Below are 57,671 nucleotides of genomic sequence, written 5' to 3' on the forward strand. Positions count from 1 at the left end.
GGTAATGCGAAAAATTATATGGCTGCACATATTTGCGGTAAGTATTATTCTTCAAGCAATCTACCTACAAGTAATGAATTATTCAATGATATAAGAGAACTTATTAAAGTCTATGATCAATTAAAGATTGCAATAGGATTGCGAAATCTAGATGAGTTTATGGACTATCTTTTAACCATTGATGAAGTTGAAGATACACAATTCCAAACAGATGTTCAATTAACTAATGCAGCAAATACACCGAAGCGGCCGCAAGTAATTCCACCACAATTAAATAATAAGGAAAGAAAAGGATGGAAGAGAAATCCTGCTATTGCAAAAGAAGCCCTTCAACAAACAGCATATTCTTGTGAAGTAAATAATGACCATAAAACTTTTATTTCAAATGTTTCAGGAGAGAATTTCGTAGAAGCACATCATCTTATTCCTATGAATAGTCAAGGAAGCTTTAAATGGAGTTTGGACGTCCCAGGTAATATCGTATCAATTTGTCCTAATTGTCATAGACAAGTTCATCATGCAAAGAAGGCTGAAAAAGACCTTGTTCTTGAGAAGTTATATAACTCAAAAAAAGCAAGCTTAAATGAATTTGGCATAGACATTACATTAGAAGACCTAAAAAAAATATATTCTTAGAATTAGAATATGGAGAGGGTGCTTATGATTACAAGTGAGAGAAGAAAGAATTGGTTAATAGAAATAAAAGCTGCGTTGGTTGAATTAGGAGGACAGGGGACGTTAAAAGATATATATAATAGAATCGAGGAAAGAAGTAACTTAGATCTAACTATTTTTACAGATTGGAAATCACAAATTAGAAATACTATGTATCGTCATTCGAGTGATTGTGAAATATTTAAAGGTAAAATTGGTGACGAAACTGATATTTTTTACTCTATAGAAGGAAAAGGAAATGGTTTTTGGGGTATTAGAGATTTCACTCCTTTTGGAACTAACGTGGAACTAACTGAAGACGATATGGGATTTGTTGAAGGGAAAAAAATGCTTAGGCAGCATATTTTAAGAGAACGCGATCCAAAAGTTATTAAGCTAGCTAAAGAAAAGTTTAAGTTTGAGAATGATGGACGATTATTTTGTGAGGTTTGCGGATTTGACTTTTATCAAAAATATGGTGATTTAGGGGAAGACTATATTGAAGGGCACCATATAAATCCTTTATCAATGACAGATGATGAACAAGAGACAAAGATTCAGGATATAGCTATGGTTTGTTCAAATTGTCATCGAATGCTGCACAGAAGAAGACCGTGGTTAACAAAAGAAAAACTTCAACTATTGTTGAGTAAATGAAGAACGGGTAATTAAATTCTTTTACTACATAACTATTAAAGATTAATTTTAGCTTGCTGGAGTTGCAAAAACTTAAAAAGAAATAGAAAAATAAAAAGCATTGGCTATTCACCAATGCAATAATTTATCTTAATATTTTTCTTTTCTCTTCTAATTTTCCTTTTAATAGGTTTATGGGTGAAAATTGGTTGTGTTGATTTTTCAAAGCAGTATTGGAAAGATGGGTATAACGTAAAACCATTCTTAAATCTTTATGCCCCAAAATCATCTGTAGATGCCTTATATCCCCTCCAGCTTCGAGAAATATAGTAGCACCTGTATGTCTAAATAGATGAGGATGAACACGTTTATTAATAGCAGCTTGTTTTGCAAATTCTTTTAACCTTTTTCTAAAATGATTTGCATCTAAACGTGCACCGTAATTTGCTAGAAAAACGTGTTCGTTATTGAACTCCTCAGTTTCTTTAATTAAATCTCTTAATAAATCTAGGGTGTTTTTTTGAACAGGAATTATCCTTGTTCGACGACTTTTAGAAGTTTCTGATCGAATGGTTATAATTTCTGACTGGAAGTCAATATCATTACGTGTAAGTGAAAGTGCTTCGTTAATCCTTAGAAAAGCATCAGTTAATAAATTCATTAACACATAATCTCTAAAGTCACTGTAGCGGCGTTGATTTGGTACATTTAACAACCTTTTTAGTTCATCAATTGTTAAGATATTTACCGCTTCATCATTTTCTACAACTTTTTTTATTAAAACCATAGGGTCTGTCTGAATAAATTTCTCGTTTAATAAGAAGCTAAACATAGTTCTTAATGTTTTTAGCCGGGTGTTCACTGTTATAGGAGACAGGCCTAAAGTTTTCTCAGAATCGTTTTTAAATTTATGGCCTTCAAAACGAACTTTCTCATTCAACATATAATTGATGTATTGACGTAGTATTTCTACTGTTACGTTGTCTATGCTACTTTCAATACCTCTTGCTTCTAAAAACTCCAAAAAGAAATTGAAATTAACTTTATAACTTTCTAAAGTTCGTAAGGTACGCCCCTCCGCAGTTTTTGCTTCATAAAACTTCATAAATAAACTGCTTAACGATTGTACATTTTGAACAGCAGTGCGTACATTTTTTACACGTTTTCCTACTCTTTGAGACATAAAAAATCCCCTTTCAAATTGTTTAACTGAAAAGGGACCGTCTTAAAACTTTATAACTATCCGCTACCATGTTTAAAACAGCACCGGTAGACTGCAATAAGTCCACGGTAAGTCCACGGATAGTCACCGTAAATAAAAAACGCCAGAAGCAGCATAATAACTGCATTCTAGCGTCGATATGATTCCTACTGGGCTCGAACCAGCGACCTCTACCCTGTCAAGGTAGCGCTCTCCCAGCTGAGCTAAGGAATCTCAATTTCCAGGACAAATATAATTATATCCTGTCCAAAGAAAAAGTCAATAGTTATTCGGAAAGAATAATAATGCCTTATTTCAGGCGCAGCCGCCTATTGGCCAACGCCTCTGAAACCGGCATCTCTTGCTTCTTGTTCAGTGCAAAACCATTCTTCCGGATTGGTTTGTTCGTAGGAGGAATCGCTTGGCAGGTGGTAGATTTTGTTGCCGCTTCGGTTGATATTGCCTTTGATGTCGCAATCACCGTTGGCTGGAGTTTGATTGGAAGGACTCGCATTACCGGCAGGCTGTTGGCCATAAGCTTCGGAGTCGAATCCCCGGTCAGTGGAATAGTTTTCATATTGCCAAATACCCGTTCCGCTTTCTTCGGCAATTTGTTCCGCCTTTTCAAAATCATCGAGGTAGCGCGTGTTTGGAGGGAAGACATAAGCGACTCGGGCCAGGCCAGCCTCCAACAACTGCTCCTGCACACTTTCGCCATCCACGTAAATGTAGGCAAGTAAGCGGTCGTAATCGTCAAAACGGTCGCCAACATCGAATTCGATCGATACATCGCCCGATTCAATCAACCGTTTGTTCTCTTCCGTAGCTTCTTTGCCAAGAGGCTGTTCACCAAGGCGCGGATGATTGGTTTCTGGCGTATCCATCAATAGATAGCGCACGGTCACTTCTTTGCCTTCGTACATGATTTTGATGGTATCGCCGTCGATGACCTGTGTCACTTCCACATCAATTTGATCGGTTGTACCGGCTGTGTCAGTCGATTCCAACATCCCGCAGCCTGATAGAAAGAACAAGGCCAGCAGTAATATAAATTTAAGTCTCATAAGTTCCCCTTTCATTTCTTCATCATTATATGAACAAATGGTCTGCCTGGCAATCAGGTAACAGTTTGCGGTCTTTTTCAGTGAGGACATTCTTCAAAATCTGCATAATAAAACGCCTTTTCAATCGACAATTGAACAAGGCGTTTTTATGTACTACAGCGGCAGAAGTTGTCTTTAGGCTTCAGCAATTAAAGTGCCGTCTCCTTAATAGATGACGCTTCATCATAATATAAAAAGGATTCTTCAGTGATGCTTTCCAGCTTTTCTTTATTGACACCAACTTCTAATTCTCCTGTGAAGATAGGCTCCCACCAATTTGTCTGTTCATTCATTTTACTTCCTCCTCAAAAGTGTAATGGTATTGTTTGACTATTCTATACCCCTAAAGGTTACACTAATAAACAAACAATGAAAAAAAGCCGAAAGGCCCTCAAAGGAGAGATTCTTTATGATTTCAATAGGCATCATTGGAGCAGGAATTGTTGGAGAACGTATTATTAAACAGATTCAGCAAGAAAGCCAAGTGGAAATAAAGACCGTCTACGATCAACAGACAGAACGCCTCACAGAAATTAGCGAAGCTTACGGAATTCCGATGGCGAAATCAGTGGAAGAAGTACTGCATTCGGATATTAACTGGGTCTACATAGCAACACCACCTGCTTTTCATGCGGAAATTGCTGAACTGGCGGCCAGTGCGGGCATCAATATCTTATGTGAAAAACCTTTGGCACATAATGTGGAAGACGGCGAATCGATGGCAGCATCCGTGCAGGATAACCGCGTACAAACTGCTATGCATTTTCCGTTAATGTATAAACCGGCAGTCCGGGAAATGGCCCAGCGCATTAAGAGTGGCCATATCGGGAAAGTGGTCCGCATCGAACTGCAAACCTTTTTCCCGGATTGGCCAAGACTTTGGCAGCAGAATCCGTGGATCGGCTCAAGAAGCCAAGGAGGCTTTATTCGAGAAGTCTTTCCTCATTACTTCCAATTGATGAACCGGCTTTTTGGTGAGTTGGTATTCACTTCCCATCACACCAGCTATCCTGAAGACGCCGAGAAATGCGAAACTGGACTAATCGCTCATGGACTTACTGACAAACACATTCCTTTCTTGGTGACTGGAATTAGCGGCATTGGCCAAAAGGAATTATTGCAGTTCAAGGTTTATGGTGAGCAAGGAGTTCTAACTTTAGAAAATTGGTCAGATCTTTATGAGTCGGTAAAAGGCGAAGATCGCAAGTTGATCAATGATTTTGAAGATGTACCATCACTTTTCGAAGAAATGAACAATAGCTCGACGCTTTTGGTCAATTTTGAAGAGGGCTTGGTTATTCAACGCTACATCGATCATTTGTTAACTGAATAAGTGTTCATTTTTTGAATCTGACACCTTAATTGATATAATGAAGAAACTTGGAGGAGGTTGGAAAATGAATTTTACGGCAACGGATGTAGAGCATATGATTGAAGAACAACGTTCTTATTTTTATACAGGCGATACTAAATCAACGAAATTTCGGGTCGAGCAATTGCACCGGTTAAAAAGCGTGATTCAATCCTATAAAACAGAAGTGATTGATGCATTAAAGAAAGATTTAGGGAAAAGTGAATTTGAAGCTTACGCAACTGAAGTTGGTTTTGTGCTCGACAGCATCAGCAGCATGGCAAAGAACCTGGAAGACTGGATGAAGCCGGAGCAAGTTAAAACACCGATTCATCTGCAGCCTGCCAAAAGTTTCGTCATTCGTGAACCATACGGCTCCGTGTTGATTATCGGACCATTCAACTATCCATTCCAATTGGTGATGGAGCCTTTGATTGGTGCTATCATCGGAGGGAATTGTGCAGTGGTCAAGCCTTCTGAAGCGACGCCTCACGTGGCGAGAGTCATTCGCACCATCATTGAAGAAGCATTTCCTTCCTACTACATTCGTGTAGTTGAAGGTGAAAAAGAAGAAGTGACGGCGTTGATCCATGCGTCATTCGATTATATCTTTTTTACAGGCAGCGTAAATGTCGGAAAAGTCATCATGAAAGCGGCATCGGAGCGCTTAACACCGATTACCTTGGAACTCGGCGGAAAAAGTCCTGCGATTGTGGACCAGACCGCTAATCTTGACTTGGCGGCAAAACGGATTGCCTGGGGGAAACTGATGAATACGGGTCAAACTTGTGTAGCGCCTGATTATGTTTGTGTACACGAATCAGTTAAAGAAGAGTTTTTGAAAAAGTTAACGAAAACGATACAGAAGTTTTATGGAAAAGACGCACAAAAAAGTCCTGATTTCGGGCGCATCGTCAATACCCAGCATTTTGACCGGTTAGCAGAAATTATCCAAAAAGAATCGGGCCAGGTGATTTACGGTGGCGGCATGGACCGGGATGATCTTTACATCGAACCGACAATTTTGGATCGGGTCAGCTGGGACAGTCCTTCAATGGAAGATGAAATTTTCGGGCCGATTTTGCCGATTATCAGCTATACGGATCTGCCGCGTCTGCTTGGCCAAATCCGTCAATTGCCGAAGCCTTTATCCGCTTACCTGTTCTCGGAAAATGACCGCGTGATTCGGTTCTTCTTAGATCAATTGCCATTTGGAGGCGGCTGCATCAACGATACGGTTTCTCACGTAGGAAGTTCTTATTTGCCGTTTGGAGGGATTGGGACATCCGGAGTGAATTCCTACCATGGCAAGGCAAGTTTTGAAACGTTCACGCATGCCAAATCAATCTTGAAGAAATCAACCAAACTATCGACAAACCTGGTCTTTCCGCCTTATAAAAACAAAGCGAAATGGATCAAAACCGTATTAAAATAAGCGGCCTTCGGGTTGCTTTTTTTAATTGGGCGCTTGCGCTTTTCTTAGTGTCCAGGCTCCAGCGCCCAGCTCTTCGGGTCATAAGTCAACCCAGTTGTGTGGTTGAAAATACACCACTTCGCTGGTCTGCCTTATGCCCGTCAGAGCTACCCGGGCGCTTGCGCTTTTCTTTTTTCTGCTATGATAATGGGTAAGAGGTGATGACGATGGCGGAACGTATTTTAATTGTGGAAGATGAAAAAAGCATTGCGCGTGTACTGGAATTGGAATTGAAATTTGAAGGATATGAAACAGGGGTGGCCCATACCGGCTCTGAGGGATTGATTCAATTCCGGGAAGAGGAATGGGATTTGGTGCTGCTCGATTTGATGCTGCCGGAAATTCACGGTTTGGACGTATTGAAGCGCATTCGTTCCGCTAATACGCTGATTCCAGTCATTTTACTGACTGCCAAAAATGAGGTTAAAGACAAAGTGGCCGGATTGGATTTGGGTGCGAATGATTATGTCACCAAACCATTTGAAATCGAAGAACTGCTGGCAAGAATTCGTGCCTGTCTGCGCTTGTCTAATGGCCATGGCAATTCAGAACTGCATCGTTTTCATGAACTGGAGATGAACGAGAGCACACGCGACGTTAAACGCAATGGACGAATGATTGAACTGACACCGCGTGAATTTGATCTGCTTTTATATTTGATTAAAAATCCACAGCAGGTGCTCAGCCGTGAACAGGTGCTGAACGCTGTCTGGGGATACGATTATTATGGCGATACCAATGTCATCGATGTCTATATCCGCTATTTGCGGAAGAAAGTGGATGCCGGCGAAAGTTCAACTTACATCCAGACGGTTCGCGGAGTGGGCTATGTATTAAAGGAGCAGGATCATGAAGCTGAAAAATAAAATTCATATTTCTTCTACTTTACTGATGCTTGTCGTTTTGGTGGTGTTGGCTTTCGTCATTTATTTTTCATTCAGCCAATTGACTTACTCAACGGAAGTCAATCAGCTTCAGGCAGAAACCAGCTCGCTGGTAGCTGAATTCAATGAAACCGAAACGGCAGATCCAAGGACTGTGCTGCGCGCTTATGTGCCTGTCAATGGACTTATAAAAGTGACTACAGCTGAAGGTGAACAATTGTCGGCTATTCAAACGCCGTCAGTGACTGTAGAAATCCCCGGTGAATTAGAAGGGCAATCTGGAACTGTGAAAGTGGATGGAGAGCGTTTTGCTTATGTCAAAGCGCCGCTTATTTGGACAGACGGGCAAGTGGCAGAGTTGACAGTTGTCCAATCTTTGCAGGAAACGACGAATAACTTAAATACGCTTCGTCTCGTGCTGATAGCGGGAACTTTATTGTCGATGATTCCTGTCATCATTTCCAGTGTCGTGCTGGGGAAAATCGTAACATTGCCGATCACCAATCTGACGAATACTATGACACGCATCCAGCGCAACGGCAAATTTGAAAAGCTGCCGATAGAAGGCCAGTCGCAGGATGAACTGACGCAGATGGGCAATACCTTCAATGAAATGATGGGCTTGTTGGAGGAAAACTATTCCAAGCAAGAGGAGTTCGTTTCCAATGCTTCGCATGAGCTGAAAACTCCGCTGACGGTGATTGGCAGTTATGCAAAGCTGTTGCAGCGACAGGGAATGGACGATGAAAAAATTGCTGAGGAGAGTATAGGGGCCATTCGTGCGGAAACCGAACGGATGAAGGCATTGATTGAACAATTATTGCATATTGCCCGTCGAAGTGAATCACAAGTGGAATGGACAAATGTGGATGCGCTGGAGTTGTTGAAAGAAACACTTACGGCAATGAACACATCCTATAATCGTGAATTCAATTTAATCACAACCGAACAGACCTTGCCGGTTATTACAGACACTGCGAAGTTTAAACAACTCTTGTATATTCTGCTGGATAATGCCAGAAAATACAGCTCTGACAAAGTTGAAGTGCTGGCCAGGAAAAATGGCGATACGGTCATTCAGATTCGTGATACGGGAATCGGTATTCCAAAAGAAGCGATTCCTTACGTTTTTGACCGATTTTATCGGGTGGATAAAGCAAGAAGCCGTGAAACAGGTGGATTTGGTCTGGGTTTATCGTTAGCTAAGCAGCTGGCCAATTCTTTGAATGTGCAAATTGAACTGGAAAGCATCGAGCAGCTGGGGACTACAGTGTCCATCATTTTCTCAGAGAATTTTAATGTTGCTGATGTACACTCAAAGCAGGAGGGATTGTGATGCGAAAATGGATTTTGATGGCGTCAGCCACAACTTTGCTTGGAGTGTTAGTCCTGGTATTTCTTTTATTTCCGCGTTCTTCACAAGATATCACCGCAGATCAGGCCGATGAAGCTGTAGTAAGCCTGTATGGCGGAGAAGTTGAACAAATCACAGAATCCGGAGATGTGTATCAAGTGGAGTTTCAACGGCCAGATGGACGGTATCGGGCACTTGTCAATCGGAATAACGGACAAGTAGAGACGATGGAGTTAATTGAAAAAACAGAGCCCGCTAAAGAATGGACGGAACAGCAGGCGGAAGAAATTGCTTTAGAGCAGGCAGCCGGCACCATTGATGCTATTAACTACAACAAAGAAGAGAATGAATACGAAGTCAAAGTTAAAGATGAATCGCAATTGTCGAAGATTATTATCTCTGCTGCGACAGGAGAAGTACGGAAAATCAGTCAAGAGCCGATTGAACCGGCAGTGCCAGTAGAAGAATCAGAGCCTGAGCGCATCATTACACGTGACGAAGCAATCAAGCTGGCTAAAGGTACATTGGATGGAGAAGTGCAGGAAGCTGAGTTTGTGGAAACAGCCGATGGCGGATATTACTTGGTGGAAATTGAAAACGAACAGACCGAACAGGAGGCAACCATTCAGATTCATGCCATTCGCGGCGATACGATGACAGTCGAGTGGGATGACTGACTCTGAGAATACTATCATGGATTTCTCATCAAATTCTCATAAAGCCTTAATGTTCTCCTCATATGGGAAGGTTATTGTAAGAGTAACAACAAATGAGGAGGAGAAATTACATGAAGAAATTAATTTACATTCCAGTGGCAGCAGGGGTTTTAGCATTTGGGGGCATCGTATTTGCAAACTCGGAAACACCGGCACCAGATTCATCATCTAAATCAGGAACGGTGACTAATGAAGTCCAGACAGGATCGGCTTCTGAAAAAATGCTGAGCTTTGAAGAAATTTCATCAAAGGCATTGGATTTAGCAAATGGCCGTATCACCGATATCGAATTGGACAAAGATGACAGAAGACCTCATTACGAAGTCGATGTGGATTTTGATGGTTATGAATATGATTTTGAATTTGATGCTTATACAGGAGAAATATTAAAGCAAAAGCGTGAAAAAGACAGAAATGATGATGGGGAACAATTCAGCGAAATAGCCTCTTCTTCACCAGCTGCTGCAAGCGATTCAACCGGCAAAACTAAAGGATTGATCGGTTCTGACAAAGCCATCGAAGCGGCATTAGCAGTAGTAAATGGAACTGTCGAAGGATTCGAGCTTGAAACTGATGATGGTCTTGCTTACTACGAAATTGAAATTAAGGACGGCCGCTCCGAACATGAAGTGGATGTCAATGCCAAAGACGGCTCTATCCTGAAAGTCGATTCGGATAATGACGACGATGACGACAACGATGACGATTGGGATTAATGAAAATTAGGGAATTTAATAAACAGTCAAAGTAAAAAGACAGAAAGAGAAAAATCATTCGATTTTTCTCTTTCTGTCTTATATTTGTTCCAATGGCAACAGGATTTTGGCAGTGGTTCCTTCCCCGACTGTGCTTGATAGGGTGAGAGTGCCTTTATGCTCCTGAACGATTTTTTGGGAAACGATTAATCCTAATCCTGTGCCGCTGGTTTTGGTTGTGAAAAAAGGTTCAAAAACAGCTGCTAAATCCTTTTCGGAGATTCCGATTCCCGAATCTTCAAAGCTGATGGAAAATGTAGAATCGTCTTCAGGTTTCAGCAATATTCGAATTTCTCCGGGTTGTTCCATCGATTCAACCGCATTTTTCAATAAATTGATGAAAACTTGCTTTAAATGATGTTCTTCACCGTTAACCTGAAAGTCCTCTGTCCAATCTTTTGTCAACTTAATGCCATTCAAATTGAGTTCAGAACCAAACAATAGCAGAATATCGTCCAATGCACGCTGTACACTGAAAACTTTCAATGCAGCAGCCTGTGGTTTGGCCAAAACCAAAAACTCACTGATGATCAAATTGATCCGGTCCATCTCTGATTGAATCAATGCGGTATATTCAGGAAACAGATGCTTCGGATCATGATGCATTATTTGGACAAATCCCGATATGACCGTCATGGGATTCCTGATTTCATGGGCAACACCTGCAGCAATCTCCCCTGCAAGCTTCAGCTTTTCGGATTGCAGAATCAGTTTTTCTGATTCTTTCTGGTAGCTGATGTCCCTGGATATAATAGAAGTGGCTACCACTTCTTGGGACTGGTCAAAGATAGGAGACAAGGTGATTTGTGCATGAAAGCGAGAGCCATCTTTTCGGACATCTATGGTTTCCAGCAGGGAATAGCTTTTTCCTTGTTGGACTTTCTTTGTGCGCATTTCAGCAGCTGCTTTCATATCCTGTGGATAAAGCGGCAAGGTTTTGCCAATGCATTCTTCAGCAGTCCAGCCGTAAAGCTCTTCGAAGGCAGGGTTAACTGCGATAATCTGATTGTTCGAATCAAACACAGCAATGGCATCTTTAGCGGTTTCAAAAAACAATTGCAGATAGCCTTCTTTTGACAACAGGGCTTTTTCCATTGATGCATTTTTTAGTTCCAGCTGCTTCCAATACCGACTGAAATAAATGCTATCCAATAAAGTGATCGACAGCACAGCGATAAAAAAGAGAATAATGGATAATTGGATATAAGGCAAAGCAGCTCTTTCAGAGAACCGGTCAAATACAATCAAAAGAAGCGAAAATTCAACAGCAGTAACAAGTGCCAGGATGACGATCGGTTTCGTATCGTTGTATAAGGCGGACGCAATGATCGGCACCACAAAGAAGACAAGCGTGATGGATGACAGGGATTCAAAATTCAATATAAAGACATACACGTTCATGGCAAAAAGAACGGTGTATTGAAGGGCTCGGTTGTTGACTTTAGCGGCATACAATACAAGCAGCAGCAGATAGGAAAAAATGCCGAAAAGCGGGGAAATGACGGCTGCATTCATTTCCACCAATTGATTGAGAGAAAAATGAAAAATGCCTGCAAATCCATACAAATGGATAAACAGTTGACTTCTTTTGCGGTTGATAAAGGTACTTTCCATTGGACACCTCTGGATTCATGCTTTTAAACTATACTAAGCTAATTTATACTTGAAAAATTTGATTTTTTATGAAAGAGGCCGATTAGGGCTAAAGCGGAGTAGAAAGATAAATGCTTAAGTTCAACTTATACTATAATACTATAAGACAGGACTGTCCGAACATCTTTCATTTTGATATGATTATAAGATCAAGGAGTGATAGTAATGACTTACCAGTGGAATCAAAACGAAACGATCGATTTATTAAAAGAGCTAGTGGAAATTCCAAGTCCGTCCGGCTACACTATGGACGTTATGTTGAAAATTCGTACCTTGCTCACGCAGTGGAATGTTGAGCACAAGACGACTCATAAAGGGGCCGTGATCGCCACGATCCAAGGGGAAAATCAGCAGCAGCATCGTCTGCTGACTGCACATGTCGATACTTTGGGTGCTATGGTGAAAGAAATCAAACCGAGCGGACGACTAAAATTGTCATTGGTCGGCGGTTTTAAATTCAATGCCATCGAAGGTGAAAATTGCCTCATACATAAAGCGGACGGTTCAACCGTTTCCGGAACAATCCTGCTTCACCAGACAACGGTACATGTCTATAAAGACGCCGGTTCGGCTGAACGCAATGCTGATAATATGGAAGTGCGCTTGGATGAAAAAGCCTTTTCACAAGAAGAGGTAAGAAGTCTGGGCATCGAAGTGGGAGATTTCGTCTCTTTCCAGCCGAGATTCGAAGCGACGGCCTCGGGGTACATTAAATCCCGCCATTTGGATGACAAGGCAAGCACCGCCTTGCTGCTTCAATTAGTGAAGCATTTCAGTGAAACGGATGAACGGCTGCCATATACGACCCATTTTTATATTTCCAATAACGAAGAAATCGGTTATGGCGGCAATGCCAGCATTCCAGCGGAAACCCAGGAATACATTGCCGTAGATATGGGTGCTATTGGAGACGGACAAGAATCAGATGAGTATACAGTGTCCATCTGTGCAAAAGATTCAAGCGGCCCTTATCACTATGGATTGACCCGCCACTTGATATCTCTGGCAAAAGATCATACCATCGATTACAAAGTCGATATCTATCCTTATTATGGATCAGATGCATCAGCGGCAATCAGCGCTGGCCATGATGTTAAGCATGCGTTATTCGGCCCTGGCATTGAAGCTTCCCATTCATACGAACGCACCCACACAGATTCATTAAAGGCAGCAGCAGCTTTGCTCCATGCATATGTGCTGTCTCCATTGGTTTCATAAGAGTTAGGAGAGGATTTTCATGAACAGCAAAGAATTACTTGCGGCAATTCCGCATCATCAGATTAAAGGCGCTTTGCCTGAAAACATTGAGCACCTGACAATTGACTCCCGTGATATTAAAGCGGATTCGATGTTTGTCTGCATCACTGGCTATACAGTGGATGGCCATAATTTTGCTCAGCAGGCAGCGGATCAAGGTGCTTCTGTGATCGTAGCTGAAAAGCCGTTGACCATTGATAATGCGACAGTTATCACTGTAGAAAGCACTTCGCGAACGCTCGGCCTGTTAGCTGCCAAGTTTTACGATTATCCTTCGAAGCTTCTTCATATGATTGGCGTCACTGGCACCAACGGCAAAACAAGCGTAGCGGGAATTTTGCATGCCATGCTCATGGAGCTGGGTGAGAAATCGGCATTGACGGGTACAATCGGATTCAACTTGAATGGCCAATTGCATCCATCGGCCAATACCACTAACGATACCTTGACGACTCAGCAAATGATCGCACATGCGCGAGATGAAGATTGCTCTCACATGACGATGGAAGTTTCGTCGCATGGCTTGGTTCTCGGACGTTTAGCTGGAGTAGAGTTCGATACTGCGATATTTACCAATCTGACACACGATCATTTGGATTTTCATGGAACGATGGCAGAGTACGGCCATGCCAAGGGTTTATTGTTCTCGCAGCTTGGTCAGGATTTAGCCAATCAAAAACAGGCAATTTTAAATGCGGATGATCCTTGGTCAAGTGAGTTAGCGAAAATGACTCCTCATCCGGTCTATACCTATGGCATTCAGAATGATGCGCAGTTCAAGGCGAAAGACATTCAGTTGACGCATGAAGGAACTACTTTCACACTCGACTGCACTGACGGGCAGTTCGGGGTGTCGATGAAATTGCTTGGCGAATTCAATGTTTCCAACGCATTGGCAGCAATTGCAGCCTTATATGCGGAAGGTTACAGACTGGATGAAATTCTTAAAGCATTGGCAGCAATTGCGCCGGTGGAAGGACGGATGCAGAAAGTGGAGCTTGAAGCACCACTTTCCGTTTTCATTGATTATGCGCATACACCTGATGCCATTGAAAAAGCGATTCATGCCGTTCAGGATTTTAAAAAGAACCGCATCATCTTCCTGGTCGGTACAGGGGGCAACCGCGATAAAACAAAGCGCCCCATTATGGCTGAAAAAGCATCGGTTGCAGATTACGTTGTTTTGACGACAGATGATCCGCGCGATGAAAGTTATGAAAGTATTTTAGGAGATCTGCAGGCCGGAATGACTCATGACAACTTTGCCTGCATTGGTGATCGGGAAGAAGCGGTGAAACATGCCGTCCAACAAGCTGAAGCTGGAGACATCATCATTCTTGCCGGAAAAGGCCATGAAGATTACCAGATTATCGGCAGCACTAAATATCCGCATAGCGACAAAGAGATTGCGGTACAGGAAGCATTGAAAAAGTTTCAGTGAAAAAGGAGCCTTTGGGGCTTCTTTTTTCTGTAGAGGTTAAAATTCCTTGTTTTTTTCGGCACCCTTCTCTAATATGAAGAGAGTAGATTAAAGGAGCGTATAAACATGTCAGACCAATTAAAGAATGAAATTCAAAATAGAAGAACTTTCGCCATCATTTCTCACCCGGATGCTGGTAAAACAACCTTAACAGAAAAATTGCTGTTATTTGGTGGAGCAATCCGTGACGCAGGAACAGTTAAAGGAAAGAAAAGCGGCAAATTCGCGACATCTGACTGGATGGAAATTGAAAAGCAGCGCGGTATTTCTGTAACTTCTTCCGTTATGCAATTTGATTATGCAGGGCACCGTGTCAATATTCTAGATACTCCTGGACACCAGGACTTCAGTGAAGATACCTACCGCACATTGATGGCCGTCGACAGTGCCGTCATGATTATCGATGTTGCCAAAGGAATTGAAGCACAGACCGTCAAGCTGTTCAAAGTCTGTAAAATGCGCGGCATTCCAATTTTCACGTTTATCAATAAAATGGACCGCCAAGGAAAAGAGCCGCTTGAATTGATGGAAGAGCTGGAAGAAGTTCTTGGCATTCAATCTTACGCGATGAACTGGCCGATTGGCATGGGGAAAGAGTTTTTGGGGATTTACGACCGCTTCAATAAACGCGTTGAACCATTCCGTTCAGAAGGAGATCGTTTCCTTGAACTGGATGAACAAGGCAAGTTGATTGAAGACCATGAAATGAAAAAGACTTCCTATTATACACAGGCAATGGATGATATCGAATTGCTGGACGAAGCAGGCAATGAATTTTCAATTGACCGAGTGAAAAAAGGTGAATTGACGCCGGTATTCTTCGGAAGTGCTCTGGCAAACTTCGGAGTGGAAACCTTCCTTGAAACGTACTTGCAATTTGCACCTTCACCACAGCCGCGTGATACGCAGGAAAAAGAAGAAATCAATCCGATCGATATGCCGTTTTCCGGCTTCATTTTCAAAATCCAGGCCAATATGAATCCGGCTCACCGCGACCGCATTGCTTTTGTGCGCATTGTATCGGGTAAGTTTGAGCGTGGAATGAATGTAACATTGGCACGTACCGGCAAAAATATCAAATTATCACAGACCACTCAATTTCTTGCGGATGACCGGGAAATGGTCAATGAAGCCGTCGCTGGAGATATTATCGGCCTTCACGATGTGGGGAATTATCAAATTGGAGATACCATAACCAGCGGCAAGAAGTTCCAATTTGAAAAACTGCCGCAGTTTACTCCTGAGCTTTTCGTTAAAGTGACGGCGAAAAACGTCATGAAACAAAAGCATTTTCATAAAGGAATCCTTCAACTCGTACAAGAAGGCGCAATCCAGTACTACAAAACATTGCATTTGGAAGAAGTCATTCTCGGCGCAGTCGGACAGCTTCAATTTGAAGTGTTCGAACACCGGATGAAAAATGAATACAATGTAGATGTACGGATGGAGCCGGTTGGTTCCAAGATTGCACGCTGGATTGAAAATGAAGAAGATGTTAAAGAATCAATGTCAAGCGGACGTTCCATGCTGGTCCGTGACCGTTTTGATAATTACGTCTTTTTATTTGAGAATGAGTTTGCGACAAGATGGTTCCAGGATAAAAATCCTGAAATTCGTTTGTACAGTTTGCTTTAAAATCCAAAACCTGCCATTGGCAGGTTTTTTTAATTTCTTCAAAAAAGTGGCAGATAAGTGAACAAGCTCTATATAGTTTGCGGTTGTAGAAGTTTTTTCTTATGATATAAAGACAGGGCAAAGAGAGGGTTTGAAAAAATGAAAATAAGTGATTTTTCGATAAGAAGACCTGTATTTACACTGGTCATTATGTTTTTGATTATTATTCTGGGAGCGGTATCATTTTCACGTATTCCTATAACCCTTATACCCGAACTTAATCCGCCGATCGGCGTGGTGGTGACCAATTATCCAGGTGCCAGCCCTACGGAAGTAAGCGAAAAAGTGACCAAACCGCTGGAGGCGAATTTGGCAACATTGCCTGGAATCAAATCGATTCAATCGAATAGCCAGGAAGGAACGAATTTTATTGTCTTGGAATTTGATTGGTCGACGGATATTGATGATGTCCAATCGGATATCATGCAGCGAATTGACCAAACGCCGATTCCTGACGATTCAAATGACCCTCGTTTCTTGAAGTTTGATCCTTCTCAATTCCCAATTCTTCAGCTGGCTTTGCGTTCCAGTGACCCGGATGCTGATGTGCGGGTCGTTGCTGAAGAGCTGGAAACAGAACTCCGCCAGACGGATGGAGTAGCCAGCGTCAATATTTCCGGTTCTTTAATAGAAGAAATTCAAATCGAATTGGATCAGGCAGAGCTTGAAGAACGGGGTCTGCAGCAATCTGATGTTGTACAGCTGATTCAGGCAAATAACATTTCATTGCCAGGCGAACCAATTGAGACCGAAGACGGCCGCAATTTGACAACCCGGATTATCAGCACTTTAACGAGTGTAGAGGAAATACGAGATTTGACTTTGACGATTGACCCCATAAATGGCGACAATGTCACAATTGCGGATATCGCTGAGGTGAATGTCAGCGAACGCCAAAGCAACAGTGAAACTCGGGCCAACGAAGAACCTGCCGTCCTGCTGTCTGCCTTACAGGAATCACAGGCCAATACAGCAGAAGTTTCAGACGCTTTTCAGGAAAGACTGGACGAACTGCTAAGCGAAGAGCGGTTTGAGGGAGTCCAGGCCGATATACTGTTTGATCAAGGGGATTACGTCAAACTGGCCATCAACAACATTGGCCAAACGCTGATCTTAGGCGGAATCTTTGCCATGCTCGTCTTATTTTTCTTTCTTCGCGGCATTAAGAGCCCGATCATTATTGGTGTGGCGATTCCCTATTCAGTCATTGTTACGTTTGTTTTAATGTTTTTTGCGGATTTCGCTTTGAACATCTTGACCTTAGGTGCATTAGCTTTAGGAATCGGGATGTTAGTCGATAACGCGATTGTTGTTATTGAAAATATCGAACGGCATTTAGCGATGGGCAAGAATTCGAAAAAAGCTGCTTCTGAAGGTGCAAAAGAGGTTTCGGGTGCAATTATTGCTTCTACTCTTACCACTGTCGCAGTTTTCATTCCCGTTATTTTTATTTCAGGTTTAATCGGAGAAATTTTCTTTGAATTTGCCTTAACGATTTCATTCAGTCTTTTTGCCTCGCTGGCCGTTGCCTTAACGGTCATACCGATGATGGCTTCAAAACTGCTTGGCAAACCGGGCAGTAAACCGAAAGTGCAAAAAGATACCTCAAAAAGTGTCAGAGCATTTGAAGGTTCAGTAGCTTGGGCATTGCGTCATAGAATCATCGTACTCTTTACGGCACTAGTTTTATTGGTTGCGGGTGCTTTTGGCGTTATGCAAGTCGGTACAGAATTTATTCCGGCAACGGATGAGGGCTTTGTGAGTGTTTCTGTCGAGCTTGAGAATGGCTCTTCAAGAACTGCGACGGATGAAGTAGTCAATCTGATAGAAGAGGAACTGAAGCTTGAAGAGGATGTTGACGTCTATGTCAGTCTCATCGGTTCGACTCAGCAGGGACAGGCGCAAGGTTCAGCAGAATCGAATACAGCTGAAATTTATGTGAAGCTGGTGGACTTGGCAGAACGGGACCGTTCCGTCTTTGAATTTGTGGATGAAGTACAGCCGCAAGTTTTGGAAACGATAGGAGAACGCGCCTTGGTCAGCTTTAATCTTCAGACGGCTGCCGGTTCATCGCCAAATACATTGTCGTTTACTGTAACGGACACAGATCGATTGCGTTTGGACGATGCAGTTGCTGATATTGAACGAGTCTTAACAGAGCTTCCGGAAGTAACCGAACTGACAAATGACCGTCAGGAAACCATTGACGAGATCCAGATGACCATTGACCGTGAAGCAGCTACCGAATATGGGTTGCCTCCGGCTCAGATTGCCCAATCCGTCAATAATATTACACGCGGAGTTTTGGCAACTCAAGTATTGACGGAAACTGATGAAGTTCTCAGCGTTTATGTAGCCTATGAAGAAGAGGAAAGAAACAGTCTTGAAAAGTTGCGAGCTTTATCGCTGCGGACACCTGCAGGAGAATTCGTGGAGCTTCAAGAATTAGCTGATATCGAAGTCGCTCAAGGTCCGGTCAGTATTCAACGGGTAGATCAAGCTGATAGTGTAACTTTTACGCTACAGCACCCATCGAATATCACACTTGGCGATATGTCAGATGAGGTTGATGCTGCCATTGAAGATCTAGGCTTGGATGAAAACACCAGAATTTCATTTGGCGGAGACCGGGAACTATTGGACAACTCCATCAACGATATGATGCTAGCTGTCGCGCTTGCTATTGTACTGGTTTATATTGTCATGGCTGCACAATTTGAATCTTTCAAGTATCCACTCGTCATCATGTTCACAGTACCTTTGATGGCAATTGGTGTAGCAATTGCACTGTTTGTTACCCAGACGCCAATTAGCATCACAGCAATCATCGGGTTGCTGGTTCTGGTAGGAATTGTCGTCAACAATGGGATTGTGCTTGTTGACTACATCAATCAGCGGAAAGAGTCCGGTATGGGTTCATATGATGCAATCATCACATCTGTTCATGACCGGCGCCGTCCAATTTTAATGACGGCTCTGACAACCATATTAGGTCTGCTTCCTCTGGCAATTGGAATTGGAGAAGGTACTGAAATCAATCAGCCGATGGGGATTACCGTCATTGGCGGACTCATCAGTTCAACGTTGTTGTCTCTTTACATTGTGCCGATTGTCTATAGCCTGTTTGATAGACAAACAAGAAGAATGAACAAAAAGTAAGCCTTTGGGTTTACTTTTTTCTTTTGCTGCATATTATTGGAAAATTTAGTATGATGATAGAAAAGGGGCTGATGCTATGACAGAAGTGGTGTTTACGGGATTCCCTGGATTTATTGCCAGTCAATTAGTTCAGAAACATGCTCAGCAAAGTGAAGCAATTTCAGTAATTATCCTGTCATCGGAACGTTCAAAAGCGGAAAAGGAAGCCAAACGGATTGAAAAAGAAACGGATTGCCGTCCGATCAAACTAATTGAAGGTGATATCACCAAAAAGGGTCTAGGACTTGCAGATATCGATAAAAATTATTTGGAAGAAAAAGAAGTGACGTTCTGGCACCTGGCTGCCATTTATGACTTGGCAGTACCAAGGAATTTGGCATGGAAAGTTAATGTGGAGGGAACCCGTAATGTGAACAAATTCATTTCGGAATTGCCTGACCTGAAGCGCTATGTCTATTTCAGTACTGCTTATGTAGCCGGCAATAGAGAAGGAACCATTTATGAAGATGAGTTGAAACGTCCACAAGCCTTTAAGAACTACTATGAAGAAACTAAATTTGAAGCGGAATTGCTTGTGGATATGATGAAAGAAACAGTGCCGGTTACAATTATTCGCCCGGGTATAGTCCGCGGCCATTCTGTCACAGGTGAAACGATCAAGTTTGACGGTCCTTATTTTTTCCTTAATATGATTGATCGACTCAAGTTCTTGCCAATCGTGCCATTCATTGGACGTTCCAAATCCCTTATAAATGTCGTGCCGATTGATTATATTTTAAACGCCTCTATTTATCTCAGTAAATCAGAATCAGCAGTTGGACAAACCGTTCATCTGACAGATCCCAATCCACATCCAGTGGAAGAAGTTTATCGCAGCATGGTAAAATCAATGACGGGTAAAAATCCGAAAGGGCGATTGCCCCATGGCCTGGCTAAATTATCTTTATCCATTGCTCCAGTAAGAAAGAGGCTTGGAGTTGAAAAAGAAACTTTGGCTTACTTGACGTGGTCAGCTGATTTTGACACTCAAAACGCGCAAAAGCTGTTAGCAGGGAGTGGCATAGACTGTGCCGATTTTCTAGAAACGATGCCGTCTATGGTTCAGTTTTACAATTTGCATAAAAAAGACAAAAATTTTCAAATCTCTATTGATTAAACTTCCCTAAGGAAAACAAAAGTGCTATACTCATATTACAAATCAATACACTTTGACTTTTGTCAAAGGGGAGTAGCTATGGGGAAACCTATTTCACAGTCGTCAAGACATGGTTAGTAGCCATCGGTTGTGATAGCAAACGAATTATTTTGCTTAGCGAGACCTTTGCCTTTATTTAGGCAGGGGTCTTTTTTGTGGGCAAAAATAGGAGGAGAAAGCAGAATGGAAGCAGTTTTATTGGAGTATGCCTGGGTCCTGTTAGTGTTAGTAGGACTTGAAGGGTTGTTGGCTGCAGATAATGCAGTAGTAATGGCAGTAATGGTTAAGCATTTACCGAAGGCTCAACAGAAAAAAGCGTTATTTTATGGATTAGTAGGGGCTTTCGTCTTCCGCTTTGCAGCGTTATTCATGATTACGCTGTTGGTTAATATTTGGCAGATCCAAGCACTTGGAGCGGCTTATTTATTGTTCATCTCAATCAAGAGCATATATGATCAGCGCAAAGGAGAGACCGACGAAATCCTTGAAGGCGTTGATGCAAAACCTGAGAAAAAAGGTTCTAGCTTCTGGATGACAGTATTGAAAGTTGAATTGGCTGATATTGCATTTGCCATCGATTCAATGCTGGCAGCCGTGGCTTTAGCTGTAACGTTGCCACATTTGAATGTCTTCGGTATGGACGACATTGGCGGCATCAACTCTGGGCAATTTATGGTTATGCTTGCCGGTGGATTGATCGGTGTTATCATCATGCGATTTGCTGCACATAAATTCGTGCAATTGCTTGAAAAATATCCACAACTCGAAACAGCTGCGTTTGTTATCGTTGGTTGGGTTGGAGTGAAATTATTGGTCATGACATTATCTCACGAAAATGTTGGCGTCTTGCCGCATGACTTTCCACATTCAACTCCATGGACACTTGTCTTCTGGTCAGTGTTGCTTGGAATTGTGATTGTGGGTGGAATTTTGGGAGTTAAGCAGAACAAAGAACAGGCTAAGGAACAGGAAGCTAAGTAAAGTTTTATTCTTCCAAAGAACACAGAATAAAAGGTGCATTGAATCCATTTCAATGCACCTTTTTTCTGTATTTCTTTAACATGAGTTTATATAAAAAACGATTAACTACCGACAAAAGAATTGATTTTTAAACGAATATTGGTAAGGACAGAAAAACCTGCCTCTTTTAAATTGAATCCTTCAAAGTTACAATCAAATAGGCAGTGACTTTGAGAAGAGGTGAATGGTGTGCTTTTATCTACATTAAGCGGGAGATTTGAACGCAAAGAGAAATCAAATGCTGAAATAACGGTATTGCAGGCCCAAGGCGGAGACGAGCAGGCATTGCATGATTTGCTTTTTTCCTATTCACCTTTTATGAAAAAAACGGCTTCTCAAGTATGCAAGCGATTTATCGACGACCACGATGACGAATACAGTGTCGCGCTCTCTGCATTTAATGAAGCAGTACAAAAATACGATAAAGCCAACAATGCATCATTCCTGACATTTGCTCACATGGTTATACGCAGACGCATCATTGATTTTATACGCAAGGAAAGCCGGATGGACGAATTCAGCCATGATTTCATGCCGGCATCGGAGCCGGAAACGCATAATGGCATTGCTGATCAAGCAGCATCTCTAGCATACAACACCAAACAGCAAGACCAGAAAAGACGCGAGGAAATTGCACTATATGAAGAAATGCTGCAAGAGTTCAGTTTATCGTTTCAACTATTGGTGAAAGTCTCGCCAGTTCATCAGGATGCACGCAACACTTCTATCCAGATTGCACAGATGGTAGCTGAAACCGATGAATACAAACAATATTTAATGGAAAAGAAGAAGCTGCCGATTAAAGAAATTGAAAAGTTGGTGAAGGTTTCGCGCAAAACGATTGAACGAAATCGAAAATACATAATTGCAATGGCACTTTTACAGATGAGCGATTTGTATTTTTTGAAAGATTATTTGAAGGGGCGGTTAAACTGATGCGGAGACAAGTAGGAATATGCATTGAATTGAAACATGACCGCTCGATTTTTTTGATGAAAAATGGTCGTATTGTTAAAGGAACGCCTGTCGGCAACCCCTCAATAGGAGAAGAAACCTCTTTTTATCCCCTCGAAAAAAAGCCGGCTAATCGCTGGCAGCCGATACTGGCTCCTCTAGTAGCTGCAACTGCAGCTATTATGTTGTTTATGTCTGTCTTGGTATTCCCGACTGAAGAGGCATTCGGTTATGTCCAGGTTCAAATCAATCCTGGTATCGAGCTTGGCATCAATGATCAATACGAGGTCGTTTCCATACGTGAATTGAACAATGACGGATATGACTTGATTCATCAATTAGGCGACTGGGAAGGCGACTCCCTACACGCTGTTTTAAATCGGGTATTTGATTTAGCGGTCACGGAACAGACGACACAAGTGACAGTAACGGCAATTGAAGAAGATGGCAGTAAACTCGATCAATCTGTAAAAAAAGTTGTCATGGCAGTTTCTTCGGATGTGAAAAACCAAGAATTTGCAATCCAGATGAAAGAAGCTACGAAGAAACAATGGCGCGAATCGAAAGAAAACCAGGTGCCTGTTGGACATATGATAAAAAAGGCCGAAATTTTGAAGGTGCAGAAGCCATCTCAAGTACAGGATTCAGAAAAAGAAGTACCACTGCTGCCTGCTCCAATTGAAAATCAAGCGAGGATTGAACAAATTAAACAAAGCAACAGCGAAGAAAAAAACAGCAACTCAGAAAAAAGTGTAAACACTCCAGCAGCTGATAAGAAAGCAGTTCCTCCAACAGTGGAGAAAAAATCGATTTCTCCTGCAGCTGAAACAAAAAAAGACGATCGCCCTGCAAAGTCAGAAGCACAGCAAAGCAACCAGAAACAAAACAATCAGAAACAAGACAGCCAGAAGCAGAACAATCAGAAGCAAAATAATAAGAATGAAGCACCTTCAACTAAGCCTCAAAAGGCTCCAATAAAAGAGCAGGAAAAAGGTAAGCCGACAAAGTCTGCTCCTAAAGAAAAGCCTGCTGTGAAAAAAGAAAAGAACCAACCGGAGAAAAAAGAAAAGAGCCAACTAGAGAAAAAAGAAAACAACCAGCCTGAGAAAGAGAAACAAGGAAATGGCGAAGCTCCGGGACAGCAAAAGAAAAATGATACGCCTGCGGCAAGAAGTGATTCAAGTAATAAAGAAAAATCTCAGAAATCGCCGGAAAGTATTCAACCCGATCAAAGTAAAAAGAATGAACGCCAAAAACTTGAAAGAAAAGAAAATATTCCGGATCAGGAGAACAAGCAAGGGAAGAAAGAAAAAGAGTAGAAGTATAGCTTCTGCTCTTTTTCTGTTTCTCTGCTGGTTGTACTTGAAACAAGTTTTCAATTTTCATTAGAGTAAAAAGGAAGAATCTGCATGCCGTTTCTTCAGGGAAAGAAGAACGGATCACGAATCCAAGTTGCTGAGAGTGCCTTTATAAGCAAGAATGAAATGAATTCTATGATCCATCTTAAAGAGATTTTCGATTTCTCTTTCCTTTTGACTGTTCTTTTCATAGAATGGGAAGAGAGTAATACGCTGAAGGGAATCAATGTCCTATGAATAAATCATTTCAAAAAGTACGAAATCTCACTCCTGCACAGGCGATTGTTTCGTATTATTTCGTGGCAATTGCCGTCTCTTTCTTGCTATTGAGATTGCCGAATGTTCACAAACCAGGCATGACCATCCCTTTGATTGACAGTCTCTTCACTGCAGTAAGTGCAGTAAGTGTAACTGGCTTGACGGTTATCAATGTTGTAGAAACCTATACTGTCTTCGGTATCGTCGTTCTAATGGTCATTTTGCAGCTGGGCGGTATTGGAATTATGTCTATCGGTACGTTTTTCTGGCTGCTGGTCGGCAAGCGCATCGGATTGCGTGAACGGCAACTGATCATGGTTGACCATAACCAATCGAGTATGTCAGGTGTAGTAAAACTGATTCGTGAAATTGTAAAGATATTGCTGCTTATAGAAGCTGTTGGCGCGCTCATTCTGACCATCTATTTTACACAGTATTTTCCTACATTCCAGGAAGCTCTGCTTCACGGAGTTTTCGGTGCAGTAACCGCAACGACAAATGGTGGGTTCGACATTACAGGGGAATCTTTAGTGCCCTATTTCAATGATTATTTTGTGCAAATCATCAATATGATCCTCATCATTTTGGGTGCTATCGGTTTCCCAGTGTTGATTGAAGTGAAAGAATTTTTGTCGAACAAACAAAAGTATTTCCGTTTTTCTTTGTTTACCAAAATCACAACAAGCATATTTGCAATATTGCTGGCTGTGGGAGCAATAGGCATTCTGCTGCTGGAATCGTTCAGGGCTTTTAAAGGGATGAGTTGGCACGAGTCTGCTTTCGCCGCTATCTTTCATTCGGTTTCATCTCGTTCCGGTGGTCTGGTCACTGTAGATATTACACAATTCAGTGACGCGACGAACGTGTTTATGAGTGCTTTAATGTTCATTGGGGCTTCGCCGAGTTCGGCAGGAGGAGGGATTCGGACAACCACCCTGGCCATCGCCCTTCTGTTTTTGATTAATTTTGCGCGGGGAAAAAATACGATCCAAATATTCAAGCGTGAAATTGAACTCATTGATGTCTTCCGATCTTTTGCTGTTATTTTTCTAGCCTTTTCAATGGTTCTTCTGGCAACCATTGCATTGCTCATCACAGAGCCTCAAGCAACAATTGTTGAAGTACTATTTGAAATTACTTCTGCGTTTGGAACTTGTGGAATGTCCTTGGGGCTAACAGATGATTTGTCAGTTATCGGGAAAATCATTGTCATGGCATTAATGTTCGTCGGTCGTGTCGGATTGATTTCATTCCTCTTTACGATTGGCGGCAAAACAGATCCGACCAAGTTCCATTACCCGAAAGAACGTGTAATCATTGGGTAAAAGAATAGATGAATCCCAGAAGATGTTATTTTTGTGGAAAAAGACTATAATTAGTGTAATGCAGCTTAAACAGTGGAAAGAGTGAATAGGATGAATGAAGATATTAAACAATCACTGAAATTATTTATAGTGCTGTCACGTGCGCATAAAGCAATTACGGAACAGACTAATCATTTTTTTCAGGCAAGCGGAGTAAATCCTACTGAATTTGCCGTTTTGGAGCTGCTTTATCATAAAGGCAAACAGCCGCTTCAAAAAATAGGAGGCAAAATCCTATTGGCGAGTGGTTCCATCACGTACGTAATCGATAAGCTTGAAAAAAGAGGCTACATTTCGCGCGTCAATTGCCCAAGCGATCGCCGTGTAACCTATGCGGAAATTTCGGAGCAAGGCAAAGAATTTATGGCGGAAATTTTTCCGGAGCACGAAAAGAAATTGCACGAATTGACGGACGCACTTACAAGTGAAGAAAAAGAACAAGCTATTGAATTGATGAAGAAATTGGGCTTGTCGATAAAAGACCTTTCTTATTGATCGAAATAAAAGGCCATCCAAGCGGATGGCCTTTTTGTATGGCTGAACAAGTGGAGAAGACCACTTGTTATTTATTGTTCAGGTAATTCGATGGTTTTACCCATAGCTATAAAGTCTTCAGTAGCATTAAGGGCACTATCATCAAATATTGTCAGACGCACCAGGAGGTTCTCTTTTTCATAGACGATACCCGTTACAGTACCTTCTGTACTCGGCACTTCGTAGGCTGATGCTTGTTTAAAATCAGATCCGTCGAAATTGGTTGCTTCAGCAGGTTCTTCATCTGGATTAACTGCTGCCAAAGTTTGTTTCATGCTCTCTTCAAGAGAAGTGAAATCGGCTTCCTCAGGTGTGAAAGTTTCGATGCGCATAAAGACAGCCGAATTATCTTCTGCATATAATGCATCTTTTTTCGGTTCTTCTGCCGTTAGGGCATAACCGTCTAATAGATAAAGTTCGTAATTCTGCTCTTCGCTTTGAGTTAATGTGCCAGGCGGATCACTTTCTTCTGAATCTTCACCAGCACTGGCATCCTCTTCAGTTCCTTCGGTGACTTCTTCAGCAGGCGTGCTGTCATCTGTCTCTTCATCGACGACTTCTTCTACAGCCTCTTCAGGCGCATTGCCGATATCTTCCTCAGCAGTATTTGGAGATCCGCATGCTGTTAGCAGTGCGCCAACCGTTAAAATGGATGATAATAAAAATAATTGCTTCTTCATAAAAAAATTCCTCCCTATCGGTTTGTCTAGTAGACGTTTGAAAGGAAGGAACGTTTCATGATTAAATAGGCAAAGGCAAGATCAAGAACAGCAGGACGATCATGACCAGGTGAGTGACGATGATGAGCGGCAAACTTTTTTTCCATTCGTAGAGCAATCCAAGAATCAACCCTGCCACGATCCCAGCGGCTACACCGGGCCAAAATCCACTTAACGCTAATGCAAAACCGAAAAGAACGGAACTGCTTATAACTGCCAATGGGGTGGAAACATAAAGTTTCAATTTCTGTTGGACCAAGCCCCTCCAAAATATTTCTTCACCCGGTACAATGATAAACATCAAAAGGAGATAATGCCAAATCGAGATAGGAGCAAATGCCGATAAAAAGGATTCAACAGATCCGGTTATATTTATCGGTGTCATGAGCAGCAATTGAAATCCGGCAGCAATGAATCCGTAAAGAATTGTACCGTAACCCAAACCGTAAGCCAAAGATTTCCAAGTGGCAAGTTCATCAAATATCTTAACGAATATAATAGCGATAGACATTAAAATCAGCATCGCAAATGTGTACATATACCAAAATATGGCGGTGTTTTCAAAGGCTAAATTGTATAAGTAGAAAGCCAATGGCAACATCACTATTAAAGGATGCTGCTTAAAAAAGTTAATCATGTAAATCCTCCTAAAAATTGAGGCCGCACCCATGTGATTGGCAACTGCAAGGACAAAGATGTCCGGCTCGTTTTCTTGCTGTATACTAGTATTTAGCGCGGATTTTAAAATCTGCAATAAATGATGCCATATTAAGATATGGCTAACCCAATAATGATCGTCCGTCTAGTATTATAACAGAAGGCATTCTTAAAACTAAGGCAAAAGGAGAACAATTCATGACTGACTATAACCAGCAACTCGAAGATTTGAAAAATGGGAAAATCGAATCCATCACAATCGAAAAAGAAAATTTTCTGAATTTCCGTACCGTGCTAATTGCGCGTGAGGATTTTAAGCATTTTAGAGGTACGGCCTACCATCATGGAACGACAGTCTATACGTACACAGAAGAACCGTCGAAATAAAAAATCGCCATGAAAGCGGAGGAGATACAGTGGGGACGTTTGCGCAGGTCAAAGCACAGTTAAATGAGTTGGTGGTCGGCAGAGAAAAAGAGATTGATTTCATGCTGATCGCATTAATTCAAGGGGGACATGTATTGCTTGAAAGTGTACCGGGTTCAGGCAAAACATGGATGGCCAAAGCATTTGCAGGTTCATTTGCAGGCCAATTTCAGCGAATTCAATTTACGCCGGATGTTTTGCCGTCAGATGTGACTGGCATTCGTTTCTTTAATCCAAAAAATCAGGAATTTGAATTGCGTACAGGCCCCGTACAAACCAATTTGCTGTTGGCAGATGAAATCAACCGAGCAACACCACGGACGCAGTCTAGTTTGCTGGAATCGATGGAAGAAAAACAGGCTACTATAGACGGGGAGACAGTACAATTGCCAGATCCTTTTATCGTGATTGCAACACAAAATCCTGTGGAGTCGCAGCAGGGAACATTTCCGCTTCCTGCTGCACAACTGGACCGTTTTTTATTCCGCTTAGAAATCGGCTATCCCGCACATGAAGAAGAATTGGCTATTATCCGAAATTTCCGAGATAACGTCTCCCATAAAAAAGAAATTTTGCCTGTCGCATCAGTCGAAGACGTCAGGAACTGGCAGTTCGAAGCTGGAAAGGTAGCGGTTCACGAAGATATCGAATTGTACATCCTAGCACTTGTCCGTGCAACACGAGAGCATCCATTGATTGAACTTGGTTTAAGTTCCCGCGCGGCCCTGGCACTTGTTCATGCAGCTCAAGGAAGAGCATATATCGAGGGACGCAATTTCGTGACGCCCGATGACGTCAAATACATACTCGAACCTGTAGCTGTTCATCGCTTGATGCTGACAGCCGAAGGAATGCTCGTTCAAGAACCATCAGCTGTTTTACGCGAAATTTCAAATTCTGTGCCTTCACCGGTTGAGGCATTCTAGATGATGTGGATACGCCATGATTACGATACCAAAAACACGACATGGATTTTAGGGTTTTTGTTTGCCTTGTTTTTCATGGCTATGGCATTTTTGCAGTTTACGGCTGCCGCTGTAATTGTTTTTATGGCAGCAGTAATAGGTCTGCAGAAGCTTTACTTTAATCGTGTCGGTGAAAACCTGATCTTTCAAAACGATCGAATACGAAAACGCGTGCTTTATGGAGGAGATTCTTCTTGGAAACTGATTTTCCAGAATCAAGGCTTGCCTATTTGGGGCGGTCAATTGAAAATATGGTTTCATGATGCGGTGGAACCTCAAGGCCAACAGATTGCGAGTTATGGAAATTTGGTCGAATTAGACCTGCCTTTTGCCATCGGCAGAAATCAGACGATAGAAATTGATATACCCGTTACTGGAAAAAAAAGAGGCAGATCACGAATCAATAAAATGGAAATAACGATTCCTCATCCATTCGGAGAAGGGAGCGTAATGTTGGAGTACCAGCCAAAGATTCTTCACGAGCAGCTGGTATTTCCTAAGCTCCGGAAACATCCTTTCCGTTATGCGCCATCACGCCATAAACCGGGCCAATTCAACTTGCAGCATTCTTTATATGATGATCCGTTTCAGCCAATCGGCACGCGTGATTATGTGTCAACTGATCAATTCAATCAAATTCATTGGAAAGCCAGTATCAGGATGCAAAATTACCAAACAAAAATCTTTTCGCAAGTTGCCAATGAATCGATGCTTTTTGCATTAAATATTTCCACCCTTTACGGCACTATTTACAATATGGAAGAGCGAATTGAAGAATTGGCTTCGTATATCGAGAATTGCTACAGTGCCGGAGTGCCTTATGCAGTTGCCATCAATATCCGCTCAGCTGGAAAAACGCCTTATTTATATTTGCCTGCAGGGCAAGGTCAGAAGCAGCGCCAACAGGCATTAGAATTATTGTCGATCATCTCTAAAGATAGCCCGACGCTACCGTATCGTTCTATGTTGGGTCATTTGGATATGCATACTGTCCTGCCGTATACGACTTATCTGCTGACCGATGAGCCGGAACAAGCAATCCAATTTATTCAAAAATGGAGGAGCCAGACAGAGTTAACTGTAATCGGGGGCAAAAAGGAAGGTGAGCCGGCATGAAATCAATGATTGTAGCCGCTTTCCATTTTATGCTCGATGCTTTAATCATCTCTTTAGTTCTGGTGTTTTTTTTCAACGAATTAGCATTAGCACTAGTTTGGAGTTGGCTCCTGATTACATTGCTGATTTCTATTATTGCTTACTTTGTTTTCATTAAGCAAAGTTATCAATTGGCATGGGCAATCGGAATTTCTGTGATGGCTGCTGGAGGCATGTGGTCAGCGGGAGTTGGATTGGGGCTGGCCTTGATTTTGGGTATGCTCTTTCTCTATCTGCTCCATAAACATTATTCGGCCAACTATGAAAAAATTAATCAGGACCATCATTTCTTGATGAAATTTATACTGGTATTCAGTCTTTGCTGGGTAGTTCTTTTAATAAACCCGAATCCGCAAACCAGCCAATTGCTTTTTATCATTGCACCTTTGGCTATTCTGTTTTATGTGGCTGGCCGTCTGCTGTCCGGTTATTTTCTTTCGCGGAAGGACGGTGTCCGATTCAGCCAGGTTGCCAAAGTTTTTGGGATTATAGCCAGTGTTCCGGCAGTAGCAGCCATCTGTACTTTCTTTTTCGCGGATGAAGTCCGAAAATTGGCTGGTTTGATTGTGGGCGGAGCTATACAGGTTCTTTTCTGGCCATTAGCATTGTTGCTGGAACAAATCACTGAATTTCTTTCGGGCTTATCGACGGAGGAAGAAATGCAGGAAACCATTGACAAACTGGGTCCAGAGGAATCGTCAGCCGCTAACGATTCTGCAATAACACAAACAACGTCCGCCGATTTCCCGGTTGAAGTCTTGCTCGCTATCGTAGTGCTGACATGCGCTGTTGCACTAGTGCTATGGCTGAGAAAAGTGAAACCCGAAGCTGCACTGCCTGAAAAAGAAAGCAGCGTGACAATCGCCCGACATAATCATCCGTCTGCACAACAATTGGTTCAAACGCCAGTTTCACTATACAGCCAGACAATGGATTTGCATCAAATCAGGGAAGTTTTCCGGGAGTTTGAGCATGCCGCAAAAGAGCATGGAATGGAGCGGGAGAATTACGAGACGGTCCGGGAATGGATGGCCCGAATGCAGTGGGATGTGACAGAATCTTTTTACACCACCTATGATCAAGTGCGATACGGGGACAAACCATTGCCTGAAATGCAAACAATCCAATTTATAAATGAAATTAAAAAAATAAAAGGTAAATATTTAAAAGAAAATGTTTAAAGTCATTTCAGGAGGGGGATAGTATACTTGAACACAGCAACATTCTCATTTCCCCCTTTTGTGGTCGGTCCGTTTACGGATCGGCTTCTTTTTTTGTTTAAAAGCTGCAGGAGGGCTTAGGCTTTTCTATTGTTCAGACTCCGGCAGCCAGATTCTAGGGTCATAAGCCACACCAGCTGTGCGGCTGAAGGAACGCCGCTTCGCCAGCGCGTCTTATGCCCGTCGAATCTACACGGCAGCCTCCGCTTTTCTGTATTGTTCAGACTCCGGCAGCCAGATTCTAGGGTCATAAGCCACTCTAGCTGTGCGGCTGAAGGAACGCCGCTTCGCCAGCGCGTCTTATGCCCGTCGAATCTATACGGCAGCCTTCGCTTATCTGTATTGTCCAGACTCCGGCAGCCAGATTCTAGGGTCATAAGCCACACCAGCTGTGCGGCTGAAGGAACGCCGCTTCGCCAGTGCGTCTTATGCCCGTCGAATCTACACGGCAGCCTCCGCTTTTCTGATTTTTATTTACATAAGTGAATATCCTGAAGATTTTTGCTAAACTGAAGATATATACAAAAGGAGGAAATACATATGAAGCTCGGATTTATTGGAACGGGAGTCATGGGCAATAGCCTGGTCAAACACTTACTGGATGATGAGCATGAAGTCTCTATTTACACAAGAACAGCTAAAAAAGCGGAGAACTTGGTTGAAGCAGGAGCTGTGCTTGTAGATTCACCACAGCAAGTAGCTGAAAACTGTGAAATCATTTTCACGATGGTCGGCTATCCGTCAGATGTTGAAGAGGTTTATTTTGGTGAGGCAGGCCTCATTGAGCATGCAAAAACGGGTTCTGTATTGGTTGACATGACAACCTCCAAACCGAACCTGGCTCAAAGAATTTTTGAAGCCGCTGCCAAAAAAGGGCTTCACGCATTGGATGCTCCGGTGTCTGGTGGGGATATTGGTGCAAGAAACGGCGTGTTATCCATTATGGTTGGCGGAGAGAAGGATATATTCAAGCAAATATCTCCGATTCTCAATCTGTTTGGTGAAAACATTGTGTTCCAAGGTCCTGCAGGTTCGGGGCAGCACACCAAAATGTGCAACCAAATCAACATAGCGAGCAACATGATTGGCGTATGCGAATCGCTCATATATGCAGAAAAAGCCGGGTTGGATCCTGAGCGAGTGCTGCGGTCCATTTCATCAGGTGCAGCCGGATCTTGGTCTCTTTCGAACTTAGCGCCAAAAATGATTAACGACGATTTTCGACCGGGCTTTTACATTAAGCATTTTATAAAAGACATGAAAATTGCGGCAGAAGAAGCTGAAAACTGGGGATTGAATCTGCCGGGGCTTCGCTTGTCATTAAGTATGTATGAAGAGTTAGCGGCGAAGGGCTATGGAGATAATGGCACACAAAGCTTAATTCAGCAGTATAAAGCATAAGAAAAGCCGGAAATCTGTAACGATTTCCGGCTGTTGATCCAATCAATCAAAATATGATTTCTTCGGTGAATAAAAACGGTCAACTTGCCTAGGCTGGTAGGTTTTAGTGAAATTGGAAACAGCCGCTTCTTTTTTCTGAGGTTCCAACCCGGTCAGCACCCGTAAAATTTCTTTTGCCACTTTTAAATTCATTCGGCTTGGAGGATTGCGATATGTGTCATCCAGATGCCCTAAATGTTCAAGTGATGAGAAATCTTCTTTTTTCGGGAGCATATGAAAATAGTAATTGCCGCATTTTACGAGGACTGAAGATTGTTGTTGACTTTTCTGAGGGTTTTTACTGAAGTGCAAGCCGATTTTTTGTGCACGTTGTTGTTCAATCATGGAATTTAAAGCTTCTTTTTTTAGAGCATATAAATACTGATTGTCAGGGGCAGTTTTTGCGTGCCGATTAACAGTGAAAATGGCTTGCGCGATATCTGAATCTGATTTGGAAGATGGCATGAACTCATTCCTTTCATACAAAATAGTGATTAGTTCGACTTTATCATATCAAAATTTATAGGTACTGTATACCAAAGGGCATATGCTTTAAAAGGGGAAAGCGGCTGGTGTGTAGAACTGTAGTAAATAGGGTGAAAAAAGGAAATACCTTTTACATCGCTTCACCTAAAGTCTGTTTTTTTTCGATCTGTTCACTTAGGATAAGCTGTATCGTTAGAGGCAGATGAAACATGGTGATTCAAGGTTTACAGTCTAATTCAAAGGGGATGTTTGAATGTTTGCTGATCAAACGATTATTGTTACAGGTGGATCAAGCGGAATGGGGCTGCATATGGCCAAGAAATTTGCTTCCGAGGGAGCAAACGTCGTCATAACCGGACGAGATATGGAAAAACTCAACGAAGCTGTGAAAGCGATTTCAGGAGAACGCGGTTCAGTCGAAGTGTTCCAAATGGATGTCCGGGAACCAGAGCATGCCAAAGCTATGGTGAAATTCGCTCATGATAAGTTTGGAAGAGTGGATGGCTTGGTCAACAATGCAGCTGGCAACTTTATCGTCCACGCTGAAAAATTATCACCGAATGGTTGGAAATCAGTTATTGATATCGTCTTAAACGGCACTTTTTTCTGTTCTCATGCAGTGGGCAATTACTGGATTGAAAACGGAACAAAAGGCAATATCTTAAATATGCTTGCCACTTATGCCTGGAATGCAGGAGCAGGCGTGGCGCATTCGGCTGCTGCCAAAGCAGGTGTTATGTCATTGACACGAACATTGGCTGTTGAATGGGGAACGCAATTTGGAATTCGGGTTAATGGGATTGCGCCTGGACCCATCGAGCGGACTGGCGGAGCCGATAAACTTTGGGAATCCGAGAAAGCAGCGAAGCGCACGTTGGAATCGATTCCTTTGGGGAGGCTCGGAAAACCGGAAGAAGTGGCGGAACTTGCGGCCTTTATCATGTCGGAGAAGGCTGCCTATATGAACGGAGAAATCGTCACTTTGGACGGGGGCCAATGGCTGAACAAATTTCCTTTTTAAGTAATTTTACACAGCAATAAATTAGTTTCAGAAATCTTGATGTGTTATGATGAAATCTGAATGGTGGCATCTAATACAGGCGATGCAAAAGGAGTAGAGTACATGATTTCATTACCAAGCAGAGATTTTCTTGATACACCAATCGAAGAATATATCATTTCTTCCGAAAAAGTTGCACATGTTCAGATGGGTAACAGTGCTGAACATGCATTGCTCGTTCTGACGAAGACGGGTTATTCAGCAATTCCGGTTTTGGATTCGAAATACCGCTTTTGCGGTTTGATCAATGCACAACGGATTACTGATGCAATTCTTGGAATGGATCATATAGAATACGAGCGGCTTTCTGATATCCGAGTAGAAGATATCATGGAAAAAGATCTGCCTTTAATCCACATCAACGAGCGTTTTCAAAAAGCGCTTGATATGGTCATCAATCAAAACTTTCTTTGCGTCATTGACGACGAAGAAATGTTTATGGGGATATTGACGCGGCGTGTTGTTTTGAAACAGCTAAAAAAGCAAATTTATCAATTGAAAAGATAAACACCGCAATAACGGAGAAGGTCTCATCCCAGAGGCCTTTTTTTCTGTCATTGGAAAAGAGGTTGTGTAATGGATAAAACAAAAAGGCCATTGGTTCTGGCTGCTGTCATGTTGGCGATGTTTGTCAGTGCTGTCGAAGCAACTATTGTATCGACAGCTATGCCAAGCATTGCCTCTGAACTGGGCGGGTTTTCTAAATACAGCTGGGTATTCTCTGCCTATTTATTGATGAGCACGGTAACGGTCTTATTATACGGGAAATTATCGGATATATTTGGGCGTAAGCGCATATTTGCTGTTGGTATGTCCTTGTTCCTGCTCGGCTCCTTATTATGCGGGTTCGCCAATTCAATAGATGAACTCATTTTTTATCGATTTGTTCAGGGAATGGGCGCGGGCGCAGTAATGCCGATAGCGACGACAATTGTCGGAGACATCTACTCACGGGAGGAACGCGCGAAAATTCAAGGTTATTTATCAAGTGTCTGGGGGATATCAGCAGTTACCGGACCGGCGATTGGGGGGATTCTTGTCGCAACCATCGGCTGGGAATATGTATTCTGGCTGAATTTGCCATTGGGAGTTGTCTCGCTGATTGGGGTACTATTATTTTTGAAAGAACCGGTGAATACGAAGAAACCGGTAATAGATTATAAAGGAGCCGCTTTATTGACGGCAGCTTTATCGACAATGCTGTATTTCCTTGTAGAAGGAGGCGTCTCATTTGATTGGCTGTCAGGCAAAGCCCTGATTCTGTTGGTTGCCAGCACCCTGTTTTTTGTACTATTTATTTTGGTGGAGAAAAAAGCCATTGATCCGATGATGCCTTTTGAAATTTGGCGAAATAAGACGATTCTTTACGCGAATTTGGTGTCATTGGCAACGGGTGTCATTTTAATCAGCATCTCCAGCTATTTGCCAACTTATGTAACCGGAGTGATGGAGCAGCCTGCAGCAATTGCCGGCTTCACTTTGACAGCTATGTCCATTGGCTGGCCATTGGCTGCCTTTTTCTCAGGCAGGCTACTTTTGAAAATCGGTTATTTCAAAACCTCTTTGGCTGGGGGCGCGTTCCTGGTAATGGGAACCTTATTATTTGTTTTGATGCAGCCAGGCTTCGGTCCTTTATGGGCTGCCATGTCCAGTTTTTTTATTGGCCTTGGAATGGGCTTGACGAGTACGGCTTTTATTGTTTCCATCCAAGCAGCTGTCTCCTATGAACTACGTGGCTCTGCTACTGCTTCGAATATGTTCATGCGGAACTTGGGCAGTACAATTGGCGTGGCTTTGCTTGGAAGTATCCTCAACAGTTCATTATTGAGTTACTTTGCTGCCAATAATCAAAATTATACCTTAAGCTCCATCAATGATTTGCTGAGTGTGGATAGCCGTGCCGGCATTTCAGCCGAAGCGCTGGGAGTTCTGCAGCAGGCCTTGTCTGGAGCGCTTCAAAACGTCTACTTGGTCACCGCATTTTTCGCGCTCCTCAGCTTTATCTTGATCTTTGGGCTTCGCGGACAAAAAGGAGTGAAGAGCAGTGTCAAATGAAGAACTAATCATCAAAGTATTGGCCGAAGAAGGCAATATGAGAAAAGCGGCTGAACGTTTATTTTTGTCACAACCGGCTTTATCGCAGCGTCTGCAATCTATTGAAAAAGACTGGGGTCAACAATTGTTTATTCGTTCACAAAAAGGTTTGTCTCCAACACCTGCTGGGGAATTGGTCATTCAATATGCAATCGAAACGATCCAACGGAAAGAGGAAGTTTTCGAAGTGCTGCATACCATGACTTCTAAAGTGCATGGAACCTTAAAAATCGCGTGTGCCACGATTATCGGACAAAACTGGCTGCCAAAAGTACTGAAAGATTTTGTGACGCTATATCCAGAAGCGAAAATACAATTGATCACAGGCTGGAGCTCGGAAATTGTCCGTTCACTTTATGAGGGGGAAGCTCATATTGGAATTGTTCGCGGCCATACAGACTGGAAAGGAACAAAAAAGCATCTATTCAAAGACACACTGTATTTAGTAGATAAGGAGATTCGTTCGCTCGAAGAGCTTTTTCAAACAGAACGGCCATTTATCCAATTTAAAAGTGATTCGAATTATTATGAGGAAATTCAGCAATGGTGGCAAAAGCATTTTGCTTCCAATCCGAAACGGCAAATTACGGTGGACCAGATTGAAACGTGTAAGCAAATGGCTGTCAACGGAATCGGGTATGCCATCCTGCCGTCTATTACGCTGACAGGCAGTGAAGACGTGCATATGATGGCATTGACGAATAATAAAGAAGAGCTTGAATTGACACGGGATACTTGGCTGATCGGCTATGAATCAGCTTTCCAGCTACGCCAAGTAGAGGCATTTGTCGATATAGTCGAAAAACATGCCGCTTTATTAAGGTGAAGCGGATGAATTTTTATGCGGAATCAGATATAATAACAGCATCACTTAATAGAAAGAGGTTTTTATTGATGAAACAGATGGATGCAAACGAAATAATCTCGTACATACAGAATGCGAAAAAGTCGACACCGGTAAAAGCATACATAAAAGGCCAAGGCGTGGCTGATTTAGATTATGGTGCAGATTCTAAAGTATTCGGCGAAGGCAGTTCAGTCACTGTATTCGGCGAATGGACGGATATTCAGCAGGCATTGGAAGCGAATGCTTCTGTCATCGAAGACTCTGTCGTTGAAAATGACCGCAGAAATTCAGCAATCCCATTATTAGATATGAAAAATATCAACAGCCGCATTGAACCTGGTGCATTTATTCGTGAAAATGTAGAAATCGGCAATAATTGTATCATTATGATGGGTGCTGTTATCAATATCGGTTCTGTAATCGGAGACGGTACAATGATCGATATGGGCGTTGTTATGGGCGGCCGTGCGACAGTCGGCAAAAACTGCCACATCGGAGCAGGTGCTGTACTTGCAGGTGTAATCGAGCCGGCATCAGCCACTCCTGTCATCATCGAAGACGACGTAATGATTGGTGCTAATGCAGTAATCCTTGAAGGCGTTCGCGTCGGTAAAGGCGCAGTGGTAGCAGCAGGCGCCATCGTTATCGAAGACGTACCTGAAAACTCAGTAGTGGGTGGAACTCCAGCACGCGTATTGAAATTGATGGACGCGAAAACACGTGCTAAAACAGAAATCAAGCAAGAATTGCGCCAGCTGTAATCGGTGAATGCAATGGAATTAGTAAAAATCAGAAGAGATCTTCACCAAATTCCAGAAATTGGCTTTCAGGAATTTAAAACACAGGCTTATTTGCTGGGAACGATTGCTAAGCTGCCGCAAGAGCGCTTGGAAGTAGTGGAGTGGCGAACGGGGATCGCCGTTAAAGTCCTCGGCAGTAATCCGACAAAGCGAATCGGCTGGAGAACGGATATTGATGCTTTGCCGATTACCGAAGAGACAGGACTTTCTTATGAATCGGTTCATCCAGGATTTATGCATGCCTGCGGACACGATATCCATATGACCATCGCCCTTGGTTTGCTTGAAGCATTGATCGAAACTCCAATTAAAGACGATGCCGTAATCCTATTCCAACCAGCAGAAGAAGGACCAGGTGGAGCATTGCCATTTCGTGAATGGCTAAAAAATGACAAACCGGATTTTTTGCCAGATGTGATTTGTGCATTGCATATTGCACCTGAACTTCCGGTCGGCACAGTCGGCACACGCCCTGGCTTATTATTCGCCAACACTTCGGAGTTGTTTATTGATCTTCACGGCAAAGGCGGACATGCCGCTTTTCCTCATTTGACAGAAGACATGGCTGTAGCGGCAGCTTCTTTACTGATGCAGCTGCAGACCATCGTCAGCCGCAATGTCAATCCGATGGACTCAGCGGTGCTGACAGTCGGCAAGCTGAGTGCCGGAACGGTTCAGAATATTATCGCTGAGCACGCCCGGCTTGAAGGGACGATCCGTACGTTGAATAGTGAATCGATGATTCACATGAAAAAACGGATTGAAGCAATTTGCAGGGCAGTTGAAGAAGCCTATAACTGCCGCGTCAGTATTGATTATGGTTCAAGTTACCTCGAGGTTAAGAATGATGAGAAGCTGGCCGATTTGTTTCTGCAATACGCCAGCAAAATTGAAGGTATAAAGGCTATCGAGAGTAAAGCGGCGATGACAGGCGAAGATTTCGGTTATTTCACCGAGCAGCTGCCGGGAATGATGTTCTGGGCAGGCGTTTCTTCAGCCCATGGATTGCACCACTCGAAATTGGAGCCGGATGAAAAAATCCTGCACTTTATGCCGAATTTTATTCACAAATTCTTTTCTGGATTGTAAGAACGGACAGCTTATGCTGCCCGTTCTTTTTTTGTGAAATAAGGGAGATAAACTAGGTTTTTCTTGTGAGAAGATGGAACTATTTAACTTAGCCAGCGTACTAATAAAGAGACGAGTAAAAGGGGGATCATCATGTATAAACGCTTGCTGGCATTTTTTGCTTTAGTATTGCTTATCAGTTTGTTTTTAATGCCGCAGGCATCTTTGGCGGCGCCACAAATCACCGTGGATTCCAGTGCCGGTTTTCAAAATAAGGTGAAGTATGAAAAAGGCCTGCCGCTGCAATTCACTGTGACCAATCAAGGCTCAGCGTTCTCAGGGGACCTGGTGGTCAGTTATTCGGAAACATATACTCTCGGAGCCGGTTTGGCTATGCCAATCGAACTTGCTGAAGGAGAGACTAAGACGCTTCAAATTTCAGCATCTGGCTTATCGGATATGTATTATACGGGTGGACCTGGAGACCAAAGCATCTTCTTATTCGAAGGCGGTTGGGAGGAAGGCAAATCGATCGCTTTTAAGGGTAAAAAAATTATTCAACCCAACTATCATTCACCTGGCGCTTTGTTTATCGCCAGCTTGACGGATAATCAGGATCGGCTGATGCCTTTAAAGCAACTGGCTGTTCCAGCTAGTGAAGGCATCGAAATTATCCATCTCAACCAACTGAAAAATTTTACGTTGCCAACCGAGGCGCAGGCTTGGGACATGATCGATTATTTGGTCATTGATGAATTTGCTTATAGTGATTTGCCGGAGTCTACGCAACAGGCAATCCTGCAATGGGTGCAACAAGGAGGGAATGTTGTTACCGGCTCCACTGGAAATCTGGAAGCAGAGCTTGGAAATTTAAGCGAATACCTGCCTTTGGATTTGGGAAATGCTATTGAAGTTTCAGTTCCGGGGTTAGAAAATCCAATTCCCGCTTATCAAGCTGCAGTTAAGGAAGGAGCGGCTGTGAAGTTGCAGAACGATGGCCAAATTTTGGCGGCAACCCAGCCAATTGGTGCCGGAAGTTTAACGCAAATGAGCTTTTCACTGGGAGATGAAACTGTCTCAAGCCAGAAAGGCTATAGCCAAATGGTATCGAATTTTTTTCCAGTAAGGTCGAATTACAATAATTCAATGGGCGGCCAATCAATTCTCGATTTTATGAGTTATGAAGTGGGCGATGTCAATGAGCTATTCGAAAGCTTCCAAGTATCTAAACCTTTCATTCTGGCAATCATTTTCATCTATATCCTATTGATTGTTCCTGTGCTCTATATCGTATTGAAGAAAAAGGACCGACGGGAATACGCTTGGTTTATCATCCCTGCAGTCGCTTTGCTGACTTCGATCGGCCTATTTGCTTTTGGCGCCAAAGACCGCATCGGCAATCCGCAAATTCAACAAACTGGTTTTTTTGAAGTGGATGCCGATAAAGGACTGAACGGGTATTATGTCAATTCATTATTGTCAAACCGCGGTGGAAATTACCAATTCACTGCGCCATCATCCACTACCATGATCTACCGCATGGGCAGTGAGTTTTCAGAAACTCAGCCTTATCTCTCAGCAATGGTGGAAAAAGGAGCTGCCAGCAATCAGATGACGCTGCGTGACATGCGTTATTGGTCAGTTGAATCCATCATGGGACAGTCGTATATAGAAAACAGCGGTAATTTCAGCGTTGATTTAGGTGTGGCTGATGAAAAAATCACCGGAACTATCCGCAATGATTTTCCATTTACAGTTGAAGATGTTTCAATTTGGTCAGGAACACGCATATTGGACTTGGGTGATTTAAATCCGGGAGAAGAGCTAGCGGTTGATGAAACCATTCAGTCTGATATTTTATCTCCTGCAGCAGCTGTGGGGCAATCCTACAGCTATATGCCGATTGCTGATTTGGAAGAACTGGACAAGGCGCGCCGCCAAACATTGCTTTCCACTTCATTTGAGCAAATGTCACAAAATGGCAAAACTCCCTATGTGATTGCTTATACACAGGATGCAATCGTGCCTATTACTCTTGAAAATCAGCGTGCTTCAGTAGACTCGGTCCACTTGATTGCCCAAAGCTTCAAACCGGAACTGACCCTGAGTGGAGATGTCACCTTGAATACCGACACCTTCGGAATGGAGCTGGTAGGCGCCAGTACTAACGCTTATTTTGAGAACATTTCACAGGATCCTTATCTGTATTACTTGGAAAACGGAGAATACGATATGACCTATACATTGCCGGAAGATATTAAAAAAAATACATCATCCTGGAGCGAACTGTCTGTCACTACCCCTGGGCAAAGTCTGGAAGTCTCCATTCTGAATCATGAAAGTGGCAAGTATGAAGAAATCACACAATCCAGCGAGAAATTCACCGATACGGCAAAAAAATACGTGAGTCCTGAAGGTGCCGTTAAGTTTAAATTAACCATGTCGGGAAATTCAGGGAATCCTGAAATTGTTGTGCCGAAAGTCAAATTGAAAGGAGTGATTACCCCGTGATTGAAACAATCGGATTAACCAAAAAATACGGCTCTTTTTATGCATTGCAGGACTTGAATCTGGTTGTGGAGGACAGCACCGTATTTGGCTTTGTCGGTGCCAACGGTGCAGGGAAATCAACGACTTTTTCGATTTTGGCTACGCTTCTTCAGCCGACAGCAGGGGACGCGTTCATCAATGGCATCAGTGTTACCAAAAACCCGCAGGAAGTACGCAGGCAAATCGGCTATATGCCCGATTTCTTCGGTGTTTATGATCAATTAAAGACAGAGGAGTATTTGGATTTTTATGGAGCCAGCTACGGCATCAAGCCGAAAGAGCGGGCAGTATTAATTCCAAAACTGTTGGAATTGGTCAATCTGGAGCATAAACGCTACGACTACGTAGACTTGCTGTCGCGCGGGATGAAGCAACGGCTATGCCTGGCCCGCGCGTTGATCCATGATCCTAACATTCTTATTTTGGATGAACCGGCTTCCGGACTTGATCCGCGGGCTAGGGTTGAAATGCGCGATATCCTTAGAGAACTGAAAGCGATGGGCAAAACCATATTGATTTCTTCCCATATCCTTCCGGAGCTGGCTGAAATGTGTGACAGCATCGGGGTCATCGACAATGGAAAGTTGATTGCACAAGGATCTGTACACGACATTCAAGCGCAGCTGCAAAGTGAAAAAGTGCTTCGTGTCAAAGTGGCAGGTGATACACAAGCAATTATTCCATTTTTTGAAATGGATCCTTTTGTTTCGCAGATTGAAGATCAGCGCGAAAAAAATGTCATTCAGTTTTTCTATCGAGGAACAGAAGAAGAACAGATGAGACTGCTGCAGCGGGCAATTGAACAAAAGATACCGATCCTGTCGTTTGCAGAAGAAGAGACAGACTTGGAGGATGTCTTTATGGCGATCACAAAAGGAGTGGAAATTGGATGAAAACCTTGGTTACCAATCCGGTACTGATCAAAGAACTTAAATTGCGTTTCCGCAACCTGAAAAGCTTCACAGGCATCCTGTTCTATTTGATTGCAATGAGCATTTTCGTTTTCGGCTTCATCTTTTTGGCAACTTCTTTGACAGGAAGTGGATTTTTCCGTCCCGATGAAAGTTTTATGCTGTTCAGCATCATGACTTATATTCAACTAGGTCTTATTTTATTCATCACGCCGGCATTAACAGCGGGTACGGTCAGCTCTGAACGTGAAAAGCAGACCTTGAATATTTTACTGACGACATCTCAGACGTCTTTCCAAATCATATTCGGAAAGATGACGTCGTCCATCGCATTTCTATTGCTGATGATTGTTTCTGGGTTGCCTATTTACAGTTTGGTATTCTTGTATGGCGGGGTTTCACCGAGTCAGTTGTTTTTCATCTTTCTGTTCTATTTATTGACTTTGCTGGCTATCGCCAGTATCGGCGTGATGCTTTCCACCTTAATCCGGAAAACTATTGTTGCCATCATTGCAACCTATGGAGCGATGATATTTATGGCAGGGGTGACAGCATTTTTCCTGCTGATATCGATTCAGGTTTCTCAAATGGGTTCTGGAGCCCCCTCTATGTCACCTATGGCGCATTTTTGGGCGACCATCAATCCGCCGGCCGTTATGTTGACTTTGTTGCAGCCGCCCATGCAAGACCAGTTGCAAAGCCTAACGATGGTTCCGATTCCGCTATGGGTCGGCTACACAATTTTCTATCTGCTCCTATCAGTTGCCTGCATTTTTCTGGCAGTCAAAAAGTTGCGCGTCAATATGAATAAATACAAATAAGGAGGGATTTCCATGAACAATCGTGATATTTACAGGTATGTCAGAAAAACTGGACTGCTGTTAAAATTGCTCCATTTCAGCCGCAGTTTGCAGTTTGCTTTGTTTGCAGGCCTAACTTCAGCTGCAGTCCTCCTGATGGTGTCACGCTTGTTCGTGCTTCCTTATTATGAATTTTATGCATATGCAGCCGGATTTGCCGCTGTCTTGAGCTGGATTTTATTGTCCATAAAAGATTTGCCCAATAGACAGCAGGCAGTGCAGGAACTGGACCGTTTCACACCTCACAATCAATTACTGACTGTTTGGAAGCTGACTGAGAAAAATGCACTGGCAGAAGATTTGATCACTAAAACTGCACAAACCATTCCTTATAGTTATCAATTATTTAGGAAGGAGCGGAAAGCGTGGCTGCGTCCGAAATGGTTGGTAGGGGTAGTGATCAGCGGTGCACTGGTGTTATTGCTGGTGATTTTTCCGAGCAGTTTGCAGAATGAGGCAAATGATGTTGAAAAAGAGCTTGAGTTAGCGGAAGACATCAAAAAAGAAGTTGAAAAAATAAAAGCTACAGCAGAAACGGAACTAGTCAAAAAAGAATTGGATGCGTTAAAGACCTTCTTAGAAAAAAAAGAAGATCCAGAAGCATTATTGAAAGAAGTGGTTAAAAAACAGAAAGAACTGGATTTAAAAAAGCGGCAATTGGCAGAAGAAAAGAGCACTGATGCGGAAGCGATAAACAAAGACTTAGAAAAAGCTTCCGATCAATTGGCAGAACAGGCGGGGAAAACCCAGACGGCTTTGAGTAATATGGGCAAGCCTGTCGCATTCCCATTGCAGCAAACCATCGCCAATCGTCAGCAATCCAGCGAGGAGGACTCAACTGGTTCAGCGGCTGGTCAAGCTTCCGAAGCTGATGGTGAAGCCGGTGATTCCACTGCTGGCGACCAGTCTTCAAGCGGTGGAGAAAATCCAGAAGAAGCAAATGATACAGCGAACAATCAAGGGCAAGGACAAGGACAGGGTCAAGGCCAAGGACAAGGACAAGGACAAGGACAAGGACAGGATCAAGGCCAAGGACAAGGACAAGGAGAAGGACAAGGACAAGGACAAGGGCAAGGGCAAGGACAGGGTCAAGGTCAAGGCCAAGGCCAAGGACAAGGGCAAGGGCAAGGACAAGGCGGTGGAGCTGGAAAAGGCAAAGGAAGCCGAGATTTGTTGACTGTGCCATCCAGAATCGGTGGTGAAGGGGAAACCGCAGTCGACAATGGTGAAATTGGTGAAGGCCAAGCGGCAGGAGAGCAGAAAGGACCTGTTCCAGCAACAAAAGGAAGTGTACAGCCTTATGCGGATGTTGTAGGTGATTATTCAGCATCTTATTTTTCTAGTGTCGATCGCCTGCAATTACCGCCTGATCTCCAAACGATAGTAGAGCAGTATTTTACGGATATTGAAAACGATGAATAGAAAAGAGGAATTTTATGACCTATACAACAGATCAATTTACAGATATGAGTCAATTGCTTGAGGAAGTCAGGGCTGAAATCGGACGCTTTATTGTCGGTCAGGAAAATGCAGTAGAGTTTTCCTTATATGCCATATTGGCGGATGGACATGCTTTACTGGAAGGGCTTCCTGGGCTTGGAAAAACGATGCTGATCCGCACCGTTTCGGATGTTCTTGATTTATCGTTTTCAAGAATCCAATTTACGCCTGATTTGATGCCGTCTGATATAACAGGAACAAGCCTGATTGAGCGCGATGCAGAAGGGCGCCAACAGTTTACCTTCCGAGAAGGACCGATTTTTCATCAAATGGTGTTGGCCGATGAAATCAACCGGGCTACCCCCAAAACCCAAAGTGCACTGCTAGAAGCGATGGGGGAAAAAACGGTCACCATTCTTGGTGATACCAAAAAGATGGCGAGGCCCTTCTTTGTTTTGGCGACACAAAATCCAATTGAAATGGAAGGGACATACCCCTTGCCTGAAGCACAAATGGACCGATTTTTATGCAAAATCCTTGTTTCCTATCCAAACCGCCAAGAGCTAGCTGAAATCAGCCGGCGGACGACAGGAGCTGAAACCATCAGCCTCAGCAAAAAAATGAATACTGCCAGCCTGATTGAGGCGCAGCAGATGGTCAAAGAGGTATTAATGGCAGAAGACATTCTTATGGTAGCTGTGGATATTATTCAAAATACCCACCCTGAACATTCAGAGCACGAGCAGATTCAGCAGTTTGTTCAGTACGGCAGCGGTCCGCGCGGATTACAGAGTCTGATAAAGCTGGCTAAAGCACGTGCTTTGATGGAAGGGCGATATCACGTGTCGATAGGTGATTTAAAATATGTGGCTAAACCAGTATTGCGTCATCGCTTGTTATTGAATTATGAAGCTGAAGCTATTGGAAAAGAAGCGGATGAATTGATCGATCTGGTTCTCAGCACGGCAGGAAAAGGCGTTCTGAAATGAGCTCATTAAAGCTTCCTGCCGATTGGGGATTACGCCTCAGCCGCTATGCCATTGGCACAAAAGCAAAAATCAGAGGACATCACAAAGGCTCCCATCGGTCGATGCGGTTCGGCAGTTCACTGGATTTTTCTGATTTTCGTGAATATCATCCAGGAGATGATGTCCGCCACATTGATTGGAACGTTTACGCCCGGACCGAGCGCGTCTATATTAAACGTTTTTTGGATGAGCAGGAAATGCGCATTCACATACTCCTCGATAGCTCCAAATCAATGAACAATAAATGGCTGTTCGCCAAACAGCTGGCATATTCTCTAGGATTGATGGTATTGGCAAGTGATGATCGTCTGACGGTATCAGCGGGCCAAAAAGCGGTGCCTTTCCGAAAGAAAGGGAAGTCGGCCAGGAAGCTGTTTGAGCATTTCATGTCTTCGGTTTTGGAACCGGCCACTTTGTCTTTTGCCAAACAAGCAAGCTTCCATGCAGCAAAAGATTCTACGGTTCTATTCATCGTTTCAGATGGCCTTGAGCCGTTGAAAGACTGGCAAGTGTTTTTCAGACAGGCTCCAGCGTATGCGCACGATATTCGCTTTATCCACATCAGTACAGAAGAAGAGCGGACTCCTTCTTACAAAGGAGACTTTCGCTTTATTGATGACGAAACCGAGCAGGTTCTGAATGTCACAGTAACAGAAGAAGCGCTCCGTACGTACCGGCACCAAAGTGAACTTCACACAAAAGGGCTGGAATCACTTTGTCGAACATATGGCATCGCCTATTTGCCAGTGCGTGTGGAGGATGGAATGGAGCAAGTGTTATTTCAGCAAATGGTTCGAAAAAATTGGATTAAATGAGGTGAAGCGGCATGGGGGCATCAAATTGGGGAATGATCTGGACAGCAGTTATGCCGCTGGCTGTGATCCTCTATTATTTCTTTAGAAAAAAATACAAGGATCAGCGGGTATCGTCGACCCTATTCTGGCAGGAGCGAATGAAAGAGCTGCAGGCATCACCTTATTTGAAAAAACTGCAGCATCATTTATTGTTCTATCTGCAATTGGCGGCGTTATTGTTGTGTGTTCTGGGGTTGTTGGGACCGTTTAGCGAGTCGGAAACACTTGCTGGCAATGACTTTATTTTTGTAGTGGATACGTCTGCGACAATGCTTGCGGGTTCACCTTCTCATTTTAAAATGCATCAACAGGAGATGAAAAACCTGGTGGAACAAGCCGGCGGCAAGCCGGTCACTATCATTACAACTGGCCATAGTCCAAACGTGGTGGTTCGGCAAGAACAGAATATAGCGGTTGTCGAAAAAGCAATCGATCAATTAGCAATAAGTTATGAAAATGCCGAGATGGAACAGACGATTTTATTTGCGGATACACTGGCTGACAGTGATTCTACTGTCATCCACATTTTTACTGATGTGTTGGACAGGGCGGTGCTGGCCCATAAAACAGGCCAAAGCTACCGCGTTCACGGTTTTGATGAAACGCTGCGCAATGTTTCCATCCGCCAATTCGGCATTTCGGAAACAGCAGAAGGATCCAGAGGCATTGTGCAGCTGGTGAACAATAGCGAGGAGTCATTGCCGGCCACCGTCCGCTTGTCATCAGCAAATACGGAAAAATCAGTTGAAGTGGAGCTGGAGCCTACAGAGGAATTGCTCATTCCTTTTGAAGAGCTGCCGAATGAAAAACTCTGGCAGGCGATTGTTGAAGTAGATGACGATTATCTAGCTGATAACACGATGGCGACTTATTCAGCGCCTCCGGGTAATGCGGTAGTGATTGACTCAGCTTTGCACGAATTGATCGCCAGTGGCTACCAGTCGACCGGTCTGGAAGTTCAATTGGCGGAATCCGGCCAACTTCAGCCGGATTCGGGAGTACCGCTTGTCACCAACCAAAGCGAGTTGCTGGATGGCCGTACACCGATTCTATTGTTTGGGCGAAATGATGAAAACACGTTTGAAGTATCAGGGCAAGTCGAAACGCAAGCGAATCCGCTTTTCTCTTATGCATCATTAGAGGAAGTCTATGTTTCACAGCTTTATCCGCCTTTTGAAAGTTTTGAAACGATAGCTGAAATTGACGGTCATCCGTTTATCCAACTATCTCCAAAAGGAGATATTGTGGTGCTGACGGACGTTCAATTGACTGACTGGCCACTTTATCCTTCCTTTCCTTTGTTCTTACGGTCCGCCATGGACAGTTTAGCGGGGGATGCGGAATTTCTTGGGTTCTTTCAGCCCAATGAGCATCGCTCCGTCTCTTTGGCTTCGGAGACTGGGGAATGGGAGATTTTTAAAGACGGTGTCTATAGCCATTCCTACATTGAGGGAAGCGGTCCATTTGTTGCCCCCACTGAGCCAGGAATTTATGAAGTGGTCGGGGAAAATCAGACGATGGCCATGATTGTTCAGTTGGCCAGCGAAGAAAAAACACTTTTAGCCGGTTCAAGCTATACCATGGGACAAGCGGAAGCTGCGCAAGAGACAGTCCGTTTTTCGTTTGTGCCATTTATCATCTTGTTGATCTTGTTGCTGGTCGCTTTGGAATGGGAGGTGTACCGCCGTGGAATTGCGACTCGATAATTCCTTGTGGCTGCTATTGCTTCTTCCTACACTCGTTTATTTCGGCTGGTTTGGATTGAAGAATTTTAGAGACAGTTCCAAATTGCAAAAAATTGTTTTTCTTCTTCGGATAGCAGTTGTCGCTTTATTAATTTTTGCGTTAGCCTCGCCATCCCTTCTTCGTCCCGTTAAAGAAGAACAGGTCATTTTCCTGATGGATCGTTCTGCTTCTCTTAAAGGAATGGAGACTGAAATGACACTGGCGGTAGAAAATGCATTGAGCTCAAAAAAAGATCATCAATCGGTTGCTGTCTATACATTTGCAGAAGACTTTCTCAGTCTGTTGCCGATGACGAAAGAGCCGCAGACCTTGCCGGCGGAATTAGCGGCCGGGCAAAACGGACACACGAACATCGCGCGTGCATTGGAACTCGCCTCGAATAGCGGGAATACGGATCTTGCTACAAGATTAGTGCTCCTGACTGATGGCAATGAAACTCAATCCTCCGCCATTGAAAGCCTAAACCGGCTCGAGTCCGAGCGGCTGCAGGTCGATGTGTGGCCAATTGAACAATCGGTGCAGAACGATCTCGCCGTTAGCCGCTTCGAAACACCGTCGCGCGCATTTTTGGGAGAAGCTCAATCTTTTTCTGTTACGATCGATTCAGATACAGAAACCGAGGCAAAATTGATTTTTTCTGCTAATGATCGTGATTTGGATACGAAAGAAATCGAATTGTCGGAAGGTCAAAATGTCTTCAATTATTCATACCCGGCAACTTCAGAAGGCTTATTGAAATACGAAGTTCGTGTCGAAACTGCTGATGATGCTTTTCTCGAAAACAACTCATTGGCAAGCATTACCGAAGTTTCTGGAAGTCCGGAAGTGCTGGTGGTCAATGGTGGTGAACCTAGTCCGATTCCGGGTTTATTGGATACGGAAAATTTACGGGTAACTGAGCTTTCGTCTGCCCAGTTGCCAAGCAGTTTATCCGCCATTCTTCGTTATGACTCTATTATTTTCGATAACGTATCAGGTACAGCTGTCGGAGAGCAGCAGATGACGATTATCGAACAGGCCGTACAGCAATTTGGCGTGGGATTCATGATGGTCGGCGGCGAACAAAGCTTCGGGCTCGGGGGCTATTTCAAAACGCCGATTGAACGGTTGCTGCCGGTCGAAATGGAGGTCAAAGGCAAACATGAACTGCCGTCTCTTGGCTTAATGATTGTTATGGATCGTTCGGGAAGTATGTTGGGCATGAAAATGGAATTGGCCAAAGAAGCCGCAGCCCGATCTGTCGAACTTCTGCGTCCAGACGACACTTTAGGTGTCATCGCTTTTGATGATCGACCATGGGAGATTTTGCCGACTGCCAAAGTGTCCGATCCGCAGGCGGCTGTGGACAAGATTCTCGCAATAACTCCGGGAGGCGGAACTGAAATCTATCGCTCATTGGAGCAAGCCTATTCGGAACTGGAGGACCTGGAACTGCAGCGGAAGCACATTATCTTGCTGACAGATGGCCAATCTGCCACTTCCAGTGATTACGATGCGTTAATTGAAAATGGCAAAGACAAGAATATCACTTTGTCCACCGTATCTATTGGTCAAGATGCCGACCGAAATCTGCTGGAGCAGCTGGCCGATACTGGCAGTGGTAGATTTTATGATGTGATTGACGCTACGACAATTCCTGCGATTTTGTCACGGGAAACCATTATGATGTCACGGACGTATATTGTCGATAAACCCTTTACACCCATCGTCTACAGCAGCAGATGGGATGATTTATTTGATGAAGGAATTCCGCAACTCAATTCTTATATTGCCACGACTGCAAAAAGTACTGCTTCAGTGGCATTGGAAAGTGAGGAAGGGGATCCGGTATTAGCCAGCTGGAATTATGGCCTTGGTAAAACTGTCGCTTATACATCGGGCAGCGGAGCGTGGAGCGGAGACTTCCAGAGTTGGAGCCGATGGCCGGATTTCTGGAATCGCAGTGCTGCTCAATTATTGCCTGCTTATGAAGAAATTCCGTACTCGGTGACCCGGAAAGAACAGGGCGTCTATACGGTAGAAGATCCTACACAAAGTTCGGCGATTCTTACTGTAGCGGCGGTTGATGAACAGGGGAACGAAGTTCCCTTGCAGACAGAACCGTTGGCTCCTGGAAAAGTGGATGTCAAGCTGGATGCAGAACCTGGTCTGATTTTTTTCAGCATCAGCAATGAAAACGGAGCAGCTTACAAAACAGGCTTGACGATCCCTTACGGAGATGAGTACCAAACTGCTGCTGCGAACATGCCATTGATGACAACGCTGGCTGAGCGGACTGGTGGACAAGTATTGGGGACGCTGGATGAAGCATTCCGGGATATGACTTATACTAGCGGCACTGTGCGCCCCATTCAGCTGTTTTTATTGTTAGCTGCTATGGTCTTGTTTTTCTTAGACATTACGCTTCGGCGCTTCGGACTGCCGAAACCTGCATTAAAAAGAAAAGCCACAAAAGAAGAGCCTTCTTCTCCTGCGGCAGTTGACCAATTAATAAAAGCGAAAAAGAGAAGCTGACTCTTTTTCGCTTTTTCTTTCTTATGGAGTTAAAACAACTAGACGCTTTTTCAACTGCGGCTGGTGGCCAAAAGCTGCTGCTTGCGCATCGACCAGGTGTTGGCAATGATAAAGCAGGTGATCAGGATTGCAGTTCCTAATATATAAGGATAGCTCATATTAATATCGAAAAGGATGCCGGCAAGCGCAGGTCCAATCATATTGCCCAGGCTCATATAAGCATTGTTCATGCCTGCTGCAAACCCTTGCTGATCGCCTGCCAGTTTGGAAATTAAGGTATTGATGGCCGGCCGAAGTAGGGAAGCGGCCGTAAAGAAGACTGCTGAAACCAACATGATAGCCCAAAAAGAACTGACAAACAAGATGCTGATCATTGCGCCTGCTGACACCAGCAGGTTGACCAATATGACTCTCATCTCACCAAAACGCTTGAACAGCTTATCAATGACAAAGGTCTGGACAACGACGCCCACAAAACCGCCAATCGTGATTAGAATCGCAATTTCCTTAGGAGTGAATCCGAATTTCTTATCGGCATATAAGGCGATGGTCGATTGGAAGTTGGACAAACCGAAAGCGAAGATAAACATAACTAGTAACATGACAAAATAAGGCGTATAAGTCGACCGTTTCATTTGCTGCAGCAGATTTTCCGATTTTGAATCAGCCGCCTGAATAGTGGGCGCGACATTGGGCAATACGGTAAAGGAAATGAACGCTGCAATCAATGCAACTGCAGTAGCCACGTAAAATGGAAACTGGATGCTGACTTCCGCCAAAAATCCGCCAATTCCAGGTCCGATCATAAAGCCGAGGGACATAGAGGCGCCAAGCCAACCCATGCCTTTTCCGCGTTCTTCAAAGGTCGTAATATCCGCTACAAATGCCATCATCGGTGGAATCAGGAAAGCAGCACCAAGTCCACTGAAGAAGCGGGCAACGTAGAGTATCCATAGATGAGAAGCAAGTCCGAATGCGAGCTGGGACAATCCGAACACAATCAGTCCAAAAATGATCAACTTTTTGCGACCGTATTTATCGGAAAGCTGACCCGACAAAGGAGAAAATAGAAATTGAGCTAATGCAAAGGTGGCAATCAATGTACCGAGCGCCTGACCCGCTACACCGAATGTATCCAAATAGGCGGGCATAATCGGAATGATCAATCCGATGCCGCTCATGGCAATGAACATATTGAACATCAGGACATAGAGTGCGAATTTATTTGATTTTACGGCCATAAAGAGACCTTCTTTCATTGTTATTTCGTAAGGCTAAATTTTAGACTATAGAATCTACATACTATACCCCAAATCCCACAAAAAAAACAGGCAAAAGTTCTGCCTGTCATTTTTCCATATCCATTTTAAATTCCAGAAATAATTCGTTGTACGTACCAAGCATTTCAAGACCTAAATTTTCATAGACTTCCAGGCGCTCCCGCAGCTCTTCCGGGGGGTAAAAGCGTTCATCTTCCGTCACCTCAGGATCCATTAACGCAATGGCCTGCTCATTCGGGGTAGAGTATCCGACATAATCCGCATTTTGGGCAGCGACTTCTGGATCCAACATAAAGTTGATGAATGCATGAGCCCCTTCCACATTGCCGGCTGTCTTCGGAATGATCATATTATCAAACCACAAATTCGATCCTTCTTCCGGCACCGAGTAATCAATGTCTTCATTGATCCACATCATGTCTGCTGCCTGTCCGGACCAAGTTACCGCGACAGCTGCCTCTTCGCGGCGCATCATTTCAACAATTTCGTCTCCGATGATGGCTTTGACATTGGGACCCATCGTTTTCAGTTTATTTGTGGCTTCACGCAATTCGCCCATATCGGTTGAATTCAATGAATAGCCCAGGCTGTTCAACCCCATGCCGATGACTTCCCGTGCACTATCGACCAATATCACTTCCTGTTCAAGGCTGGAATTCCACAAATCGTCCCAGCTCTCGAAAGTCTGGCCTTCCAGCAAGGTCGGATTAAAGGCAATGCCAACCGTGCCCCAAAAATAAGGAACCGAGTATTCGTTTCCCGGATCAAATGGAAGATCAAGAAAATAGGGATCGATGTTTCCGAGGTTCGGAATCAAGGCGTGGTCTATCGGTTGTAGCAGGTCAGTTTCTTTCATTTTTTCAATGGCATATTCGGAAGGCATCGCTACATCATAAGTGGTGCCACCCTGTTCAATTTTGGTCATCATCGATTCGTTTGAATCAAATGTTTCATACACCACAGATATATTGGTTTCTTCTTCAAATTGTTCAATCAGTTCAGGGTCGATGTACTCGCCCCAGTTATAAACGGAAATACTGCCTCCGCCAACAGTCGTCGAACTTTTTTGCAAAGCATTAACTGCATATAAGAGAATACTCGAGACGAGCAGAATAGCTAAAGCAGCTCTGATAATTTCTTTCATAATTTGGCTCCTCCTGTTCCGGGGGATTGTCCTGCCCGTTGATTAAAGAAGTAATAGCCAAGGACCAAGCCAAGGGTCACCACGAATATCAAGGCAGAAAGAGCATTGATGGTCAAAGTGATTCCAGCGCGGGCCATTGAGTAAATTTCAATGGACAAAGTTGAAAAACCATTTCCGGTGACGAAAAAAGTGACTGCGAAATCATCCAGAGAGTAGGTTAATGCAAGAAAAAATCCAGCAAATATGCCTGGCTTAATGTAAGGAATGATGACACGTGTTAAAATATCCCGTTTAGATGCCCCCAAATCCGTAGCTGCATCAATCAATGAACTGCTCATTTCCTGAAGCTTCGGCAAGACCATGATTACCACAATCGGAATGCTGAAGGCGATGTGGGAAATCAGAACAGAGGCAAAACCAAGTTTGACGCCAATCATGGTGAACAGGATCAAGAATGATGCACCGATGATGACATCCGGGCTGACAATTAGGATCGTATTCAATGACAGGACTGCGTTGCGTGTTCTGCGATTCCGCAAAAAAACGATGCCAATTGCGCCAAGAACACCGATTGCCGTCGAAAAAAGAGAAGACAACAAAGCAATGATCACCGTATTCATCAAAATGATCAGAAGGCGGGTATCGTTAAAAACAGCTCCGTAATGTTCTAAAGTAAATCCTTCAAAACTCGACATCGTGCCTCCGCTGTTGAATGAATAAAAAATCAAATAGAAAATCGGCGCATACAGAATGGCAAAGACGAGTGCCAAATAAAGTTTTGCTGGCTTACCTAGTTTTGCCATTATACGCGCCTCCTTTTTCTTTCTGTCCAGTCAGCATCATGATGATGATCATGAACAGGATCAAGAACACAGCGATGGTTGATCCCATTCCCCAGTTCTGTGTCACGAGAAATTGCTGCTCGATTGCAGTACCGAGTGTGATGACTTTGTTTCCAGCTATCAGCCGTGTGATGACAAAAAGAGACAGGGCTGGGATAAAGACTGCCTGCACGCCTGATTTGACACCGTTAAGGGCCATCGGAAAAATAACCCGTTTGAAAGTGGTGAAAGACGAAGCACCCAGGTCGCGGGAAGCGTCAATCAAAGCAGGATTGATTTTATCCAATGAATTGAAAATCGGCAATACCATAAATGGAATGAAAATATAAACAGAAACAAAGATAAAGCTGAAATCCGTGAAAAGAATTTGCCACGGGCCAGTGCCGAGTGTCTGCAATAGTTTGTTAGCGGGACCATACAATCCGAATATCCCAATAAAGGCATAAGCTTTCAGTAATAGATTGATCCACGAAGGAATGATGATCAAAAGCAGCCAGAGCTGTTTATGCTGGGTTTTAGTCAGCCAATAAGCTGTCGGGTACGCGATTAAAATTGTAATCAACGTAATCAGGAAAGCATACCAGAATGAACTTAAAGTCATTCGCAAATAAACGGATGAGAAGAAATTCTGATAATTTTCCAGTGTAAAGGTACCGGTCAAGTCCAAAAACGAAAAATAGAAAATCAGCGCAATCGGTGCAATGACAAATAAAGCGATCCATATATAGTAAGGGACCAGATATAATGGGCGCGACGGGTTATCTTTCATTGACAGTCGCTCCATATGACTCCAGCCTTGCGTCAAATGCTTCTTCCGATTCATTCAGGCGCATGACATGAATTGCTTCAGGTGAAAACGACAAACCGATTTCAGAACCGACCTCCACTTTTTTTGTGGAATGGACGAGCCATTCATTTCCCACCTCATCGATTGTCGATATTTCAAAATGGACACCTCTGAACAGTTGGGTATCAACTGTAACCTGCATTTTGCCTGTGCCGCTTGCGGTAATCTCCAAATCTTCCGGACGGATGACGATCTCCACCTGTTCGTGAGGAGTCAATCCAGCATCCACGCATTCAAAATCCTTATTGGCAAAACGTACTTTGTAATCTGCAATCATTTCACCGCTGACGATATTTGATTCTCCAATAAAATCAGCAACAAAACGGTTGATTGGTTCGTCGTAAATATCCATAGGAGTTCCGCTTTGTTGAATTTTTCCAGCGTTCATAACGAAAATTTCGTCCGACATAGCAAGTGCCTCTTCCTGATCATGTGTGACAAAAACAAAAGTTTTGCCAAGGCGTTGCTGCAGTTCACGCAGCTCATACTGCATTTCTGTCCGTAATTTCAGATCTAAAGCGGAAAGGGGCTCATCAAGCAAAATAACTTCGGGATCATTGACAATCGCACGGGCAATGGCGACACGCTGACGTTGTCCGCCGGACATTTCTGTAATCTCCCGTTTTTCATAATTCTGCAAATTGACGAAAGCCAGAGCTTCTCTTACACGCCGGTCGATTTCCAGACCTTTGATTTTTTTGATGCGAAGTCCGAAGGCTATGTTTTCAAATACGTTCAGGTGAGGGAACAAGGCATAGTCCTGAAACACCGTATTGACCTGACGCTGATTCGCCGGAACTTTATTCACTTTTTTTCCTTCTATAAAGATATCACCGCTGCTAGGTTCAGAAAAACCGGCGATAATCCGTAGAATGGTTGTTTTTCCACAACCGGATGGGCCAAGAAGCGTGTAAAACTTTCCTTTTTCAAGTTCAAAACTGACATTGTCCAAGACATTGCCTGCTCCTTCAAATGTCTGCGTGACATTTTCAAAGCGTATAATGGGTGTATCGGTCATAAGATCCCTCCTGAATTATAAATACGAATGTGTGGTGACGATAATCATTTCGGATATTCCATCATGATCATTGATTAATTGGTGATGGTCGGATGCCTCGAAATAAATGGAATCCCCGGCAGCAGCCGTATATCGGTGATCGCCGATAGTGAGAAGGACCCTTCCTTCCATAATATAAATGAAAGTTTCAGCGGATGAAGGTTCGAATTTTTTGAAATGTCCATTCGCCTGTAAAGTTAAAAAGACTGGCTCCATTTCTTTCTCATTGGATGTTGGGATTAGCCATTCCACTTCATATCCTGCTTCTTCATCAATATGAGCGGTATGATCAGTAGTGGAATAAACGACTTTAACATCATGCTCATCGGCAAAAAACTCTTTCGGAGTAGTTCCCAGCACTTCCAGTAAAGAAAAGAAAGTTTCAATGGAAGGTGAGTTCATATTCCGTTCAAGCTGAGAAATGAAGCCTTTGCTCAAATCTGTCCTTTTTCCAAGCTCTTCCTGAGTCATTCCGTTTTTTAATCGAAGGCGTTTAATTTTTGTTCCGATGTCCATCAGAATTCTCCTCGATTCTTTATAAATGGCTAGCTGCTTAAAGTTTAGTTAAAATATACTTTTAGTTTACTCAGAGCATATATTCATTATACGAGAAGGCTAATATATTTCAAGGCGAAAATTATTTTCAATAAGGGATTGTTATCTATTGCAATTTACCGGCAGTTTTTACTATCATAGAGAAAGTGTGAAATTAATAATGAGTTATGTAACTTCAACTAAACCAATATAAACATTTAGATGAGCGATTATAAAAAAACGATAAAAACGAAAAACAATTCCCATGCCATTTGAGGAAAGTGATGAAGCAGGGTTCCTGCTGATTCAAGCAATTCCCATTTGTACAGCTCGACCAAAACTCTAGGAGTGATCAATGTGAACGGCAAAATGAATTTCTTTCTTGATCCAAAAAATCGGGTCATTCAAAAACCTTCAATTATGAATTATAAACAAGACCAACAAGGTTTATACCTTGTAGCCGATAAGCGGTTTATCAACTGGATGGATGTGCACACATACTGCCATACCTGTTTATCAGCTTTGACTTTCGATGATGAATTTGATGCAAGTTACTGCTCCAGCTGCAACGAATGGCGTGAAGAACCTTGCACGGACATTAGCTGCGAGTATTGTGAAAATAGACCGAAGCGCCCATTGGATCCCCGCCGATAAGCGGGGTTTTTTATTGGATTCAAATTGCGTAATACACTCGAGCGTGCAGATTCCTTTTTTTATTTGCGTAAACCCTGATTTCCGAGAAGGATGAGGGAGCAAAGTTAATATACGGCTGATTTTCATAGGGCAGGCAAAGGTTTGTCGGAACTCTACAAATGGCATTTTTTAGTTTAGCGCAACTATGTTAAAATAAAGCCACTTGAATATTTGGAGGATGAATATGAAAAAGGAATTTGTAGTCATTGGGCTTGGCCGCTTTGGCGGCAGCATTGTACGTGAATTAATTGAGCAGGATGCGGACGTAATGGCAATTGATAAGGACTCGGAACGAGTAGATGAATTCTCTGCTATTGCGACACAAGCGGTTGTTGCAGACACCACAGACGAGACAGTACTGAAATCTTTGGGCATCCGGAATTTTGAGCATGTCATTGTA

The 57,671-nt window shown here is 43.2% G+C and carries 52 protein-coding genes and 1 tRNA gene (2 of these 53 only partly in view); 39 read left to right on the forward strand and 14 right to left on the reverse strand.

The genetic code is table 11. The features are described from left to right. A protein-coding gene (locus tag FQV26_RS05825) for an MrcB family domain-containing protein (RefSeq protein ID WP_146556417.1) crosses the window boundary here: on the forward strand, positions 1 to 636 show its 3' portion. 444 nt of this gene lie to the left of the window's left edge; only the last 636 of its 1,080 coding nucleotides appear in the window; the start codon falls outside the window, past its left edge; its stop codon occupies positions 634 to 636. Positions 637 to 660: 24 nt separating this feature from the next. Then, the gene (locus tag FQV26_RS05830) at positions 661 to 1,311 is read left to right on the forward strand and encodes an HNH endonuclease (RefSeq protein ID WP_146556418.1); all 651 of its coding nucleotides are present in this window, start codon (positions 661 to 663) and stop codon (positions 1,309 to 1,311) included. Positions 1,312 to 1,435: 124 nt separating this feature from the next. On the opposite strand, the gene FQV26_RS05835 is transcribed toward FQV26_RS05830, so the two are convergent. The 4 genes from FQV26_RS05835 to FQV26_RS18700 form a co-directional block, all read right to left on the reverse strand. Then, entirely contained in the window at positions 1,436 to 2,473 is a 1,038-nt protein-coding gene (locus FQV26_RS05835; RefSeq protein WP_146556419.1) for a tyrosine-type recombinase/integrase, read from the reverse strand. 179 nt (positions 2,474 to 2,652) lie between these two features. Beyond that, positions 2,653 to 2,725, reverse strand: a tRNA-Val gene (locus FQV26_RS05840). Positions 2,726 to 2,820: 95 nt separating this feature from the next. After that, positions 2,821 to 3,555, reverse strand: a complete 735-nt coding sequence (locus FQV26_RS05845) for a thermonuclease family protein (RefSeq protein WP_146556420.1) — start codon at positions 3,553 to 3,555, stop codon at positions 2,821 to 2,823. A gap of 188 nt (positions 3,556 to 3,743) precedes the next feature. Beyond that, positions 3,744 to 3,887, reverse strand: coding sequence for a hypothetical protein (locus tag FQV26_RS18700; protein WP_186759635.1), 144 nt, complete (start codon positions 3,885 to 3,887; stop codon positions 3,744 to 3,746). A gap of 116 nt (positions 3,888 to 4,003) precedes the next feature. Here FQV26_RS18700 and FQV26_RS05850 point away from each other — a divergent pair, with 116 nt between their 5' ends. From FQV26_RS05850 to FQV26_RS05875, 6 genes are all read left to right on the forward strand, one after another. Further along, a complete protein-coding gene (locus tag FQV26_RS05850; protein WP_146556421.1) occupies positions 4,004 to 4,927 on the forward strand; it encodes a Gfo/Idh/MocA family protein in 924 nt (307 codons plus the stop codon). A 64-nt stretch (positions 4,928 to 4,991) separates the two neighbouring features. Beyond that, positions 4,992 to 6,380, forward strand: coding sequence for an aldehyde dehydrogenase (locus tag FQV26_RS05855; RefSeq protein ID WP_146556422.1), 1,389 nt, complete (start codon positions 4,992 to 4,994; stop codon positions 6,378 to 6,380). A 206-nt stretch (positions 6,381 to 6,586) separates the two neighbouring features. Further along, on the forward strand, positions 6,587 to 7,285 hold the full coding sequence (locus FQV26_RS05860) for a response regulator transcription factor (RefSeq protein WP_146556423.1): 699 nt from the start codon (positions 6,587 to 6,589) through the stop codon (positions 7,283 to 7,285). Continuing rightward, positions 7,269 to 8,639, forward strand: coding sequence for a HAMP domain-containing sensor histidine kinase (locus tag FQV26_RS05865; protein WP_146556424.1), 1,371 nt, complete (start codon positions 7,269 to 7,271; stop codon positions 8,637 to 8,639). The genes FQV26_RS05860 and FQV26_RS05865 overlap by 17 nt, the downstream gene beginning before the upstream one ends. Next, positions 8,639 to 9,334, forward strand: a complete 696-nt coding sequence (locus tag FQV26_RS05870; RefSeq protein ID WP_146556425.1) for a PepSY domain-containing protein — start codon at positions 8,639 to 8,641, stop codon at positions 9,332 to 9,334. The genes FQV26_RS05865 and FQV26_RS05870 overlap by 1 nt, the downstream gene beginning before the upstream one ends. Positions 9,335 to 9,444: 110 nt before the next feature. Next, positions 9,445 to 10,089: a PepSY domain-containing protein gene (locus tag FQV26_RS05875; RefSeq protein WP_186759637.1), complete on the forward strand. Its 645-nt coding sequence runs from the start codon at positions 9,445 to 9,447 to the stop codon at positions 10,087 to 10,089. A gap of 78 nt (positions 10,090 to 10,167) precedes the next feature. Here FQV26_RS05875 and FQV26_RS05880 read toward each other — a convergent pair whose 3' ends face one another. Further along, a complete protein-coding gene (locus FQV26_RS05880; protein ID WP_146556427.1) occupies positions 10,168 to 11,742 on the reverse strand; it encodes an ATP-binding protein in 1,575 nt (524 codons plus the stop codon). 204 nt (positions 11,743 to 11,946) lie between these two features. Here FQV26_RS05880 and FQV26_RS05885 point away from each other — a divergent pair, with 204 nt between their 5' ends. From FQV26_RS05885 to FQV26_RS05930, 10 genes are all read left to right on the forward strand, one after another. Further along, on the forward strand, positions 11,947 to 12,999 hold the full coding sequence (locus FQV26_RS05885; protein ID WP_146556428.1) for a M42 family metallopeptidase: 1,053 nt from the start codon (positions 11,947 to 11,949) through the stop codon (positions 12,997 to 12,999). Positions 13,000 to 13,018: 19 nt separating this feature from the next. After that, the gene (locus FQV26_RS05890; RefSeq protein WP_146556429.1) at positions 13,019 to 14,479 is read left to right on the forward strand and encodes a UDP-N-acetylmuramoyl-L-alanyl-D-glutamate--2,6-diaminopimelate ligase; all 1,461 of its coding nucleotides are present in this window, start codon (positions 13,019 to 13,021) and stop codon (positions 14,477 to 14,479) included. A gap of 105 nt (positions 14,480 to 14,584) precedes the next feature. Then, positions 14,585 to 16,153, forward strand: coding sequence for a peptide chain release factor 3 (locus FQV26_RS05895; protein ID WP_146556430.1), 1,569 nt, complete (start codon positions 14,585 to 14,587; stop codon positions 16,151 to 16,153). Between the two features lie 138 nt (positions 16,154 to 16,291). After that, a complete protein-coding gene (locus FQV26_RS05900) occupies positions 16,292 to 19,351 on the forward strand; it encodes an efflux RND transporter permease subunit (RefSeq protein ID WP_146556431.1) in 3,060 nt (1,019 codons plus the stop codon). Between the two features lie 76 nt (positions 19,352 to 19,427). Then, positions 19,428 to 20,507, forward strand: a complete 1,080-nt coding sequence (locus tag FQV26_RS05905; protein ID WP_146556432.1) for an SDR family oxidoreductase — start codon at positions 19,428 to 19,430, stop codon at positions 20,505 to 20,507. 222 nt (positions 20,508 to 20,729) lie between these two features. Further along, on the forward strand, positions 20,730 to 21,527 hold the full coding sequence (locus FQV26_RS05910; RefSeq protein WP_146556433.1) for a TerC family protein: 798 nt from the start codon (positions 20,730 to 20,732) through the stop codon (positions 21,525 to 21,527). Positions 21,528 to 21,755: 228 nt separating this feature from the next. Continuing rightward, positions 21,756 to 22,502: an RNA polymerase sigma-I factor gene (sigI, locus tag FQV26_RS05915; RefSeq protein WP_146556434.1), complete on the forward strand. Its 747-nt coding sequence runs from the start codon at positions 21,756 to 21,758 to the stop codon at positions 22,500 to 22,502. Next, positions 22,502 to 23,839 (forward strand): anti-sigma-I factor RsgI family protein, encoded by a 1,338-nt coding sequence (locus FQV26_RS05920; RefSeq protein WP_146556435.1) that lies wholly within the window; start codon positions 22,502 to 22,504, stop codon positions 23,837 to 23,839. The genes sigI and FQV26_RS05920 overlap by 1 nt, the downstream gene beginning before the upstream one ends. A 272-nt stretch (positions 23,840 to 24,111) precedes the next feature. Next, positions 24,112 to 25,461, forward strand: coding sequence for a TrkH family potassium uptake protein (locus tag FQV26_RS05925; protein ID WP_146556436.1), 1,350 nt, complete (start codon positions 24,112 to 24,114; stop codon positions 25,459 to 25,461). 90 nt (positions 25,462 to 25,551) lie between these two features. After that, a complete protein-coding gene (locus tag FQV26_RS05930; RefSeq protein ID WP_146556437.1) occupies positions 25,552 to 25,995 on the forward strand; it encodes a MarR family winged helix-turn-helix transcriptional regulator in 444 nt (147 codons plus the stop codon). Positions 25,996 to 26,066: 71 nt separating this feature from the next. On the opposite strand, the gene FQV26_RS05935 is transcribed toward FQV26_RS05930, so the two are convergent. Beyond that, on the reverse strand, positions 26,067 to 26,714 hold the full coding sequence (locus FQV26_RS05935; RefSeq protein ID WP_146556438.1) for a hypothetical protein: 648 nt from the start codon (positions 26,712 to 26,714) through the stop codon (positions 26,067 to 26,069). Positions 26,715 to 26,775: 61 nt separating this feature from the next. Further along, complete coding sequence (locus FQV26_RS05940) at positions 26,776 to 27,390, reverse strand: CPBP family intramembrane glutamic endopeptidase (RefSeq protein ID WP_146556439.1); 615 nt, start codon at positions 27,388 to 27,390, stop codon at positions 26,776 to 26,778. Positions 27,391 to 27,608: 218 nt separating this feature from the next. Between FQV26_RS05940 and FQV26_RS05945 the strand changes: the two genes are divergently transcribed. From FQV26_RS05945 to FQV26_RS05965, 5 genes are all read left to right on the forward strand, one after another. After that, positions 27,609 to 27,797, forward strand: a complete 189-nt coding sequence (locus FQV26_RS05945) for a hypothetical protein (RefSeq protein ID WP_146556440.1) — start codon at positions 27,609 to 27,611, stop codon at positions 27,795 to 27,797. 29 nt (positions 27,798 to 27,826) lie between these two features. Then, positions 27,827 to 28,762, forward strand: a complete 936-nt coding sequence (locus FQV26_RS05950) for an AAA family ATPase (protein WP_146556441.1) — start codon at positions 27,827 to 27,829, stop codon at positions 28,760 to 28,762. Then, positions 28,763 to 29,917, forward strand: coding sequence for a DUF58 domain-containing protein (locus FQV26_RS05955; protein ID WP_146556442.1), 1,155 nt, complete (start codon positions 28,763 to 28,765; stop codon positions 29,915 to 29,917). It begins immediately after the preceding gene. Then, positions 29,914 to 31,137: a DUF4129 domain-containing protein gene (locus FQV26_RS05960; protein WP_146556443.1), complete on the forward strand. Its 1,224-nt coding sequence runs from the start codon at positions 29,914 to 29,916 to the stop codon at positions 31,135 to 31,137. The genes FQV26_RS05955 and FQV26_RS05960 overlap by 4 nt, the downstream gene beginning before the upstream one ends. 579 nt (positions 31,138 to 31,716) lie before the next feature. Continuing rightward, complete coding sequence (locus FQV26_RS05965) at positions 31,717 to 32,577, forward strand: NAD(P)-dependent oxidoreductase (protein ID WP_146556444.1); 861 nt, start codon at positions 31,717 to 31,719, stop codon at positions 32,575 to 32,577. A 42-nt stretch (positions 32,578 to 32,619) separates the two neighbouring features. Here FQV26_RS05965 and FQV26_RS05970 read toward each other — a convergent pair whose 3' ends face one another. After that, positions 32,620 to 33,081 carry a YkyB family protein gene (locus FQV26_RS05970; RefSeq protein ID WP_146556445.1) on the reverse strand — a complete coding sequence of 154 codons (462 nt, stop codon included), beginning with the start codon at positions 33,079 to 33,081 and terminating at the stop codon, positions 32,620 to 32,622. A 274-nt stretch (positions 33,082 to 33,355) separates the two neighbouring features. Between FQV26_RS05970 and fadH the strand changes: the two genes are divergently transcribed. The 14 genes from fadH to FQV26_RS06040 all read left to right on the forward strand — a co-directional run bounded on the left by fadH (position 33,356) and on the right by FQV26_RS06040 (position 50,874). Beyond that, on the forward strand, positions 33,356 to 34,123 hold the full coding sequence (fadH, locus tag FQV26_RS05975; RefSeq protein ID WP_146556446.1) for a 2,4-dienoyl-CoA reductase: 768 nt from the start codon (positions 33,356 to 33,358) through the stop codon (positions 34,121 to 34,123). 102 nt (positions 34,124 to 34,225) lie between these two features. Continuing rightward, a complete protein-coding gene (gene cbpB / locus FQV26_RS05980; RefSeq protein ID WP_146556447.1) occupies positions 34,226 to 34,669 on the forward strand; it encodes a cyclic-di-AMP-binding protein CbpB in 444 nt (147 codons plus the stop codon). A 69-nt stretch (positions 34,670 to 34,738) separates the two neighbouring features. Then, positions 34,739 to 36,217 (forward strand): MDR family MFS transporter, encoded by a 1,479-nt coding sequence (locus FQV26_RS05985; RefSeq protein ID WP_146556448.1) that lies wholly within the window; start codon positions 34,739 to 34,741, stop codon positions 36,215 to 36,217. After that, positions 36,207 to 37,082 carry a transcriptional regulator CcpC gene (locus FQV26_RS05990; RefSeq protein ID WP_146556449.1) on the forward strand — a complete coding sequence of 292 codons (876 nt, stop codon included), beginning with the start codon at positions 36,207 to 36,209 and terminating at the stop codon, positions 37,080 to 37,082. Before FQV26_RS05985 ends, FQV26_RS05990 begins: the two co-directional genes overlap by 11 nt. 68 nt (positions 37,083 to 37,150) lie before the next feature. Continuing rightward, positions 37,151 to 37,864: a 2,3,4,5-tetrahydropyridine-2,6-dicarboxylate N-acetyltransferase gene (gene dapD, locus FQV26_RS05995; protein WP_146556450.1), complete on the forward strand. Its 714-nt coding sequence runs from the start codon at positions 37,151 to 37,153 to the stop codon at positions 37,862 to 37,864. 12 nt (positions 37,865 to 37,876) lie between these two features. Beyond that, entirely contained in the window at positions 37,877 to 38,992 is a 1,116-nt protein-coding gene (locus tag FQV26_RS06000; RefSeq protein ID WP_146556451.1) for an N-acetyldiaminopimelate deacetylase, read from the forward strand. A 132-nt stretch (positions 38,993 to 39,124) separates the two neighbouring features. Then, positions 39,125 to 41,482, forward strand: a complete 2,358-nt coding sequence (locus FQV26_RS06005; RefSeq protein WP_146556452.1) for a hypothetical protein — start codon at positions 39,125 to 39,127, stop codon at positions 41,480 to 41,482. After that, the gene (locus tag FQV26_RS06010) at positions 41,479 to 42,414 is read left to right on the forward strand and encodes an ABC transporter ATP-binding protein (RefSeq protein WP_146556453.1); all 936 of its coding nucleotides are present in this window, start codon (positions 41,479 to 41,481) and stop codon (positions 42,412 to 42,414) included. The genes FQV26_RS06005 and FQV26_RS06010 overlap by 4 nt, the downstream gene beginning before the upstream one ends. After that, positions 42,411 to 43,253 (forward strand): ABC transporter permease, encoded by an 843-nt coding sequence (locus tag FQV26_RS06015; RefSeq protein WP_146556454.1) that lies wholly within the window; start codon positions 42,411 to 42,413, stop codon positions 43,251 to 43,253. The genes FQV26_RS06010 and FQV26_RS06015 overlap by 4 nt, the downstream gene beginning before the upstream one ends. Before the next feature lie 12 nt (positions 43,254 to 43,265). Beyond that, entirely contained in the window at positions 43,266 to 44,714 is a 1,449-nt protein-coding gene (locus tag FQV26_RS18705) for a hypothetical protein (RefSeq protein ID WP_186759639.1), read from the forward strand. A 14-nt stretch (positions 44,715 to 44,728) separates the two neighbouring features. After that, entirely contained in the window at positions 44,729 to 45,721 is a 993-nt protein-coding gene (locus FQV26_RS06025) for an AAA family ATPase (RefSeq protein ID WP_146556455.1), read from the forward strand. After that, positions 45,718 to 46,575, forward strand: a complete 858-nt coding sequence (locus tag FQV26_RS06030) for a DUF58 domain-containing protein (protein WP_146556456.1) — start codon at positions 45,718 to 45,720, stop codon at positions 46,573 to 46,575. Before FQV26_RS06025 ends, FQV26_RS06030 begins: the two co-directional genes overlap by 4 nt. An 11-nt stretch (positions 46,576 to 46,586) precedes the next feature. Beyond that, complete coding sequence (locus FQV26_RS06035; protein WP_146556457.1) at positions 46,587 to 48,320, forward strand: vWA domain-containing protein; 1,734 nt, start codon at positions 46,587 to 46,589, stop codon at positions 48,318 to 48,320. Next, the gene (locus FQV26_RS06040) at positions 48,301 to 50,874 is read left to right on the forward strand and encodes a VWA domain-containing protein (protein WP_146556458.1); all 2,574 of its coding nucleotides are present in this window, start codon (positions 48,301 to 48,303) and stop codon (positions 50,872 to 50,874) included. The genes FQV26_RS06035 and FQV26_RS06040 overlap by 20 nt, the downstream gene beginning before the upstream one ends. Before the next feature lie 50 nt (positions 50,875 to 50,924). Here the strand turns inward: FQV26_RS06040 and FQV26_RS06045 are convergent, their stop codons facing one another. The 6 genes from FQV26_RS06045 to FQV26_RS06070 all read right to left on the reverse strand — a co-directional run bounded on the left by FQV26_RS06045 (position 50,925) and on the right by FQV26_RS06070 (position 56,560). Next, positions 50,925 to 52,115 carry an MFS transporter gene (locus tag FQV26_RS06045; protein ID WP_146556459.1) on the reverse strand — a complete coding sequence of 397 codons (1,191 nt, stop codon included), beginning with the start codon at positions 52,113 to 52,115 and terminating at the stop codon, positions 50,925 to 50,927. A 106-nt stretch (positions 52,116 to 52,221) separates the two neighbouring features. Then, entirely contained in the window at positions 52,222 to 53,298 is a 1,077-nt protein-coding gene (locus FQV26_RS06050) for an ABC transporter substrate-binding protein (RefSeq protein ID WP_146556460.1), read from the reverse strand. Then, complete coding sequence (locus FQV26_RS06055) at positions 53,295 to 54,101, reverse strand: ABC transporter permease (protein ID WP_146556461.1); 807 nt, start codon at positions 54,099 to 54,101, stop codon at positions 53,295 to 53,297. The genes FQV26_RS06050 and FQV26_RS06055 overlap by 4 nt, the downstream gene beginning before the upstream one ends. Further along, the gene (locus tag FQV26_RS06060; protein WP_146556462.1) at positions 54,085 to 54,909 is read right to left on the reverse strand and encodes an ABC transporter permease; all 825 of its coding nucleotides are present in this window, start codon (positions 54,907 to 54,909) and stop codon (positions 54,085 to 54,087) included. Before FQV26_RS06060 ends, FQV26_RS06055 begins: the two co-directional genes overlap by 17 nt. Next, positions 54,899 to 56,005, reverse strand: a complete 1,107-nt coding sequence (locus FQV26_RS06065) for an ABC transporter ATP-binding protein (protein WP_146556463.1) — start codon at positions 56,003 to 56,005, stop codon at positions 54,899 to 54,901. The genes FQV26_RS06060 and FQV26_RS06065 overlap by 11 nt, the downstream gene beginning before the upstream one ends. A gap of 15 nt (positions 56,006 to 56,020) precedes the next feature. Continuing rightward, entirely contained in the window at positions 56,021 to 56,560 is a 540-nt protein-coding gene (locus FQV26_RS06070; RefSeq protein WP_146556464.1) for a helix-turn-helix domain-containing protein, read from the reverse strand. Between the two features lie 375 nt (positions 56,561 to 56,935). Here FQV26_RS06070 and FQV26_RS18925 point away from each other — a divergent pair, with 375 nt between their 5' ends. Together FQV26_RS18925 and FQV26_RS06080 are read left to right on the forward strand one after the other, a co-directional pair. Beyond that, the gene (locus FQV26_RS18925) at positions 56,936 to 57,232 is read left to right on the forward strand and encodes a hypothetical protein (RefSeq protein WP_146556465.1); all 297 of its coding nucleotides are present in this window, start codon (positions 56,936 to 56,938) and stop codon (positions 57,230 to 57,232) included. A 223-nt stretch (positions 57,233 to 57,455) separates the two neighbouring features. Next, positions 57,456 to 57,671, forward strand: partial view of a potassium channel family protein gene (locus FQV26_RS06080; protein WP_146556466.1) — the 5' portion only. It continues 444 nt past the right edge of the window; 216 of the gene's 660 nt are visible here — the first part of the coding sequence; it begins with the start codon at positions 57,456 to 57,458; its stop codon lies off the right edge, out of view.

Origin of the sequence: Planococcus sp. CPCC 101016 (assembly GCF_007859295.1) — a bacterium.
In the GTDB taxonomy this organism is placed as follows: Bacteria; Bacillota; Bacilli; order Bacillales_A; family Planococcaceae; genus Planococcus.

Excerpts from the sequence above, each read along its gene's own strand:
- FQV26_RS05830 (WP_146556418.1), top strand. The coding sequence starts at position 661 with ATGATTACAAGTGAGAGAAGAAAGAATTGGTTAATAGAAATAAAAGCT.
- FQV26_RS05835 (WP_146556419.1), bottom strand. The coding sequence starts at position 2,473 with ATGTCTCAAAGAGTAGGAAAACGTGTAAAAAATGTACGCACTGCTGTT.
- FQV26_RS05845 (WP_146556420.1), bottom strand. The coding sequence starts at position 3,555 with ATGAGACTTAAATTTATATTACTGCTGGCCTTGTTCTTTCTATCAGGC.
- FQV26_RS18700 (WP_186759635.1), bottom strand. The coding sequence starts at position 3,887 with ATGAATGAACAGACAAATTGGTGGGAGCCTATCTTCACAGGAGAATTA.
- FQV26_RS05850 (WP_146556421.1), top strand. The coding sequence starts at position 4,004 with ATGATTTCAATAGGCATCATTGGAGCAGGAATTGTTGGAGAACGTATT.
- FQV26_RS05855 (WP_146556422.1), top strand. The coding sequence starts at position 4,992 with ATGAATTTTACGGCAACGGATGTAGAGCATATGATTGAAGAACAACGT.
- FQV26_RS05860 (WP_146556423.1), top strand. The coding sequence starts at position 6,587 with ATGGCGGAACGTATTTTAATTGTGGAAGATGAAAAAAGCATTGCGCGT.
- FQV26_RS05865 (WP_146556424.1), top strand. The coding sequence starts at position 7,269 with ATGAAGCTGAAAAATAAAATTCATATTTCTTCTACTTTACTGATGCTT.
- FQV26_RS05870 (WP_146556425.1), top strand. The coding sequence starts at position 8,639 with ATGCGAAAATGGATTTTGATGGCGTCAGCCACAACTTTGCTTGGAGTG.
- FQV26_RS05875 (WP_186759637.1), top strand. The coding sequence starts at position 9,445 with ATGAAGAAATTAATTTACATTCCAGTGGCAGCAGGGGTTTTAGCATTT.
- FQV26_RS05880 (WP_146556427.1), bottom strand. The coding sequence starts at position 11,742 with ATGGAAAGTACCTTTATCAACCGCAAAAGAAGTCAACTGTTTATCCAT.
- FQV26_RS05885 (WP_146556428.1), top strand. The coding sequence starts at position 11,947 with ATGACTTACCAGTGGAATCAAAACGAAACGATCGATTTATTAAAAGAG.
- FQV26_RS05890 (WP_146556429.1), top strand. The coding sequence starts at position 13,019 with ATGAACAGCAAAGAATTACTTGCGGCAATTCCGCATCATCAGATTAAA.
- FQV26_RS05895 (WP_146556430.1), top strand. The coding sequence starts at position 14,585 with ATGTCAGACCAATTAAAGAATGAAATTCAAAATAGAAGAACTTTCGCC.
- FQV26_RS05900 (WP_146556431.1), top strand. The coding sequence starts at position 16,292 with ATGAAAATAAGTGATTTTTCGATAAGAAGACCTGTATTTACACTGGTC.
- FQV26_RS05905 (WP_146556432.1), top strand. The coding sequence starts at position 19,428 with ATGACAGAAGTGGTGTTTACGGGATTCCCTGGATTTATTGCCAGTCAA.
- FQV26_RS05910 (WP_146556433.1), top strand. The coding sequence starts at position 20,730 with ATGGAAGCAGTTTTATTGGAGTATGCCTGGGTCCTGTTAGTGTTAGTA.
- FQV26_RS05920 (WP_146556435.1), top strand. The coding sequence starts at position 22,502 with ATGCGGAGACAAGTAGGAATATGCATTGAATTGAAACATGACCGCTCG.
- FQV26_RS05925 (WP_146556436.1), top strand. The coding sequence starts at position 24,112 with ATGAATAAATCATTTCAAAAAGTACGAAATCTCACTCCTGCACAGGCG.
- FQV26_RS05930 (WP_146556437.1), top strand. The coding sequence starts at position 25,552 with ATGAATGAAGATATTAAACAATCACTGAAATTATTTATAGTGCTGTCA.
- FQV26_RS05935 (WP_146556438.1), bottom strand. The coding sequence starts at position 26,714 with ATGAAGAAGCAATTATTTTTATTATCATCCATTTTAACGGTTGGCGCA.
- FQV26_RS05940 (WP_146556439.1), bottom strand. The coding sequence starts at position 27,390 with ATGATTAACTTTTTTAAGCAGCATCCTTTAATAGTGATGTTGCCATTG.
- FQV26_RS05945 (WP_146556440.1), top strand. The coding sequence starts at position 27,609 with ATGACTGACTATAACCAGCAACTCGAAGATTTGAAAAATGGGAAAATC.
- FQV26_RS05955 (WP_146556442.1), top strand. The coding sequence starts at position 28,763 with ATGATGTGGATACGCCATGATTACGATACCAAAAACACGACATGGATT.
- FQV26_RS05960 (WP_146556443.1), top strand. The coding sequence starts at position 29,914 with ATGAAATCAATGATTGTAGCCGCTTTCCATTTTATGCTCGATGCTTTA.
- FQV26_RS05965 (WP_146556444.1), top strand. The coding sequence starts at position 31,717 with ATGAAGCTCGGATTTATTGGAACGGGAGTCATGGGCAATAGCCTGGTC.
- FQV26_RS05970 (WP_146556445.1), bottom strand. The coding sequence starts at position 33,081 with ATGCCATCTTCCAAATCAGATTCAGATATCGCGCAAGCCATTTTCACT.
- fadH (WP_146556446.1), top strand. The coding sequence starts at position 33,356 with ATGTTTGCTGATCAAACGATTATTGTTACAGGTGGATCAAGCGGAATG.
- cbpB (WP_146556447.1), top strand. The coding sequence starts at position 34,226 with ATGATTTCATTACCAAGCAGAGATTTTCTTGATACACCAATCGAAGAA.
- FQV26_RS05985 (WP_146556448.1), top strand. The coding sequence starts at position 34,739 with ATGGATAAAACAAAAAGGCCATTGGTTCTGGCTGCTGTCATGTTGGCG.
- dapD (WP_146556450.1), top strand. The coding sequence starts at position 37,151 with ATGAAACAGATGGATGCAAACGAAATAATCTCGTACATACAGAATGCG.
- FQV26_RS06000 (WP_146556451.1), top strand. The coding sequence starts at position 37,877 with ATGGAATTAGTAAAAATCAGAAGAGATCTTCACCAAATTCCAGAAATT.
- FQV26_RS06005 (WP_146556452.1), top strand. The coding sequence starts at position 39,125 with ATGTATAAACGCTTGCTGGCATTTTTTGCTTTAGTATTGCTTATCAGT.
- FQV26_RS06015 (WP_146556454.1), top strand. The coding sequence starts at position 42,411 with ATGAAAACCTTGGTTACCAATCCGGTACTGATCAAAGAACTTAAATTG.
- FQV26_RS18705 (WP_186759639.1), top strand. The coding sequence starts at position 43,266 with ATGAACAATCGTGATATTTACAGGTATGTCAGAAAAACTGGACTGCTG.
- FQV26_RS06025 (WP_146556455.1), top strand. The coding sequence starts at position 44,729 with ATGACCTATACAACAGATCAATTTACAGATATGAGTCAATTGCTTGAG.
- FQV26_RS06030 (WP_146556456.1), top strand. The coding sequence starts at position 45,718 with ATGAGCTCATTAAAGCTTCCTGCCGATTGGGGATTACGCCTCAGCCGC.
- FQV26_RS06035 (WP_146556457.1), top strand. The coding sequence starts at position 46,587 with ATGGGGGCATCAAATTGGGGAATGATCTGGACAGCAGTTATGCCGCTG.
- FQV26_RS06045 (WP_146556459.1), bottom strand. The coding sequence starts at position 52,115 with ATGGCCGTAAAATCAAATAAATTCGCACTCTATGTCCTGATGTTCAAT.
- FQV26_RS06050 (WP_146556460.1), bottom strand. The coding sequence starts at position 53,298 with ATGAAAGAAATTATCAGAGCTGCTTTAGCTATTCTGCTCGTCTCGAGT.
- FQV26_RS06055 (WP_146556461.1), bottom strand. The coding sequence starts at position 54,101 with ATGGCAAAACTAGGTAAGCCAGCAAAACTTTATTTGGCACTCGTCTTT.
- FQV26_RS06060 (WP_146556462.1), bottom strand. The coding sequence starts at position 54,909 with ATGAAAGATAACCCGTCGCGCCCATTATATCTGGTCCCTTACTATATA.
- FQV26_RS06065 (WP_146556463.1), bottom strand. The coding sequence starts at position 56,005 with ATGACCGATACACCCATTATACGCTTTGAAAATGTCACGCAGACATTT.
- FQV26_RS06070 (WP_146556464.1), bottom strand. The coding sequence starts at position 56,560 with ATGGACATCGGAACAAAAATTAAACGCCTTCGATTAAAAAACGGAATG.